Source organism: uncultured Cedecea sp. (genome assembly GCF_947498825.1).
Lineage (GTDB): Bacteria > Pseudomonadota > Gammaproteobacteria > Enterobacterales > Enterobacteriaceae > JGM124.
Genome location: NZ_CANMLV010000027.1, coordinates 1 through 57671, shown reverse-complemented (window position 1 = coordinate 57671; position 57671 = coordinate 1). Strand labels below are relative to the sequence as shown.

General features: G+C 48.5%; 48 protein-coding genes and 1 pseudogene (1 of these 49 running past the window's edge). 18 read left to right on the top strand and 31 right to left on the bottom strand.

Features of this window, described 5'->3' with window-relative positions; genetic code table 11:
* On the top strand, window positions 1-1529 hold the final stretch of the coding sequence (locus Q1A40_RS20440) for a translocation/assembly module TamB domain-containing protein (RefSeq protein WP_300004643.1). The gene continues 2239 nt to the left of window position 1, outside the view; only the last 1529 of its 3768 coding nucleotides appear in the window; the start codon falls outside the window, past its left edge; its stop codon occupies window positions 1527-1529.
* Window positions 1530-1531: 2 nt separating this feature from the next.
* Entirely contained in the window at window positions 1532-1876 is a 345-nt protein-coding gene (locus Q1A40_RS20435) for a gamma-glutamylcyclotransferase (RefSeq protein ID WP_300004640.1), read from the top strand.
* A 364-nt stretch (window positions 1877-2240) separates the two neighbouring features.
* Here the strand turns inward: Q1A40_RS20435 and ppa are convergent, their stop codons facing one another.
* Window positions 2241-2771, bottom strand: a complete 531-nt coding sequence (ppa, locus tag Q1A40_RS20430) for an inorganic diphosphatase (RefSeq protein ID WP_300004637.1) — start codon at window positions 2769-2771, stop codon at window positions 2241-2243.
* A gap of 254 nt (window positions 2772-3025) precedes the next feature.
* Here ppa and Q1A40_RS20425 point away from each other — a divergent pair, with 254 nt between their 5' ends.
* Window positions 3026-4585, top strand: a complete 1560-nt coding sequence (locus Q1A40_RS20425; RefSeq protein WP_300004634.1) for a methyl-accepting chemotaxis protein — start codon at window positions 3026-3028, stop codon at window positions 4583-4585.
* A gap of 49 nt (window positions 4586-4634) precedes the next feature.
* Here Q1A40_RS20425 and fbp read toward each other — a convergent pair whose 3' ends face one another.
* Window positions 4635-5633 carry a class 1 fructose-bisphosphatase gene (gene fbp, locus Q1A40_RS20420; protein ID WP_300004631.1) on the bottom strand — a complete coding sequence of 333 codons (999 nt, stop codon included), beginning with the start codon at window positions 5631-5633 and terminating at the stop codon, window positions 4635-4637.
* A 174-nt stretch (window positions 5634-5807) separates the two neighbouring features.
* Between fbp and mpl the strand changes: the two genes are divergently transcribed.
* Window positions 5808-7196, top strand: coding sequence for a UDP-N-acetylmuramate:L-alanyl-gamma-D-glutamyl-meso-diaminopimelate ligase (gene mpl, locus Q1A40_RS20415; protein WP_300004628.1), 1389 nt, complete (start codon window positions 5808-5810; stop codon window positions 7194-7196).
* A gap of 102 nt (window positions 7197-7298) precedes the next feature.
* Here the strand turns inward: mpl and Q1A40_RS20410 are convergent, their stop codons facing one another.
* From Q1A40_RS20410 to Q1A40_RS20365, 10 genes are all read right to left on the bottom strand, one after another.
* Window positions 7299-7691, bottom strand: a complete 393-nt coding sequence (locus Q1A40_RS20410; RefSeq protein WP_300004626.1) for a DoxX family protein — start codon at window positions 7689-7691, stop codon at window positions 7299-7301.
* 208 nt (window positions 7692-7899) lie between these two features.
* Window positions 7900-8193 carry a YqjK-like family protein gene (locus Q1A40_RS20405; protein WP_300004624.1) on the bottom strand — a complete coding sequence of 98 codons (294 nt, stop codon included), beginning with the start codon at window positions 8191-8193 and terminating at the stop codon, window positions 7900-7902.
* Entirely contained in the window at window positions 8190-8588 is a 399-nt protein-coding gene (locus Q1A40_RS20400; protein WP_300004621.1) for a phage holin family protein, read from the bottom strand. Before Q1A40_RS20400 ends, Q1A40_RS20405 begins: the two co-directional genes overlap by 4 nt.
* 1 nt (window position 8589) lies before the next feature.
* Window positions 8590-8895, bottom strand: coding sequence for a YqjD family protein (locus tag Q1A40_RS20395; RefSeq protein WP_300004618.1), 306 nt, complete (start codon window positions 8893-8895; stop codon window positions 8590-8592).
* Window positions 8896-8946: 51 nt separating this feature from the next.
* On the bottom strand, window positions 8947-9315 hold the full coding sequence (locus Q1A40_RS20390; protein WP_300004615.1) for a DUF1090 domain-containing protein: 369 nt from the start codon (window positions 9313-9315) through the stop codon (window positions 8947-8949).
* A 176-nt stretch (window positions 9316-9491) separates the two neighbouring features.
* Window positions 9492-9839 carry an EnvZ/OmpR regulon moderator MzrA gene (gene mzrA, locus Q1A40_RS20385; protein ID WP_300004656.1) on the bottom strand — a complete coding sequence of 116 codons (348 nt, stop codon included), beginning with the start codon at window positions 9837-9839 and terminating at the stop codon, window positions 9492-9494.
* Window positions 9840-9875: 36 nt separating this feature from the next.
* Window positions 9876-10538, bottom strand: a complete 663-nt coding sequence (locus tag Q1A40_RS20380; RefSeq protein WP_300004612.1) for a DedA family protein — start codon at window positions 10536-10538, stop codon at window positions 9876-9878.
* 724 nt (window positions 10539-11262) lie between these two features.
* Window positions 11263-12231 (bottom strand): TerC family protein, encoded by a 969-nt coding sequence (locus Q1A40_RS20375; RefSeq protein WP_300004609.1) that lies wholly within the window; start codon window positions 12229-12231, stop codon window positions 11263-11265.
* Between the two features lie 239 nt (window positions 12232-12470).
* The gene (locus tag Q1A40_RS20370; RefSeq protein WP_300004606.1) at window positions 12471-13469 is read right to left on the bottom strand and encodes a Gfo/Idh/MocA family oxidoreductase; all 999 of its coding nucleotides are present in this window, start codon (window positions 13467-13469) and stop codon (window positions 12471-12473) included.
* Window positions 13470-13509: 40 nt separating this feature from the next.
* Window positions 13510-14010: a M48 family metallopeptidase gene (locus Q1A40_RS20365; protein ID WP_300004603.1), complete on the bottom strand. Its 501-nt coding sequence runs from the start codon at window positions 14008-14010 to the stop codon at window positions 13510-13512.
* 87 nt (window positions 14011-14097) lie between these two features.
* On the opposite strand from Q1A40_RS20365, the gene rlmG reads away from it, so the two are divergent.
* On the top strand, window positions 14098-15234 hold the full coding sequence (gene rlmG / locus Q1A40_RS20360) for a 23S rRNA (guanine(1835)-N(2))-methyltransferase RlmG (RefSeq protein WP_300004600.1): 1137 nt from the start codon (window positions 14098-14100) through the stop codon (window positions 15232-15234).
* Here rlmG and Q1A40_RS20355 read toward each other — a convergent pair.
* The 4 genes from Q1A40_RS20355 to lsrR all read right to left on the bottom strand — a co-directional run bounded on the left by Q1A40_RS20355 (window position 15231) and on the right by lsrR (window position 20657).
* Window positions 15231-17249 carry an FAD-dependent oxidoreductase gene (locus tag Q1A40_RS20355; protein ID WP_300004578.1) on the bottom strand — a complete coding sequence of 673 codons (2019 nt, stop codon included), beginning with the start codon at window positions 17247-17249 and terminating at the stop codon, window positions 15231-15233. The genes rlmG and Q1A40_RS20355 overlap by 4 nt on opposite strands.
* Window positions 17250-17525: 276 nt before the next feature.
* Entirely contained in the window at window positions 17526-17939 is a 414-nt protein-coding gene (locus tag Q1A40_RS20350) for an ASCH domain-containing protein (RefSeq protein ID WP_300004654.1), read from the bottom strand.
* Between the two features lie 128 nt (window positions 17940-18067).
* A complete protein-coding gene (gene lsrK / locus Q1A40_RS20345; RefSeq protein ID WP_300004575.1) occupies window positions 18068-19642 on the bottom strand; it encodes an autoinducer-2 kinase in 1575 nt (524 codons plus the stop codon).
* Between the two features lie 43 nt (window positions 19643-19685).
* Window positions 19686-20657, bottom strand: coding sequence for a transcriptional regulator LsrR (gene lsrR / locus Q1A40_RS20340; RefSeq protein WP_300004572.1), 972 nt, complete (start codon window positions 20655-20657; stop codon window positions 19686-19688).
* A gap of 226 nt (window positions 20658-20883) precedes the next feature.
* Between lsrR and lsrA the strand changes: the two genes are divergently transcribed.
* From lsrA to lsrG, 6 genes are read left to right on the top strand one after another with little or no spacing between them, the layout of a single operon-like run.
* A complete protein-coding gene (gene lsrA, locus Q1A40_RS20335) occupies window positions 20884-22371 on the top strand; it encodes an autoinducer 2 ABC transporter ATP-binding protein LsrA (RefSeq protein WP_300004652.1) in 1488 nt (495 codons plus the stop codon).
* Window positions 22368-23402, top strand: coding sequence for an autoinducer 2 ABC transporter permease LsrC (lsrC, locus tag Q1A40_RS20330; protein ID WP_300004569.1), 1035 nt, complete (start codon window positions 22368-22370; stop codon window positions 23400-23402). The genes lsrA and lsrC overlap by 4 nt, the downstream gene beginning before the upstream one ends.
* Window positions 23403-24404 (top strand): autoinducer 2 ABC transporter permease LsrD, encoded by a 1002-nt coding sequence (gene lsrD, locus Q1A40_RS20325; protein ID WP_300004567.1) that lies wholly within the window; start codon window positions 23403-23405, stop codon window positions 24402-24404.
* Between the two features lies 1 nt (window position 24405).
* Window positions 24406-25425, top strand: coding sequence for an autoinducer 2 ABC transporter substrate-binding protein LsrB (gene lsrB / locus Q1A40_RS20320; protein ID WP_300004565.1), 1020 nt, complete (start codon window positions 24406-24408; stop codon window positions 25423-25425).
* 12 nt (window positions 25426-25437) lie between these two features.
* Window positions 25438-26322: a 3-hydroxy-5-phosphonooxypentane-2,4-dione thiolase gene (lsrF, locus tag Q1A40_RS20315; RefSeq protein WP_300004562.1), complete on the top strand. Its 885-nt coding sequence runs from the start codon at window positions 25438-25440 to the stop codon at window positions 26320-26322.
* Window positions 26323-26324: 2 nt separating this feature from the next.
* Entirely contained in the window at window positions 26325-26615 is a 291-nt protein-coding gene (gene lsrG, locus Q1A40_RS20310; RefSeq protein WP_300004560.1) for a (4S)-4-hydroxy-5-phosphonooxypentane-2,3-dione isomerase, read from the top strand.
* Between the two features lie 51 nt (window positions 26616-26666).
* Here lsrG and Q1A40_RS20305 read toward each other — a convergent pair whose 3' ends face one another.
* From Q1A40_RS20305 to Q1A40_RS20280, 6 genes are all read right to left on the bottom strand, one after another.
* A complete protein-coding gene (locus Q1A40_RS20305; protein ID WP_300004558.1) occupies window positions 26667-27239 on the bottom strand; it encodes an HdeD family acid-resistance protein in 573 nt (190 codons plus the stop codon).
* Between the two features lie 177 nt (window positions 27240-27416).
* Complete coding sequence (gene proP, locus Q1A40_RS20300; RefSeq protein ID WP_300004556.1) at window positions 27417-28922, bottom strand: glycine betaine/L-proline transporter ProP; 1506 nt, start codon at window positions 28920-28922, stop codon at window positions 27417-27419.
* Between the two features lie 557 nt (window positions 28923-29479).
* Window positions 29480-30301 carry an alpha/beta hydrolase gene (locus Q1A40_RS20295; RefSeq protein ID WP_300004553.1) on the bottom strand — a complete coding sequence of 274 codons (822 nt, stop codon included), beginning with the start codon at window positions 30299-30301 and terminating at the stop codon, window positions 29480-29482.
* A 37-nt stretch (window positions 30302-30338) separates the two neighbouring features.
* Window positions 30339-31964, bottom strand: coding sequence for an MFS transporter (locus tag Q1A40_RS20290; protein WP_300004551.1), 1626 nt, complete (start codon window positions 31962-31964; stop codon window positions 30339-30341).
* A complete protein-coding gene (locus tag Q1A40_RS20285; RefSeq protein WP_300004548.1) occupies window positions 31951-32373 on the bottom strand; it encodes a DoxX family protein in 423 nt (140 codons plus the stop codon). The genes Q1A40_RS20290 and Q1A40_RS20285 overlap by 14 nt, the downstream gene beginning before the upstream one ends.
* A 4-nt stretch (window positions 32374-32377) precedes the next feature.
* On the bottom strand, window positions 32378-34255 hold the full coding sequence (locus tag Q1A40_RS20280) for an amidohydrolase (RefSeq protein ID WP_300004545.1): 1878 nt from the start codon (window positions 34253-34255) through the stop codon (window positions 32378-32380).
* 229 nt (window positions 34256-34484) lie between these two features.
* Here Q1A40_RS20280 and Q1A40_RS20275 point away from each other — a divergent pair, with 229 nt between their 5' ends.
* From Q1A40_RS20275 to Q1A40_RS20255, 5 genes are read left to right on the top strand one after another with little or no spacing between them, the layout of a single operon-like run.
* Complete coding sequence (locus tag Q1A40_RS20275; protein WP_300004542.1) at window positions 34485-35180, top strand: hydrolase; 696 nt, start codon at window positions 34485-34487, stop codon at window positions 35178-35180.
* Between the two features lie 53 nt (window positions 35181-35233).
* Complete coding sequence (locus Q1A40_RS20270; protein WP_300004539.1) at window positions 35234-35482, top strand: DUF1427 family protein; 249 nt, start codon at window positions 35234-35236, stop codon at window positions 35480-35482.
* Window positions 35476-35730, top strand: coding sequence for a XapX domain-containing protein (locus tag Q1A40_RS20265; RefSeq protein ID WP_300004537.1), 255 nt, complete (start codon window positions 35476-35478; stop codon window positions 35728-35730). The genes Q1A40_RS20270 and Q1A40_RS20265 overlap by 7 nt, the downstream gene beginning before the upstream one ends.
* Before the next feature lie 41 nt (window positions 35731-35771).
* On the top strand, window positions 35772-36158 hold the full coding sequence (locus tag Q1A40_RS20260; protein ID WP_300004534.1) for a response regulator: 387 nt from the start codon (window positions 35772-35774) through the stop codon (window positions 36156-36158).
* Window positions 36155-41725, top strand: coding sequence for an AAA family ATPase (locus tag Q1A40_RS20255; protein ID WP_300004532.1), 5571 nt, complete (start codon window positions 36155-36157; stop codon window positions 41723-41725). The genes Q1A40_RS20260 and Q1A40_RS20255 overlap by 4 nt, the downstream gene beginning before the upstream one ends.
* Window positions 41726-41770: 45 nt before the next feature.
* On the opposite strand, the gene Q1A40_RS20250 is transcribed toward Q1A40_RS20255, so the two are convergent.
* A complete protein-coding gene (locus Q1A40_RS20250; protein WP_300004529.1) occupies window positions 41771-42388 on the bottom strand; it encodes a response regulator in 618 nt (205 codons plus the stop codon).
* 676 nt (window positions 42389-43064) lie between these two features.
* Here Q1A40_RS20250 and Q1A40_RS20245 point away from each other — a divergent pair.
* Both Q1A40_RS20245 and cspA read left to right on the top strand, forming a co-directional pair.
* A complete protein-coding gene (locus Q1A40_RS20245) occupies window positions 43065-44585 on the top strand; it encodes a PAS domain-containing methyl-accepting chemotaxis protein (RefSeq protein ID WP_300004526.1) in 1521 nt (506 codons plus the stop codon).
* A gap of 435 nt (window positions 44586-45020) precedes the next feature.
* Window positions 45021-45233, top strand: coding sequence for an RNA chaperone/antiterminator CspA (gene cspA, locus Q1A40_RS20240; protein ID WP_211992900.1), 213 nt, complete (start codon window positions 45021-45023; stop codon window positions 45231-45233).
* Between the two features lie 112 nt (window positions 45234-45345).
* Here the strand turns inward: cspA and Q1A40_RS20235 are convergent, their stop codons facing one another.
* The 8 genes and pseudogenes from Q1A40_RS20235 to Q1A40_RS20200 form a co-directional block, all read right to left on the bottom strand.
* Window positions 45346-46464 carry an adenosylhomocysteinase gene (locus Q1A40_RS20235; protein WP_300004523.1) on the bottom strand — a complete coding sequence of 373 codons (1119 nt, stop codon included), beginning with the start codon at window positions 46462-46464 and terminating at the stop codon, window positions 45346-45348.
* Between the two features lie 256 nt (window positions 46465-46720).
* Window positions 46721-47725 carry a glycosyl hydrolase family 8 gene (locus Q1A40_RS20230; RefSeq protein WP_300004520.1) on the bottom strand — a complete coding sequence of 335 codons (1005 nt, stop codon included), beginning with the start codon at window positions 47723-47725 and terminating at the stop codon, window positions 46721-46723.
* A gap of 8 nt (window positions 47726-47733) precedes the next feature.
* Window positions 47734-48219 (bottom strand): cellulose biosynthesis protein BcsD, encoded by a 486-nt coding sequence (gene bcsD / locus Q1A40_RS20225; RefSeq protein ID WP_300004517.1) that lies wholly within the window; start codon window positions 48217-48219, stop codon window positions 47734-47736.
* Complete coding sequence (locus Q1A40_RS20220; RefSeq protein WP_300004515.1) at window positions 48219-52229, bottom strand: cellulose biosynthesis protein BcsC; 4011 nt, start codon at window positions 52227-52229, stop codon at window positions 48219-48221. The genes bcsD and Q1A40_RS20220 overlap by 1 nt, the downstream gene beginning before the upstream one ends.
* Entirely contained in the window at window positions 52226-54544 is a 2319-nt protein-coding gene (gene bcsB, locus Q1A40_RS20215) for a cellulose biosynthesis cyclic di-GMP-binding regulatory protein BcsB (RefSeq protein ID WP_300004512.1), read from the bottom strand. The genes Q1A40_RS20220 and bcsB overlap by 4 nt, the downstream gene beginning before the upstream one ends.
* Window positions 54541-56640, bottom strand: coding sequence for a UDP-forming cellulose synthase catalytic subunit (bcsA, locus tag Q1A40_RS20210; protein WP_300004509.1), 2100 nt, complete (start codon window positions 56638-56640; stop codon window positions 54541-54543). The genes bcsB and bcsA overlap by 4 nt, the downstream gene beginning before the upstream one ends.
* Before the next feature lie 18 nt (window positions 56641-56658).
* On the bottom strand, window positions 56659-57462 hold the full coding sequence (gene bcsQ, locus Q1A40_RS20205; protein ID WP_300004506.1) for a cellulose biosynthesis protein BcsQ: 804 nt from the start codon (window positions 57460-57462) through the stop codon (window positions 56659-56661).
* Window positions 57453-57671 (bottom strand): annotated as a pseudogene (locus Q1A40_RS20200) (cellulose biosynthesis protein BcsO); the annotation flags it as partial. The pseudogene Q1A40_RS20200 and the gene bcsQ, both read right to left, overlap by 10 nt.

The following is a 57671-nucleotide window of genomic DNA, read 5'->3' as shown; positions in this document are numbered from 1 at the left end:
GCATATTTTCGGGTAAAGCAAATGTGAGCTGGGACAGTGAGGCGGGGGGCTTACCCCAGGGTAAAGTGACGTTGAATGGCCAGGGGGTAAAAGTTGTTCAGGACGTCAACGGCCAGCCTCTACCATTGGCTTTTGAGAAATTAAACCTGAATGCAGAGATCAAAAATAATCTTGCTCAGGCGGGTTGGTTTATCAAATTGTCAGATAATGGTCAGTTTGAGGGAGATGTGAAGGTAAGTGACCCACAGGGGAAACGTAACCTTGGCGGAAACGTGAATATCCGCAATATTTCACTGGATATGGTTAACGCAATCTTTACTCGTGGTGAGAAAGTACAAGGTCTGCTGAATACTAACCTGCGCCTGGGCGGTAACCTCCTGCGTCCGCAAGTATATGGCCAGCTACAGCTGAATAACCTGGATATTGCTGGCAATTTTATGCCGGTTGAAATGCAACCAAGTCAGATGGCGGTTGAATTCAACGGCATGAGTTCCGTACTACAGGGTACATTGCGTACTCGTCAGGGGCAGATAGTGCTCAATGGCGATGCTGACTGGACCGTTATTGATAACTGGCGCGCACGTATTGCTGCGAAGGGGGACAAACTCCGTATCACTGTCCCACCGATGGCCCGCCTGGATGTTTCACCGGATGTCGAGTTTATTGCGACCCCGAGTGCTTTTACCCTTAATGGCTATGTCGATATTCCCTGGGCCCGTATTACGGTCCATGAATTGCCGGAAAGCGCTGTGGGTGTTTCCAGCGACCTGGTGATGCTAAATGAGAATCTGCAGCCGATAGAAACCCGCTCAGTCTCGGTGCCTATTAACAGTAATTTAAAAATTCGCATTGGGAATAATATCTGGCTGAATGCATTTGGACTCCGGGCGCGCTTAACCGGTGATTTAGCTGTGACCCAGGACAAGCAGGGGCTCGGACTGAATGGTCAGATATCGATCCCTCAGGGGCGCTTCCGCGCTTACGGTCAGGATTTGATTGTCCGTAAAGGTGAGTTATTATTCTCCGGCCCACCGGCACAACCCTATGTTAATATTGAGGCTATCCGTAACCCGCAATCAACCGAAAATAACGTTATCGCAGGTGTCAGAGTAATAGGACTGGCTCCGGAACCTGCGGTACAACTGTTTTCAGTACCACTTATGTCACAGCAAGAAATTCTGTCATATTTACTGCGTGGACAGAGTTTAAATAGCTCTGGAGGTGACGGTGATGTGATGACCTCAATGTTAGTGGGGCTGGGGGTTGCACAAAGTGGTCAGATTGTGGGTAAAATCGGTGAGACATTCGGTGTGAGTAATCTGACGCTGGATACTGCAGGAGTGGGTGATTCTTCTCAGGTGGTTGTCAGCGGCTATGTACTACCGGGTCTACAGGTGAAGTATGGTGTAGGTATTTTTGATTCTTTAGCGACGTTAACCTTGCGCTATCGCTTAATGCCTAGGCTATATCTGGAAGCGGTGTCTGGTATTGATCAGGCGCTAGATCTGCTCTATCAGTTTGAGTTTTAGCAATGCGAATATTTGTTTACGGTAGTTTACGACGCAAGCAAGGCAACAGTCACTGGATGACCAATGCTCAATTAATGGGCGAGCATACAGAAAATAACTTCGTGTTATACAGTCTTGGGCATTACCCGGGCGCCGTACCTGGCGAAGGGGAAGTCATTGGTGAAGTCTACCGGATTGATGCATCAACATTGTCGGAACTGGATGCACTTCGTACCCAGGGAGGGGAGTATAAGCGTCATCTTATTCAAACGCCTTATGGGAGTGCATGGATGTACGTCTATCAGCGTCCGGTGGACGGACTGACAAGAATTGAGAGTGGAAACTGGCTGGATAAAGACAAGTATTGATGTTGCTCTGTCGGGGATAACCCTAATAGCTGCATTATAAATAAAAACACGCCGTCTGGCGTAATACTTGTCAGTAAAGCTCTTACAGGAGGCCGCAACGGATAACGTTGCGGCATCTTTTTTTACGCCAGGAGAGCCTTTGGCGGCTATTTGAACGATTTTGTTGTGAAGACAAAACCTGAATGCTGCCGACCCTGTAAAGGGCATCAATGGCCTGCTGCCGCTAACCTCTTACCGACGTATTATCATTAACGTTAAATAATTTCCGCGACGGGAAATAAAAAATCCGTAACCTCTGAGGAGTTACGGATTTTTGCAACATAACCGGGAGTTCGGCCGATTATTGTTATCCTGGCGGGCAGGACTATTTTTTAGCTGCGCGTTCGAAAGAAGAGATGATTTCAGCTTTCGCGGCTTCAGCATTATCCCAGCCGTCAACTTTAACCCACTTACCTTTTTCGAGATCTTTGTAATGTTCGAAGAAGTGAGTGATCTGAGCTTTCAGTAATTCAGGCAGGTCGTTCACATCTTTAATGTGATCGTACTCTTTGCTCAGCTTGGTATGAGGAACGGCAACCAGCTTAGCGTCTTCACCTGACTCATCAGTCATTTTCAGAACGCCTACTGGACGGCAACGAATAACACTGCCTGGCTCTAATGGGTATGGGGTTGGGACTAAAACATCAACCGGGTCACCATCCAGAGACAGGGTATGGTTGATATAACCATAGTTGCATGGATAGAACATAGCGGTGGACATAAAACGGTCAACAAACAGCGCACCGCTATCTTTGTCCACTTCGTATTTAATTGGGTCAGCGTTCGCTGGGATTTCAATAACGACGTAGATATCTTCTGGCAGGTCTTTTCCAGCAGGGACGTTGAGTAAGCTCATGTCTGTTTCCTTTAATCAGGTCTATTTCAAGTGTCGGCTATTATAGCCAACTGGACTAAAATGTCTTTTGCTCTTTTATCTTCGGGGCGTAACCTGCCAGAATAGCAACCATGTTATATGTAAGATTTTTGAATTTAGTTATTAATTAATAATAAGTTAGGTTGGTTTAAACTAAATTTGTTTAAATATTCCTCGTCAGATGCCGATAATTAACCCACGTCATTTTTCAGGCGTTATGAAATCGGGGCTTAAGCATGTTGAAGAGTTTGTCTATTCGTACCGGATTGCTGTCACTCTTATCCGTGATGGCATTTCTGTTACTGGTTGTGAGTAGCTTAGGCCTTTATGCCTTACAGCACAGCACAACCTCGCTCGAAAGAATGAACCAGCTACAAAGCGGACAGATAGCGCGCCTGAATGAAGGATATATATCTTTATTACGTGCTCGTAGCGAAGCAGGGCAGGCCGTGCGACAGATGGAAATCGGCTTGCTGGATGACGCCGGGACGACTCTGAGAAACATCGAAACAGGCGTTATGCGCGCCCGTCAGGAGATAACTGAGGCGATCCTCAGTGGTGCAGAGGGTGATGATGAGACAGGAAAGCAGTTACTGACCAGTCTTATTAGCGACTATAACACCTTTATGGCAGAGGGAATTGAACCCATGCTGGCTGTGCTGGCAAAGAATGATGTTGATGGCTATTACGACCTGCTTGAAAGCCACCTGATCCCTTTGGGCAAGCGGCTGGATGAATCAGTGCAAACCTTCCAGAGCTGGGGCGACGATCGCGGCAGTGCTGATGTTGCTGAGATCCAATGGCAAAAAAATATTGTCCTGGGATTGATTATTCTGGTCGCGGCGATTGCTGCAGCGGTGATTGTTCTGGGCTGGCTGGCACTACGCCATTTACTGCTTAAACCGCTCAATAATGCCATTTCTCAGCTGGAGTTTGTGGCGCAGGGGGACTTGACTCAACCTTTACCGCCAGCCGGGAAAAATGAGTTTGGCCGTCTTACCGGAGCGATTACCACTATGCGTAATTCTCTGGTGGAGTCTATTAGCCAGGTTCGGGATGCGACTTCACAGATTGATATTGGTAGTCGGGAACTGGCGACAGGTAATCAGCACTTGTCGAGCCGTACCGAGTCAACGGCATCATCGCTGGAACAAACAGCAGCCAGCATGGAGCAAATTACCGCTACTGTACGGCAGAATGCGAGTAATGCTGAGCAAGCCCATAAAATGGCGGGTACGGTATCATCGACTGCCGATAAAGGCAGTGAAATCGTCTGTTATGTGATTGAAAAAATGCGTGATATCTCAAGCAGTTCTGACAATATTGCCGATATTCTTGGCGTGATTGATAGTATTGCCTTCCAGACCAATATTCTGGCACTTAATGCTTCCGTTGAAGCTGCTCGTGCCGGAGAGCAAGGTCGTGGGTTTGCCGTGGTCGCGAGCGAAGTTCGTACGCTTGCCAGTCGTAGTGCTGACGCGGCGAAAGAGATCCGTGCTTTGATTGGCAGCTCTCGTGTTCATGTCATGGAAGGGCATAAACTGGCGAATCAGGCCGGTGAAACCATGGATGAAATTGCCGAAGAGATTATGCGGATGACCAAGATAATGCGGGAAATTTCTCAGGCATCTCATGAACAAAGCAGTGGAATTGAGCAAATCAGTATTGCAGTCAGTCAAATGGATGAGGCGGCTCAGCAAAATGCGGCGCTGGTTGAACAGTCTGCTGCGGCGACGCGCTCACTTGAAGATCAGTCGCAGCATTTGGTCAGGGCAATGGCATCCTTCCGCTGCTAATTCACCTCTCTGAAAGGATAGCCCTGAACGGGCTATCCTCCAGTAATTTTTACGCGTCAGGGAATTCGCGGATAAAGCGTTCTACATCATCGACCATTTTCGCGGTGCCCACGAAGAATGGACGGCGCTGATGCAGCTCAGTTGGGATAATATCCATAATACGTTCTTTTCCGTCACTCGCCTTACCGCCAGCTTGTTCCGCCAGAAACGCCATTGGGTTACCTTCATACAGCAAACGCAATTTACCTTCAGGATGGCTTGCGGTGCTTGGGTAAAGATAAATTCCACCTTTCAGTAAGTTACGATGGAAATCTGCAACCAGAGAACCAATATAACGTGAAGTGTAAGGACGGGAAGTCGTCGCATCTTCTTCCTGGCAGTATTTGATGTACTTCTTCACACCGTTCGGGAATTTAATGTAGTTGCCTTCGTTGATAGAGTAAGTATTCCCCTCGGCCGGAAAGCGCATACGTTCCTGACAGACACAGAACACCCCTAAAGAAGGATCGTAGGTAAAAGCATGTACGCCACAACCGGTGGTATAAACCAGCATGGTTGAAGAGCCGTAAACCACATAACCAGCAGCCACTTGTTTATTACCCGGTTGCAGGAAGTCTTCTTCAGTTACCGGCTGACCAACAGGTGTGATACGGCGGTAAATAGAGAAAATGGTCCCGACGGAAACGTTAACGTCGATATTTGAAGAACCGTCCAGCGGGTCCATCAAGACGACGTATTTTGCGTTCTCGCATCCTTCAAAGGCAACAAAATCGTCTTCTTCTTCAGATGCGATACCTGCAACAATCCCACGCGCTTTCAACGCGGCTTTTAGTTTTTCATTAGCAAACAGATCAAGCTTCTGCTGAACTTCACCCTGAATATTTTCAGCCCCGCTAGCGCCCAGAATATCAACCAGACCTGCTTTGTTGATATCACGATGGATTATCTTGGCACCCAGCTTTATTGCCGACAGTAAAGCAGTGAGTTCACCCGTTGCATGTGGAAACTCGTGTTGCTTCTCGACAATAAATTCACCTAACGTTTTCATGTCTTTTTTCCTGGATAGGGATGTTGGTTTCAAAAACTAAAACAATACTAACAAAATTTCAAAACATTGTGCCTAGGTGAATCGCGCCAGCAAAATAACTAATCTCCAGAAAGGCGTTTCTTACCACCTGAGCATGCGGTTAGAATATACAGTAAATTGAGAAAGGATTTTTTTATGCGCATTCATATTCTTGGAATTTGTGGCACTTTTATGGGGGGACTGGCACTGCTGGCGCGGTCTTTAGGCCATGAAGTGACAGGCTCTGACGCTAATGTTTATCCACCGATGAGCACTTTGCTGGAAAAACAAGGAATCGCTCTGATAGAAGGCTATGACCCCTCTCAGCTCGATCCCAAACCTGATTTAGTGATAATCGGCAATGCGATGACACGTGGCAATCCTTGTGTGGAAGCGGTGTTAGAACAAAATATTCCTTATCAGTCTGGTCCTCAGTGGCTGCATGACTTTGTTCTGCGGGATCGCTGGGTGATTGCGGTAGCAGGAACTCACGGTAAAACCACCACTGCGGGTATGGCGGCCTGGATCCTCGAAGCCTGCGGCTATAAACCGGGTTTTGTGATTGGGGGGGTACCGGGTAATTTTTCTGTCTCGGCACGTTTAGGTGAGAGCGACTTCTTTGTTATTGAAGCTGACGAGTATGATTGCGCGTTTTTTGATAAACGCTCTAAATTTGTCCATTACTGTCCGCGGACCTTGATCCTCAATAATCTTGAGTTTGATCACGCTGATATTTTTGATGACTTAAAAGCGGTACAGAAGCAATTCCACCATCTGGTTCGCATTGTTCCGGGGTCAGGCAAGATTATCTGGCCTGAAAATGACACTAACCTGAAACAGACCCTGGCGATGGGCTGCTGGAGCGAACAGGAACTGGTGGGGGGAGAACAAGGTCACTGGCGTGCAGAAAAACTGACGACGGATGCTTCTTCCTGGTGCGTCTATCTTGATGGCGAGATGGTGGCTGAGGTGAACTGGCAGCTAGTTGGCGAACACAATATGCATAACGGTCTAATGGCTATTGCTGCTGCCCGTCATGTGGGCGTGTCCCCGGTGGATGCCGCAGCAGCCCTGGGGGAGTTTATTAACGCCCAGCGTCGCCTTGAGCTACGAGGTGAAGCTTACCAGGTCGCGGTCTATGATGATTTTGCCCACCATCCAACCGCAATTTTAGCCACTCTGGCGGCTCTGCGCAGCAAAGTTGGCGGAACCGCACGTATTCTGGCAGTACTGGAACCTCGCTCCAACACCATGAAAATGGGTGTCAGTAAGGATGACCTCGGGCCATCACTCGGTCGGGCAGATGAAGTATTTATTCTGCAACCGCAGAATATCCCCTGGCAGGTTATCGATATTGTTGATGCCTGCGTTCAGCCTGCACACTGGAGTGCCGATATCGATACCCTGGTGGAGATGATTGTGAAAACAGCCCAGCCAGGCGACACTGTCTTAGTGATGAGTAACGGCGGCTTTGGTGGCATCCACCAGAAACTGCTGGATGCGCTGGCGCGTAAAGAAGAACTGCAGAAAGCACGAGAAATGTAGTGATTGAACGATAGAAAAGAGAGAGCACATTGTGTTCCCTCTTTTCTTTATAGATCTGGTCAGTTAAAACGATATTTGCTGCGTTAAGACAGTAACTTCAACTTACCCGTTTTTCTTCAACAGACGGTCGATACTGATAGCACCAGGTCCAGTCAGTGCCAGCAGCAAATATCCACCGGCAATAGTCAGATTTTTCATAAACATTAATGAGTTCATGCCTTCAGCAAAGTCGCTGTGGAACAAGAATGCGGTCAGTAAAGTAAAGATTGCAGTAATCAGTGCAGTGGTGCGTGTCAGCAGGCCGAACAGAATCGCCAGACCACCACCAAACTCAAGCAGAATTGTCAGGGGCAGCAGTCCTCCCGGGACACCCATCGCTTCCATGTATTGCTGAGTACCCGCATAACCCGTGATTTTTCCCCAGCCTGCGCTGATAAACAGGATTGGCATTAAAATACGAGCAACCAGGATGCCGATATCTTCTAATTTTTTCATCTTACTCTCTCCAGTAATATTTTTTTTGTTTGACACGGCATGGGCTTAATATGTCTGAAATTCAGCGCAAAATTGGGCGGTTACCGTCGATGGAGAGAAGAATAAAACTGATGGGGAATAATTGTAAGCAAGGAAAATTGCCAAACTTATTCAAATATATTGTTCTAAGGAGGGGGAAGAAAAACACCGCTTAAGCAGCGGTGTTTTATCATTTAAATAAGGTTTTGTTAAGACTGGTACGAACCACACGCCAAGTACTCCAGACGCTAAGTCCGCGCCTGGCCAGCCGCATCATTTTTCCTGGACGGCGAACATTCCAAATGGCAAGAACACCACCTGCCACAACAAAGTAACGACGCAGGCTTACCAGAGTATTCCACCCTTTGTCATAGGGCTCGGTGACCTCTAACCATTGACGTTTAGCGACAGAGAGATTGAGTCGTTGCTGTTGGATCTGGCTGAGCAATTCCGTTTTGCGTTGCTCACGCTCTCTGTCCTTCATGACTTATCCTCATCGAGCAAGGCTCTGTCATTAGCTAATTCATTGCGAGTATGGCGCAGCAGTGTGGATTCACGTGATTTTTTGAGTGTCCACAGTCCGCATACCAGTGCACAGAACAACAATGTTACCGTTGTTCCTATCATTACGTGCAGGCGATATTCGGCATCAACAACCCAGATGACGAGTACCATCAGGCTCATCAAACCAAATGCCATGAACAGCATCGTCAGTCCCAGCATCAATAGCAGCTGGATAAGGTTTGCTTTTTCTTCTTCAAGTTCGACGACGGCAAGGCGAATACGGGTTTCGACCATGCCGACGATGACAGTTATCAGCCGCTGGCCCATGCCGAGCACACTTTTGCCCGGCCCTGGGGTTTGACGAGAATCATTCATATTAACGACGTGCGAGCAGAATACCCAGCACGACACCAACAGCAGCACCAATACCGACACCTGTCCAAGGATTTTCACGCACGTAGGTGTCCGCTTTAGCAGCAGCTTCACGCGTTTGGTGGGTAATGGCATCGCTTGCGTTATTCAGGCGGGCACGACTATCGCGTAGTGCTTGCTCTGCTTTGTTACGCAGTTTGTCGAGCTCGGTTTTTGACTTTTCGGTGGAGGTGTCCAGGACATCTTCCAAGGTATCTGCAAGAGATTTAAGCTCTGCGCGCAAATGTTCTGAGGTGTAATCTTTAGACATAATTCTCTCCGAATAGTTGAGGATGAACTTTAAGATTTCTTGCCTTCGCGGTTAATACTTCCGCTTTTCCAGTGATTTCAGTTCAGACTCTGCTTCAGCAAGTTTCTGTTCACGTTTAGCTATTTTATCCGCATCACCTTTCACACGGGCTTCTTTGAGGTCTGACTGACGCTCAACGATCTCACGCTTCTGGCTGGCTATTTTTTCCTGATGGTCGGCGATCAGTTTGCTATCAGTACAGTGTTCTTGCACTTCACTCAAAGCTTTTTTCAGGCCGGCAACACGATGTGGATTGTTGTGCTGTTCAGCATGGCCTATCTCGCGTTGAATATTTTGCTCTTTTTCAGCACAAAGTGGGTTAGCTTGCGCAGCAGGGGCCAGAATCAGCAGGGAAAGAGCAAGTGCAGCAACATGTTTCATAGTAAACCATCCGATAGTTTTAACGTGACACAGAGCTCTTACTTAGAGACATCTTATTTGTGTAACAATATGAAAAATTTAACTTAACTTTTTAATTAATGCTCTTACAGCATAGTCGGGAATTGATTAAATCCCAAGAGGTGTCAGTAAAATTCAGATAGTTTGACATTTTACGCTTAAGCGTGGTTGTGCTCGGAACGCAAAATAGAAAGCCACGTCATCGCATTCTGACTGTTGCTTTCTTGCTGATCGATAATATAGCCACCAGGTAAGGCGCGGTGAAGTACCTCTTTCGCCGCGTTACTCTGTGCGCTTGAGGCAAACGTTATGAGTAAGTTATTGTTTTGAGGCGTAATGCTTTTAAATCTTATGCCGTGGGCATCCAGGTGATGCCAGACATAAAAACCATCGGGCAGGCTGTTACCCTGTCGGGCGACACTAATCTCTATCGTCGTCTCTTTTGAGGGTATCCCTGACCAAATGGCGAGAGAAGCAATAGCAATAACGCCGAAAAATAGTGCCATCCGCAGACGGCACGAAAATAATTTCATTTTGTACTCCTAACCGCGTGGGCTGTGTTTTTTACGCCAGTACACAATTAATGAGCCGACCAGACCAATAATCAGCAGTACAACTGGTAACAGCATCAGACAGGACATTAACGCCTGTTCATACTTCATAAAGATTGACGTATTTCCCAGCAGATAACCTAGTGTAGTTAATATTATGATCCACAAAAATCCGCTCATCCAGTTGAAGAACTGGAAACGTGCATTGCTCAGGCCTGAAAGTCCGGCAATGGTCGGTAGCAGGGTACGTACAAAAGCGATAAACCGGCCAATAAGCAACGCCGACAATCCATGTTTATGGAATAACTGATGGGCGCGCTGATGGTAACGTGGAGGAAGATGTGACAGCCAGTTTTGGACTGTTTTTGAATTTCCAAGCCATCGTCCCTGAACATAACTCAGCCAGCAGCCAAGACTTGCGGCAACAGTCAGCAGAACCACGGTCTCAGGAAAGCCCATTGCTCCCTTGGCAATTAATACACCCACCAGCACTAAAAGGCTGTCACCCGGCAAAAATGCTGCGGGAAGTAATCCATTTTCCAAGAAAATAATCATGAATAAGACAAAATAAAGCATGCCTACCATTGAGGGGTTAGCAAGCGTTTCGAAATCCTGGCTCCAGAGAGCGTTGAGCAGTTGCGTCAGTAGTTCCATTCAGTGTTCCTGGCACTTCGTTTAGCGGCCGCTGTATTAAAAACGGATGAGTAGAATGTCGTACTGTTTTTTATGCTTTATTAATGACAATTCACTACCCATTTTGCAAAACCTTGGCGAAATCTGGCTATAAGGCAGCAAGACCGGCCTGTTAACGGTAGAATTGCATTTAATTGTAACAAAGCTCCGTGCAGTACGTAACAGAATTTGTTTCTGTTATAACGTGATTTTGCTCATAGAAAGTAGTGCTGGCGAGGGTATTTACACACTCTGACACTATTCCCTGTTTGCTTACCCTCGGAGAAGAAAATGACTTTTTTTGACTATTCGCCGCGCTATCGATATGAACGTACGAATTTTCAGATAATCGCGAGGTGTAAGTCTGCTCCTGTGCTATCACGTGCTGTACGCGCGCGCAGGAACCATTGCTCTTTAATATACGCGGATATCGCAAATTTACAATATTAAGTTATATTAAAATCAACAGCTTGGTGTGTTTTTTGTTATAGCGGTCTAAAAAATATGTTAAGGATATTAAATATTTCGGAAGAGTAACCCTAAAAATCATACCGAAAGTACTAATATCGACTCTTTTGTTATATTTTTTGTTAAGTTTTTATCCTCTTCATACAGGGCAATTATTGGCTTGTTTCTCCTGCCAATAATTGCCATTAATGCTATATAAATCAGTGGGTTTTTAAGGTTTTCCCCTCTGGTTTTAGTGTCACTTTCTGCTCTGTTTACGCGCTGTCTGATGGTTAACCCAGGTATTGATCAGCAGAGTCAGAGCCAGAATGCTACCGACCACACTCAGCGAGACGCCAACAGGGATATGAATAAAGTCGATAATCAGCATCTTCACACCAATAAATACCAGTATTACTGACAAGCCGTATTTCAACATTGGGAAACGTTCTGCAACACCTGATAGCAAGAAATACATTGCCCGTAAGCCAAGAATGGCGAATAAATTGGACGTCAGCACAATGAACGGATCGGTTGTGACTGCGAAAATAGCCGGAATACTGTCGAGCGCGAAAATAACATCACTGAACTCCACCAGAATCAGCACCAGTAACAGCGGCGTAGCGTAAAGTACGCCTGAGCGACGAACAAAAAAGTGGTCTGAATCCATGGTGTCGGTCATTCTCAGGCGACTCTGTAGCCATTTGACCATAGGTTTTTCACTTATTGATGTGCCATCTTCTTTCGCCAGCGCCATTTTCAAGCCGGTAAACAACAAGAAGGCACCGAACAGATAAAGCAGCCATTCAAATTCGCTAATCAGCCAGCTTCCGGCAAAGATCATGATAGTACGCAGGACGATAGCACCCAGTACGCCATAGATCAGTACTCTGCGCTGTAAAGCCGGAGGAACGGAGAAGTAGCTGAACAGCATCAGCCAGACGAAGACGTTATCAACGGCAAGGGCTTTTTCAATCAAATAGCCGGTAAGAAAAGCCAGGGCCTGCGTATCGGCAACTTCACGTCCGGCGGTGCCGGTCAAATACCACCAGAATGCCAGATTAAACAGTAACGATAATGAGACCCAGGTGAGTGACCAGACAACGGCTTGCTTCATCGACATGACATGCGAACCCTTGCGGTTCTGGAGGAACAGATCCACAGCCAGCATGATGGCGACGACGACGATAAAAGAGCACCAGAGTAAAGGTGTGCCAACGCTATGCATAATTTAGTCCTTAAAACGAAAAAACGGCTATCGTCAGAAGACGCCAGCCGCTTTCGCTTGCAACAGGGGTTCGCCTTCCGGCAAGGTCTCACTTACAACGTTAAAACGTTGCCTGGCAACCGGATGCTTAAGCATCGTCATGACGATTAACCAGCAATGAAGTTACTCCCCTTTGCAAGAGATAAAATAGGAGTAAGCCTTCATTGGGTCAATCTTTTGTTGCTGTGTAATGCGAAAATTTATCCTGCAAGGACCTCAACTAACTCATCCGCCGGGAATTTTACACCTGTTTGCAGACGGATCTCTGTTGCCAGTGCGGAGGTTAGCCGCGAAACTTCCAGTGCCGGGTGGTTGATATGCTGATTTTCTATCAGATCAGCAAACAGTTCCGCTTCATACAGCATCGTATTGATATGTTGGGGTTGCGTCAGATTTTGTGGTTTTTCACCCCGAGGAATAAAGGTGATTTTCTGGCATTCTGATACTTTTTCAATCACCAGTGAACCGGCTTCGCCTTGAATCTCACTTGCCAGCACTGAGTCACTGACTTTGGAGTGCAGCAGGGTGACATCGAAGTCGCCATAATGCAGCAGCACTGAGCCGTGGGCATCGACGCCACTGTCCAAAAGAGAGGCACTTGCCAGAACCGAATTTGGCTGGCCCCAGAGGGTGACAGCAGAAGCCAGAACATAGAAACCAATATCCATAATCGAACCATTTGAGAAGGCTGGATTAAAGGTATTCGGATTCTCTCCATTCAGATAACGCTGATAACGCGACGAGTACTGGCAATAACTTAGCGTGACCTTACGAATTTTACCGACCTTAGGCAGAGCTTGCTGCAAGGCAATAAAGTTTGGCAGGCTGGCGGTTTTAAAGGCCTCAAACAACACGACCTGATTTTCACGAGCACAGGCTATAGCGGCCTCGGCTTCACGCAGATTAGAGGCAAATGGCTTCTCACAAATGACATGTTTTTTGTGACGCAGGAATAACATGCTTTGTTCAGCATGAAATGAGTTCGGGCTGGCGATATAAACAGCATCGATGACGTCACTGGCGGCCATTTCCTCAAGGGAAGTGAACAGATGTTCCACCGGATAGTCACTGGCAAAGGCTTGTGCCTGCTCCAGACTGCGTGAGTAAACTGCATTAAGTTTGTACTTGCCACTTTCATGGGCAGCATCAACAAACTGGCGGGTGATCCAGTTTGTACCAACCACAGCGAAACGTATCATAGACTGGGGTATTCTCCGTAAGATTGAAAATAATGCCTCATCAGGCCGTACTATTTAACGACAATTGAGTGAGCCAAAGACGTGTATCAAACTCTAACTGGTGATACTGCGGTTCCATATGACAACACAAGGAGTAGAACGCTTTGTTGTGATCTTTCTCCTTAAGATGTGCCAATTCATGTACAACAATCATACGTAAAAAGGGTTCTGGTGCCTGACGGAAAATGGTCGCCACGCGAATTTCTGCTTTTGCTTTTAACTTATTACCCTGCACCCTTGAGAGAGCAGTATGCAAACCGAGCGCATTCTTTAATACGTGAATTTTACTGTCAAAAACCACTTTATTAATCGGTGGGGCATTACGCAGAAACTGGCTCTTCAGTGTCTGAGTATACTGATAAAGTGCTTTGTCGGTCGTAATATCATGGTGCTCCGGATAACGTTTCTCCAGTACCGTGCCAAGGCGCTGTTCGGCAATAAGCGTGCGAACCTGAGAAAGTAACTGTTCAGGGTAGCCGTTTAAATAGATCAATTCGCTCATGCTTTTCTCAGACTCAGAGGGAAAAAAGGGTATACTCTCGCCCCGTTCCAGGGACATATACCCAAACTTTACCATCCAGGAGGGCCGATGAGCCAATTAGACAGCGGTTTTCGTTCACTAACGCTAAAACGTTTTCCCCAAACGGACGACGTTAACCCGCTACAAGCGTGGGAAGCTGCAGATGATTACCTGCTACAGCAGGTGGACGAGCTTAAACCTGTCGGTCCGGTACTCATTTTTAATGATACTTTCGGGGCGCTAGCCTGTGTGCTGGCCGACTACAAATCTTTCAGCATCGGTGACTCTTATCTTAGCGAGCTGGCAACCCGGCAGAATCTGAGTGGCAATGATATTGCTGAAAACAGCGTGACCTTTCTCGATAGTACGGCCCAATATCCGGCAGCTCCTGAGCTGGTGCTCATCAAGATACCAAAAACGCTGGCTTTGCTGGAGCAGCAGCTACGTGCTTTGCGTCGCGTAGTGACACCAGAAACGCGGATTATTGCCGGCGCTAAAGCGCGTGATATTCATAACTCCACATTGGCGCTGTTTGAAAAAATCATAGGTCCGACTACCACGACACTGGCGTGGAAAAAGGCCCGTCTGATTAATACCACCTTCAGCAATCCTGAACTCAAAGATGCGCCGGATACGCTGAGCTGGCCACTGGATGGAACCTCATGGACGATTCATAATCACGCGAATGTCTTTTCCCGTACCGGGCTGGATATTGGGGCGCGTTTCTTCCTTGAGCATCTCCCTAAGGATTTGGAAGGTGAAATCGTTGATTTAGGCTGCGGTAATGGTGTTATTGGTCTGACGTTACTGGAAAACAGCCCACAGGCACAGGTGGTGTTTGTCGACGAGTCACCGATGGCTGTTGCCTCAAGTCAGCTGAATGTTGAAACCAACATGCCTGCTGAAATAGACCGCTGTGAATTTATGATTAACAACGGACTTTCCGGCGTTGAGCCATTTCGTTTTAATGCCGTACTCTGTAATCCGCCATTCCATCAGCAGCATGCGCTGACGGACCAGATAGCCTGGGAGATGTTTCACCATGCCCGTCGGTGCCTGAAAATTAACGGGGAACTGTATATTGTGGCGAACCGTCACCTGGACTATTTCCGTAAACTGAAAAAGATTTTCGGAAACTGTGAAACGGTCGCCAGTAATGCCAAGTTTGTGGTACTGAAAGCGGTGAAGGTTGGACGTAGCCGTTAAATCGCCAGAGCCAGACAGGTGCCCTGCGCAATGGCTCGCCGGGCATCTATTTCTGTGGCGACATCAGCTCCACCAATAATATGTACCTTTTTACCCATCGTACGTAACGGTTCAGCCAGTTCGCGTCTTGGCTCTTGTCCGGCACAAATAATGATATTATCCACAGCCAGACACTGTGATTCACCGTTAACTATGATATGAAGCCCTTCATCATCAATACGCTGATACTGCACACCGCTGACCATTTTTACGCCGCGGGCCAATAACGTCGTGCGATGTATCCAACCCGTTGTTTTACCGAGTCCTTCACCTGGACGGCTATTTTTGCGTTGTAATAGCACTATTTCCCGTGGACTGCGTACAGGCGAGGGCTTCTGTTTACTCAGTCCGCCAGCATATTGCAGGCCAGTATCAATTCCCCATTCTTCACAAAACAGGTCAATGCTCTGACTACTGGACATGCCACTCTGGCTTAAGTACATGGCGATATCAAAACCGATACCTCCGGCACCGACAATCGCTACCCGCAGACCAGGCACGACCTTATTCAGTAAAACGTCCGGATAGCTCAGTACCTTGGGATGTTCGATCCCTTCAATAGCAGGCATACGAGGTTCGATACCACTGGCGAGGATCACTTCATCGTAATCAATTAGCATTGAGGCCGTAACGTACTGGTTTAACGCCAGGATAACACCGGTTTTCGCCAGCATCTGGCGATAATAACGTAAGGTTTCGGCAAACTCTTCTTTACCGGGGATCTGCATGGCCAGGGTAAATTGCCCGCCGATATTGGGTCTGGCATCAAACAGTGTGACATGATGGCCGCGAGCAGCAGCATTAATCGCGCTTGCAAGGCCTGCAGGCCCGGCACCTATCACCGCCAAACGTTTAGCTTGTACCGTCTTTTGTATTGGCATCAGGGTCTCATGGCAGGCGCGCGGATTGACCAGACAGGAGGTCACCTTACCGGCAAAAATCTGGTCAAGGCAGGCTTGATTACAGCCGATACAGGTATTGATTTCATCGGCCTGTCCGGCTGCGGCTTTACTCATAAACTCAGCATCGGCTAAAAAAGGACGAGCCATAGAGACCATATCTGCATCACCTGCAGCCAGAATATCTTCAGCAGTGGCGGGCGAATTAATGCGATTAGTGGTGATTAACGGCAGGGAAACATATTGTTTGAGCTTTTGAGTCACCCAGCGAAAGGCACCACGCGGAACTGAGGTGGCAATAGTCGGGATCCGTGCTTCATGCCAGCCGATACCGGTATTAATCAATGTTGCACCGGCCTGCTCAATAGCCTGTGCCAGTTCGACAGCTTCCGTAAAGTGGCTGCCACCCTCGACCAAATCCAGCATCGACAGGCGATAAATAATAATAAAGTCATCACCTGTTCGTTCACGTACCTTACGGACTATCTCAACGGCAAAGCGCATTCTGTGCTGATAGCTGCCGCCCCACTCATCGTCCCGCTGGTTGGTACGCAAGGCTAAAAACTGGTTAATCAGGTAGCCTTCAGAACCCATAATCTCGACACCATCATAGCCAGCCTCACGAGCGAGGCTGGCGCAACGGGCAAAATCATCAATCAGCGACAGAATTTCTTCATGGCTCAGAGCATGAGGGATAAAAGGATTAATTGGCGCCTGAATCGCAGACGGAGCAACCAGTTGAGGCTGATAGCTATAACGGCCGGTATGCAGAATTTGCAGGGCAATTTTCCCGCCCTCGCGGTGAACAGCGTCGGTCACCACCTGATGGGCAGCCAGCTGATCTTGATGGTTGAGCACTGCGCCATGCGCTACCGTCACACCAGAAGGTGAGGGGGCAATACCTCCTGTAACAATCAAGGCCACCCCGTGACGAGCCCGCTCGGCATAGAACGCCGCCAGTCGTGCTTCACCGCCTGTCAGTTCTTCCAGGCCAGTATGCATTGATCCCATTAGCATGCGGTTCTTGAGCGTGGTAAAGCCTAAGTCCAGCGGAGTAAACAGCGATGGATAGCGCATAGTCCCGTCTCTTCCTGTAGGTTACAACATTGTTACGTGGTCGGATGAGTTGCTAATTTAGCTTGCGTACAGAAAAAGGGAAAAGGAGAGTGCGCTGAATGTGATGGGATTCAAATTCGCTACGAATATACCCGTCATATTTCAAGTTGCTTGGGGGGCGTGCGTGAGGCGAGTCGATGAACATAGGCAGGCTGTGATTCGGCTGCCGGGTGAAGTTAATCACCTGGCTGCAGTCATATTGTTATTTTTCTTCAAACGTCTGAAGAACCAGGAAGGTTAAAATACTTCAATCAGCTCGAATTCTTCAGCCACTAGCTCCATCGTTTCACTAAAGCTGCCCTCTCTCTGGAAGAATTCCTGGTGGGCTTGTTGCCAGTAACGAAGGCTAAGGTCGCCTTCACCTTCTTTCCGGGCGTGCTCCTCAGTGACATCGCAGAAGCGAACGAGGCGTAAAGCGACCAGGCGGATCGCGCAGACTGGCTTACCCTGGCCGTCGAGGATAATGCTATAGCTGCCAATTGAGGGCGGTTGTTCTTCATTCTGTAACGAGGCGAGTGAACCGCAGCTGGCGGTTTTGATACCTTGACTCACCAGTGCAGCCAGCTCGTCAGCCAGTTCAGGGCTGTCACCAAATGCCCATGACAGGGCACCTGGATATTTGATGATTAAACTCTCGGGGATGCTCACGATAAAATCCTGTCAGGGGAAGGTTTAAAATATGGCGCCAGCATATAAAAAAACAGCATCTCAATCCACTGACTGGCCGGCGTCTGAGATGCTGTTGCTGATTAAATAATCTGTCTTTTTTCGATAGCCTGTCAGGCTCTGCGTACCAGTCCTGGCGCTTGCCACATTGAAGTCGTTAAGCCGCTGTCGACCAGGGAAAGCTGCCCGGCGTAGACTTTCAGCCACTTCTGTTTCATTTCATCATAGAGTGCGCGATGTTCCGGATTGGGCTGGTACTCTCGTTCCCATTGCACCAGCTGTTCACCACTTTCGGCCAGTGAGCTAAATAAACCTGCGCCGACACCGGCGGCAATAGCACAGCCTAAGGCGGTAGCCTCTTTTACCATTGGAACACGTACCGGCAGTCCAGTGACATCACTCAGGATCTGGCTCCATAAACGACCTTTCGAGCCTCCACCTGCAAATACCAAGGAGTCAAACTGTACCCCGGAGAAGTTAGAAATTAATTCAAGGTTACAGGCTGAGACGATGGCGGCATTCTCTTCCAGTGCGCGGAATAGCGCCGCCTTATTGCATTTTTCGGGATCAATCGAGAGGTTAATAAACGAGGGGGCAGCGTGATACCAGTGTTTAAAATGCATGGCATCAGAGAAAATCGGCATAATGCCGTGTGCACCAGCGGGAACCCGGCTGGCCATATCTTCCATCAGCGCATAGGTATCAATACCCAGTCGTTCGGCAATAAGTTTTTCTTCTGCGCAAAACGCGTCGCGGAACCAGCGCATGGTCAGACCGGTGAAAAAGCTGATCGACTCGGCTTGTACCATGCCGGGGATAACATGAGGATTAATGCGAATATTCATTTCAGGATCGGTTTTAATCGCCGGAAGATTAACCACTTGCTGCCAGAAGGTTCCCCCCAGTACTGCCGTTTGTCCCGCGCGTACCACACCTAACCCTAAGCAGCCTAACTGCACATCACCACCGCCCATGACGACTGGAGTATCCACTTGCAAGCCGCTTTCTTCTGCCGCAGCAGGGGTAACATGTCCCAGCACCGTGCCGGTTTCTCTGACCGGAGAGAGCATATCCGCCCGAAGTCCGGCCATATCCAGCAGGGAAGGGCGCCAGTCACGGGTGGTCAGGTCAAGCATGCCGGTGGTGCCGGCGTTGGAAGGGTCCACCGCCAGTTCGCCGGAGAGTTTGGCGGCCAGCCAGTCACTGATCATGGTCATGGTGGCGGCTTTACGGTAAATATCGGGGCGATGATGAGCCAGCCATAACAGGCGCGGCATAGCACTTAAGGCCAGCGTCTGACCTGAAATATGGTAAACCTCTGATTCAAATTGAAAGTCGTGAATTTCTTTCAGTTCACTGACTTCCCGACTGGCACGGGCATCGACATTCGCGCAGGCCCAGATAGGTTCCCCATTGGCATCATATAAAACGATGCCTTCACGCATTGAACAACAGGCTACTGCTTTGATTTCCCTGGCGCTAATCGCGGCTTTTTGTAGGGCTTCACGAATACATCGACAGGCCAGTTGCCAGTTAATATCGAGTGAGAACTCCATCGAGCCCGGAACATCTACCAGGCTTAAATGTTTCCATTCTGCCTGGCCTACTGCTATCTGCTGGCCATCAGTATCAAAAATAACCGCACGGATACTGCCTGTTCCGGCATCTAACGCAAGGAGATAACTCATTCGCTGACCTCTTATGTTTTACGCGGCGGCGCTGAAGCTTACGTTATTCCATCAATGCCAGTACCGCCCGCGCTGTTTCTTCTTCCGTCACTAGTCCGTTGATATAACGCCCGGTCAGTGCGGCATAGATAGCATTGGCTTTATCTTTACCGCCTGCGACACCAATGATGGTCGGAAGCTGCGCAAGGTCATGAAGCCGAACACCCAGTAACTCACGATGAATTTCCAGTTCTTCCACCAGGCTGCCGTCAGCTTGCAAGAAGTAGCCGAGGATATCGCCGACAGCACCTTTACGGGCGTACATCAATTGTTCCCCTTCGCTGATATACCCCGATCGTAAAATCGTGGCATCACGTCGCTGATCGATAGCGCCGATCCCGACGACAGCAACATCAGCCGCCATTGCAGCCAGAATAACGTCTCTTACGCTGGCCTCTTTTCTGAGGATCTCCGCGACGTCCGGTGAAGACACACGTAAGGGCGCCGGGATCATGCTGACACTACAGGCTGCATCCAGCTGACTGACGCCTGTCATATAGGGGCCGACACCGCCGGAAAGCGTCACCAGCCGAATTTGCTGCGAACCAATAAAACCACTCAAATGCTGCAAACAGTTCATGGTGGTTTCGCCAAAACCGACGGCTAACAGCTGACCTGGCTCCAGAACCCCCATCAGTGACTGAGCAGCGCCGATCCCAAGCCTGGTGCTCATTGGTGGCGTATTGTGAGCAGGTAACACACGCGCCAGCTTAAGATTAAACCGTTTTTGTAGCTCGGTTTCTAAAGCCAGGCAGCCTTCGTAGCGCGAGTTTATCTGTACGCGGATCACTCCGGACTGTCGCCCTTTCTCCAGCAAGCGAGAAATTTTAAGCCGTGGCAAACCAAGCCGTTCACCAATGTCATTCTGAGTTAAGCCATCGTGGTAGTAAGACCATGCCACCCGTGCCAGTAACTCTTCTTCTGCCATGGGTAACCCATAAAGCTGACTCTCTTCCGTTGCTCTTTTATCACTCATAAATGAACTCTTATCTTAATTTAGAACAATTGTTCTTAATCGTCTGGAAATAAAATGTGAAGCGTGTGGCAAAAAGGATCTTTTTAATCTTAATGAATCGTAGATTATTTTTTTAAAAGATTTGTGATCCTTGTCCGGTTGTAATTATAACTCTTAGCCTACTATTTTGAACATTATTAATTTAAAAATTCTTTTGTTCAAATGCGGAGGCGAGATGCCCAGCACCATGCCACTGATTCAGGTACATAAAGTCGGGAAGCAATTTTCCGGTGTTAGTGTATTGAAAGGTATCGATTTTATGCTGCTTCCGGGCCAGGTTCATGCCTTGATGGGGGGAAATGGCGCAGGAAAATCAACGCTGATGAAAATCATTGCCGGGGTGGAAACTCCCGACAGTGGCGAATTAGAGCTCCACGGTAAGCGTTATTCACGCCTTAAACCGGGGCAGGCTCATGAGCTGGGGATCTACCTGGTACCGCAAGAACCGATGCTGTTTCCTAACCTGACAGTGCAGGAGAACATCTTATTCCGTCTGCCACGTACCGCAGATTTAGTTCAGCGCCTGCAAGAGAAAATGCGTCAACTGGGATGCGAGATAGCCTTATCTGCCGCCGCCAGCACTCTGGAGGTAGCCGATCAGCAAATGGTAGAAATTCTCCGGGGCCTGATGCGTGATGCGCGTATTTTGATCCTCGATGAACCTACTGCTTCACTTACCCCCGGCGAAACTGAACGTCTGTTCCGCCAGATCCGTGCCTTACAGGCGTTAGATGTCGGCATTATTTTTATCTCGCACAAGCTGCCGGAAATTCATCAGATAGCCAGCCATATCTCGGTGATGCGTGACGGAGCGGTTGTGTTACAGGGGGAGACGGCCTCCTTTAGTGATAAAGAGCTGATTAATGCCATGACACCGGCTTATCGCCAGCATGAATTAAGCGATACGCAAAAGCTGTGGCTTGGGTTGCCAGGCAATCGGCGGACAGAACCCCAGGATTCACCGGTACTGCGTGTGGAGGAGTTGACCGGGGAAGGATTTATCAATCTCAGTTTTGAACTGCATGCGGGAGAGATTGTGGGGCTGGCGGGATTAGTCGGCTCGGGTCGTACTGAACTGGCCGAAACACTCTATGGCCTGCGTCCGGTACGCCATGGTCGGGTGTTTCTTGAAAGTCAGGAGATAACGCATAGCAGTACCAAATCCCGGCTGGACAGTGGACTGGTGTATTTGCCCGAAGACCGCCAGGTTTCAGGATTATTTCTCGATGCCTCAATTCGCTGGAATACCGTGTTGTTCAATGAACCGGACCTGTGGCTACAACCTAAACGTGAAGCTGCCATTGTTGAGCGTTATCACCGGGCGTTAGGAATCAAATTAAATCATGCGGACCAACTGGTGCGGACACTTTCGGGAGGTAATCAACAGAAAGTGCTGCTGGCCCGCTGCCTGGAGGCTAATCCACTGTTGCTGATTGTTGATGAACCCACGCGTGGGGTCGATGTTGCCGCCCGGGCTGATATCTATCAGTTAATTAAAAGTGTCGCTAAACAAAACGTTGCTGTCTTGATGATCTCAAGCGATTTGGATGAGTTTTCTCCGCTGGCCGACAGGGTTTTTGTTATGCATCAAGGGGCAATGAGCGGTGAATTACAGCGTGCAGACATCACGGTCGATAGCATGATGGCGATGGCTTTTGGTGGAGGTAATGCATGAAGAAATGGCTTAAAAATCGTGAACTCAGTGCCTTTTTGGCGATTGTGGCGCTGTTTGCCGTGCTGGTGGCGATAAACCATAGTTACTTCAGTGCCCAGACGGTTGGCATGATCTTTAACAGCGCTCAAATTCTTATCCTGTTGGCGATGGGCGCCACTCTGGTGATGCTGACGCGTAATATTGATGTTTCCGTTGGCTCCACCGTGGGGTTGTCTGCCATTGCTGTCGGGGTGGCACTCAATGCCGGCTATAGTCTGCCACTGGCGATGTTATTTGCTTTAGCTATAGGCGGACTGGCCGGCTTCTTTAACGGCGTACTGGTCGTCTGGCTGCGTATTCCTGCGATTGTTGCCACGCTGGGAACACTCGGCTTGTATCGCGGAGGCATGTTGTTATGGACTGGTGGTAAATGGATTGAAGGGTTGCCTCCCAGTCTGAAGTCACTCTCTGAACCGCTTATTTTTGGCGTCTCACCTTTCGGTATTCTGGTCATTATTATTCTCGGGGTTGCGGCCTGGCTACTGGCAAAAACGGCGTTTGGTCGGGACTTTTATGCGGTGGGCGATAACCTGGCGGCTGCACGTCAGCTGGGAGTGGCAGTCAATCGTACCCGTTTATTGGCTTTCACCTTTAATGGTTTGTTTGCTGCCCTGGCAGGCATTCTGTTTGCCTCACAGATTGGTTTTGTGCCCAATCAAACTGGTAGCGGGCTGGAAATGAAAGCCATTGCAGCCTGTGTGCTTGGCGGAATCTCTTTACTCGGGGGAACCGGAACCGTGATTGGTGCGTTCCTCGGCGCTTTCTTTTTAACGCAAATCGATACCGTACTGGTGCTATTCAAGCTCCCTGCCTGGTGGAACGACTTTATCGCCGGTCTGGTGCTGTTAGGTGTGCTGGTGCTGGATGGGCGTTTACGTCAGGCCTTAGTTCGTAACCAGCGTGCACAAAAATACAGCAGATTTGTTCCCCCTGAGTCGGAGGTTAAGAGCACCGCCTCCTTTCCTCCAGAAAAGAAAAAGGAGGTCGCGTAAATGAAACGTCGTCTTAACTGGGAAACTACGTTGCTGCTGTTGCTGGTGGCAGAGATCCTGTTATTCGGAGCACTTAATCCACGCATGCTGAATATCGATACGCTGCTCTTCAGCACCAGCGATTTTATCTGCATCGGCATTGTGGCCCTGCCTTTGACGCTGGTGATTATCAGCGGCGGGATTGATATTTCACTCGGCTCTACTATGGGTTTGTGTGCTATCGGACTGGGCGTAATGATGCAGGCGGGCTGGCCATTACCGGTGGCGATTATCTTCACCCTGGCGCTCGGTATGCTCTGTGGTTTTATCAACGCAGCCTTAATCAATTACACGGGAATTAGTCCGTTAGTTATCACGCTTGGCACGCTGTATCTCTATGGTGGCGCGGCGCTGTTGCTATCCGGCATGGCCGGGGCAACGGGCTATGAAGGGATTGGTGGATTCCCGGACGCTTTTACCCAGTTTGCTAATTTCACGCTGTTAGGGCTGCCGGTTCCGCTGGTGATGTTCATGGTCATTACCTTGTTATTTTGGCTGCTGACTCATCGTTCACGTTTTGGCCGCCATATTTTTCTTATTGGCCAGAATGCGCGTGCTGCCCGCTATGCCGGTATGCCTGTCAACAATATGTTGTACGGCATTTATGGCCTGGTGGGGCTGGCATCGGCAATTTCGGCGGTGATCCTCGTTTCGTATTTTGGCTCAGCTCGCTCCGATCTCGGACGCGATCTACTGATGCCTGCGTTGACCGCAGCGGTATTAGGTGGAGCAAATATCTATGGTGGGTCGGGATCAATTTTAGGAACCGCACTGGCAGCACTGCTGGTGGGGTATTTACAGCAGGGACTACAAATGGTTGGCATCCCTAATCAGGTATCGAGTGCGTTGTCCGGTGCGTTACTGATTGTGGTGGTCATAGGTCGTTCGGTGAGTTTACACCGCGAAATGATTCGGGCGGCATGGCGTCGTCTGCGCGGGCAAAGAAAATTAACAGGAGCTTAGTATGAAGCAGACAGCAAAACACGCACTGAAACTGAGTGCTCTGATTTTGGCGACCCTGGTGACCACGGCCCAGGCCGCAGACAGAATTGCTTTTATTCCCAAACTGGTGGGCGTAGGTTTTTTCACCAGTGGCGGAAATGGCGCACTACAGGCCGGTAAAGATTTAGGGGTTGATGTCACCTACGATGGTCCGACAGAGCCGAGTGTTTCAGGTCAGGTTCAGCTGATTAATAACTTCGTTAACCAAGGGTACAACGCGATCATTGTCTCTGCAGTATCACCGGACAGCCTCTGCCCGGCGCTGAAGCGGGCAATGCAACGTGGCGTTAAAGTTCTGACCTGGGACTCGGATACTAAACCGGACTGTCGCAGTATCTACATCAACCAGGGGACGCCACAGCAACTGGGCAGTATGCTGGTAGAAATGGCCGAAAAGCAGGTCACTAAACCGAAAGCAAAAGTGGCATTTTTCTATTCCAGCCCGACGGTAACAGACCAGAATCAGTGGGTTAAAGAAGCGAAGGCGAAAATAGAGAAAGATCACCCTGAGTGGGAAGTGGTCACTACGCAATTTGGCTACAACGATGCCACTAAATCGCTGCAAACCGCTGAGGGTATTCTGAAAGCGTATCCGGACTTGGATGCGATTATTGCTCCTGATGCCAATGCTCTCCCGGCCGCTGCTCAGGCCGCAGAAAATCTCAAACGTAATGATGTGGCGATTGTTGGTTTCAGTACTCCCAACGTAATGCGTCCTTATGTGGAACGCGGGACAGTGAAAGCATTTGGCCTGTGGGATGTGGTTCAGCAGGGAGAAATTGCCGTCAATGTAGCGAATACCTTACTGAAGAAAGGCGATCTTAATGTCGGCGATGTGGTGGAAGTTGAAAAAATTGGGCCACTGAAAGTGGAGCCTAACAGCGTGCAGGGCTATGAATATGAAGCCAAAGGTAATGGCATTGTGTTGCTACCAGAGCGTGTTGTTTTCACTAAAGAAAATATTGATAAATATGACTTTTAAGAGGATGAGTTAATGGCAGATCTTGATGATATTAAAGACGGAAAAGATTTCGGTATTGGTCGTCCTCAAAAGAATGAAGCATTTTATCTGAAAGGCTGTGGCTCGCTGGACTGGGGAATGCAGTCCCGTCTGGCGCGTATCTTCAGCCCAAAAACCGGACGCACTGTGATGCTGGCTTTTGATCACGGTTATTTTCAGGGACCGACTACCGGGCTGGAACGTATCGACTTGTCGATTGCGCCGCTCTATCAGGAAACGGATGTCCTGATGTGTACCCGCGGTATTTTACGCAGCGTGGTGCCGCCAGCAACTAATAAGCCTGTCGTGCTCCGTGCTTCCGGAGGAAACTCGATTCTGACTGAACTCTCCCGGGAAAGCGTTGCGGTTACCATGGAGGATGCACTACGCCTGAATGTCTGTGCGGTTGCCGCCCAAATCTATATTGGCAGCGAATATGAGCATCAGTCGATCAATAACATCATCAAACTGGTCGATGAAGGTTCTCGTTACGGTATTCCAACCCTGGCAGTCACCGGGGTGGGTAAAGATATGGTGCGAGATGCTCGTTACTTCTCACTGGCAAGCCGTATTGCCGCTGAAATGGGGGCACAGTGCGTTAAAACCTACTTTGTTGATGAGGGTTTTGAAAAAGTGGCCGCCAGTTGTCCGGTGCCGATTGTGATTGCAGGAGGGAAAAAACTCCCGGAACGGGAGGCTCTGGATATGTGCTTCCGGGCTATCGACCAGGGAGCTGCTGGCGTCGATATGGGGCGGAATATTTTCCAGTCAGAAGCGCCTTTGGCGATGCTGCAGGCGGTGAAAAAAGTGGTACATGAAAATATCTCTGCTCGTGAGGCTTACGAATTCTGGCTCGAGGCTAAACATCAGGAAGGTTAAACATGAATGTGACGCTGGTAGAAATTAATATCAAGTCTGAATATGTCGACGATTTTTTAGATGTATTCCGTGCCAACCATGAAGGGGCTATTAAGGAGCCCGGGAATTTACGCTTTGATGTGCTGCAAGACCCGGATATTGCGACGCGTTTTTTTATTTATGAGGCATACCAGGATGATGAGGCGGTACTGGCCCATAAAAAAACGCCACATTACCTGGCTTGTGTTGAAAAGCTGGATCATATGATGTCGTCGGCGCGTAAAAAGCAAACCTTTATTGGGTTGCTGCCTTAAATTTTCGATGATTAACAAGGGGAAATATTCCCCTTGTTAATATCGCATCAATTAACGATCGGAACGGAACAGGCTGGCAATCTGGAAGATAGCAAAAGAACTAAACAGCAGCTCAATACCCACCACAACGGTGACCAGCGTAAACGACATATCAGGATTAGCCGTTATCAGCATCACCGCAATCACCAGGTCCAGTACCCCGATAACGATCTGCAACCATGATCCATTGGCTCCTTTCATCCTGAAGCCGACAGACAGACGAAGAATACCGCCAATAGCAAACAGCACTGCCAGCATCATCGACATAGTCACAATGCCGACTACGGGATCAGTGATAAACACATACCCCAGAATAAAGTAGGCAATGCCCAGCAGAATGCTGCCCAGCATCGGCAGGAAGTTATGGCTACGGTTGATGACCATGCCGCTAATTAACGCCACGCCACTAAGAATAAACAGGAATCCTACCAGAGTACTGAGTGCAGCACCTGAGGCAAAAGGATTAATCAGACAGAAAATGCCCCCCAGCAGCAGCAAGAAAGCAACGATCAGCATTAAAGTACGCTGTTTTTTTATAAAGTCTGGATCCAGATTCAAGAGTTTTTTGCGATCGATATTTAGCATGAGTAGTACCTTATCGGGTGCGCTGTAAAACCCCGTCCTGCAGGACGGGGGGATATCAACCTCTGTTGGTCCTGCTTACAGAATAGTCTATCCGGCTCATAACAGTATTGCATTGTGATAAATTAAAACGACAAAGCCTGGAGAAAATACCCCAGGCTTTGCTTATCCGCTGATAATTTATTCGTTAATACGTGGATGTTGATCCACTAAGCGGGTCCGTTTTTGTTGTAACTCTTCAATCTCTTTGTCTAAATCTTCAATCTTCTGCTCGATATTGTCGTAGTGTTCCTGCACGATTTCTCGTGCTTCTTCAATATCAGAAGCTGCCGGGGTTGCCCCTTTTAACGGTTTATTCGCTGTTTCTTTCATGGTGATTGCGGTGATAAGACCGACAACAGCAACGACCATCAGATAATAGGCTGGCATCAATAAGTCATTAGTTGCCTCAACCAGCCAGGCTGCCGCAGTAGGCGTCAGACCAGCAACCAGTACCGAGATATTAAAGGCACTGGCCAGGGCGCTATAACGGATATGGGTTGGGAACATGGCGGGCAGAGTCGAGGCCATTACCCCGGTGAAGAAGTTCAGCAGCACTGCCAGCATTAACAGGCCAAAGAAAATCAGGACAATAATGTCACTGTTAATCAGCATAAATGCCGGAATTGACAGGAAGAACAGGCCAATACTACCCATAAAAACAAATATGCGACGACCATAGCGGTCACTAAGTAAGCCGATAATCGGCTGTACGAACAGCATACCAATCATAATCGCGATAATAATCATCACCCCATGATCTTCGGAGTAATGCAGATTATGGGAAAGATAGCTTGGCATATAGGTGAGTAGCATATAGTAGGTGACGTTGGTGGCAATCACCAGACCGACACATACCAGTAAATTACGCCAGTGTTTTGTGACGATTTCTTTAAAAGAAACCTTCGGACCTTCAGCCAGTCCCTGACGATCGTCTTTCTCCATTTTTTCGACATGCTGCTGGAACGCCGGGGTTTCTTCCAGAGCATGGCGGAGATAAAGACCAATAATACCCAGTGGCAGTGCGATGAAGAACGGAATACGCCAGCCCCAGTCAAGGAAGTTTGCTTCGCCGACAATCGATGAAATCAGAACAACAACACCTGCGCCACAGACAAAACCGGCGATAGAACCGAAGTCAAGCCAGCTTCCCATGAAGCCACGTTTTCGGTCTGGCGAGTATTCCGCGACAAAGATAGAAGCACCGGTGTATTCCCCCCCCACCGAGAAGCCCTGAATCATTTTTGCCAGTAACAGCAAAATCGGCGCCCAGATGCCAATGCTGGCATACGAGGGTATCAGGCCGATGGCGAAGGTACTCAGGGACATAATGATGATGGTTATCGACAAGATTTTCTGACGACCATATTTGTCGCCAAGCATGCCGAAGAATACGCCACCAAGTGGGCGGATCAGAAAGGGAACAGAGAAGGTACCGAGGGCGGCGATCATCTGTACACTTGGGCTGGCATCAGGGAAGAACACTTTCCCCAGCGCAAAGGCGACAAAGCCGTAGACCCCAAAATCGAACCATTCCATCGCATTGCCTAAAGAGGCCGCGGTAATGGCTTTTTTAAGACGCGCATCATCAATAATTGTGACGTCACTGACCTTAATCGGTCTGGCTTTCTTCTTCCTTCTTAACATATTTTTTTTATCCTCAATATTTCTTTGTACAAGTACAAGCTCATCCTTGAGGTGTCTTGTTTTAGTTCCGTCCAGGTTAGAATCTTAGTTGATATTCCATCAATATTATTGGGTCATTGAATCTGAGGAGGCGCTAAGTTTAAAAAATAGTAACAGTGATAAATTATTTTTTTTGTTACTAAATAAGCGAATCCGTAAAGACACATTAATAATTATAATCTGTGATAAGTATCAAATTTTTGACATAAAGTAAAATTTTGTCACATGGAGTTCGCTTTTTGGAAGCGTGAATAACTGGCTTATTGGGTATCAGGCAGTTCTTGTCACCGCTCGTCTGCTGAAGGGATGGCATGAATTCATTTTAGACGATGAAAGTCACTTTCGTGTTGGGAAGTGTTCTTAAAAATGAGGGCGCCTTACCTGAAAAAAGACCGGCCTACTGGCCGGTCAAGGAGTAGAAGCTAAACCTGGTGAAAAACTGACACGCAGTAGTGCTACGTGACAGTGATTTTTCACAAGTAACAGGAAGGAAAACGCAATAATTCTGTTTTCAGCATTTACAGCGATTTGAGAAATGCCAGCAAATCTGCATTCAGCTGCTCGGTGTGTGTCACTGCAAAACCGTGCGGAGCATTATCATAGACTTTCAATTCTGCGCCACCGATCATTTCGGCAGCGAGTTTTCCTGTGGTTTCAAACGGCACCACCTGGTCATTGCTACCATGAATAACCAGGGTAGGGACGTCGATTTTTTTCATATCAGGGCGGAAATCGGTCTCTGCGAAGGCTGTGACACAATCAATGGTGCCTTTCAGCGATGCCAGCAGGGCGATATTCAGCGTCTGGGTTAAGGCGCCTGCGGAAACGGTCTGACCAGCATTTGTACCATAAAAAGGCGTAGCAAAATCACTGATAAACTGCGCGCGATCTTTGCGTAATCCCTGGCGAATGCCTTCGAATACCGTCTGATCAACACCCTGAGGATAATCCGCAGCTCTGCCAAAAATAGGTGTTACTGCACCCAGTAATACCAGGCTATCGACGCGAGAGCTACCGTAGTTGTTAATATAGCGAGTGACATCGCCGCCGCCCATTGAGAAACCGACCAAAGTAATATTATGCAGATCGAGATGCTCAATCAGATCATGAATATCTGAGGCAAAGGTATCGTAGTTATATCCTTCCCAAGGTTGATCCGAACGACCAAAGCCACGGCGATCGAAGGCGATAACCCGATACCCATTTTCAGCAAGGAAATTCAGCTGACTGTCCCACATATCTCCATCCAGCGGCCAGCCATGGCTGAACAGTACGGGTTTACCCGTGCCCCAGTCTTTGAAGTAGATTTGTGTTCCGTCCTGCGTTTTGAATGTGCTCATGTCCCATCCTTATTCATATTTAACGAATTAATACAACTTATTCAGGTGCTACGAGATAACGTACCTCTGGAGCTTCAGCACTCTGGTGGAAGCTTAAAACGCGTGTCTGAATTTTTTGATCGTTCATGGTGTAACGCTCCCGTTGGCGAAGATGCTCTACCCAGGAACCGACCACGAAATTCTCAACAAATACGCTAGGTTGCAGCATGTCTTCATAAATCGCCCAGTTTGCGGCGCCACCACGGCGTCTGACACGACGCATATCTTGCATACAGACTGCAAAAGCGTGGGCGTCATCGGGGCGAATTAAATAGTAATAGCTGACCATGACAGGACCCCGATGATGCTGAATTTGTAATTCAGGCAAAGGATCATGAGTTGTACTGAGGTCGAGATTCAGATCTGGATCTTGATCAATTCTCCAGCGTAATACCGTTAAGATCGCGGCCAGCATACCCAAGGTGGCAAGGGTCAGAGAGGCCGGGATACCGAAGAGCGATGCCAGTTGGCCCCAGATAGCGCTGCCTGCTGCCATTGAGCCAAAAAATACTGTCAGGTAGACCGCCAGAGCACGAGCTTTAACCCATTTTGCCGCACTACGTTGTGCGCCAAAATTCAGTGTAGAAAGCACCACTATCCATGCAAACCCTGTGAAGAATTCAAACGCATTCAGCAGCCAGAAATGGCGAATAAACGCCAGTGCGAGCATGGTTATGGCAAACATGATGCTGGCCAGAACCATTAATTGATCCGGATTAAAGCGTTTACGCAGTCGGGGAAGTAACAGCGCTCCACAAATTGCCCCTACGCCAATACAGCCCAGCATAATGCCGTATCCACCTGGGCCTAAATTCAGTTCCCGCCTTGCTACCAGGGGGAGTAAGGCCCAGCCAGCACTGCCAAACATAAAGAAGGCCACGGTACGTACCAGAACATTACGCAGAACAGGAGCATTGTGAACGTAACGGATCCCTGCCCGTACTGCCGGAAAAAAATGTTCCGGAGGAAGGCGTTGTACGCTGGGTTGCGCCTTCCAGACATAGAGCACAATAAAGACGCCCAGTACTGAAAGTGTATTAAGCAGAAATACCACCCACGGACCGGCAAAAGACAGAATCAGACCACCGAGAGCAGGCCCGATGGCACGGCTGATATTGATGCCGAGGGAGTTCAGGGCGATAGCGGGCCCCAGTTCCTCTTTGCTGACTAAATCCGGCACGATCGCCTGAAAAGGAGGAGAGCTCATCGCTGCCCCTGCACTAAGCAGGAATGTGGCAACCAACAGCACCATCGGCGTAACCATATCCGCCCAAGAAAGAAAGGTCAGGCCGGCCGCCGCGATAAATACCCAAATCTGGGAAAACAGCAGATATTTACGTCGATCGACAATATCTGCCATGACGCCAGAAGGGAGAGCGAACAGAAACATGGGAAGACTGCTGGCCGCCTGCACCAATGCAACAGAGAGCGGATCTGCGCTCAACGTCAGCATCGTCCAGTTCACGCCAACATCGCTCATCCAGGATCCGACATTGGAGACCACCGTGGCAATCCACAGCATGCAGAATACCCGCTGGCTTAACGGTTGCCAGGGGGAAACGTTCACGGGTGCAGGGACAGGGCTGGTTTCCTGAATATCATGTACGTCATTAACCTGCGCCATGTGATACCTCGGATAAGCGATCGCTAAAAATGCGCCAGCGGCCAGGACCAGTAAGGGCCAGAGTGGTAAAAATAATCAGCAGTAACCAGCCAAACTGTCCTTCAGCGATACTCCAGTCAGGATGAACGAACAGCATCGCGACCAGTAATACGCCGATAATGGGTAGACAGGCCAGGCGGGTAAAGAGACCCAGCAGGATAAATAATGGGCATACCACTTCGGCGAAAATTGCCGGTAATAAGCTCATATAAGGACCGAGGCCAAAGGGATCCTCGATACGCGTCAGTTCCTCACTGAAATGAAAGATTTTTGGCAGCCCGTGAACATGAAGTAACAGCAGGCAACCGGTCAGTCGCAGGAAGAACAGCCCCGCATCAATACGGGGCGGCTGTGAGAGTAAATTTTTCATAGGATCAGAAGGCGAAGCAGCTGCAGCCGAGTGCGCCCCAGAAGGCGTTCTCTTCGGAAACCGGTAAATTAGCTCCGCGAGCAATATCATGTGAGTGACTGTGTACGCCACACGGACCGCTACAATGGTGAGCTTGCTGCGACATTCCTACACGAGTGTTTGCTGCTGGTGGAGCACTACGATAATGACCCGGTACTGTCACTACAGGGGACCAGTCTGGTAGCACTGGAATTGATGGCGGCGCTTCTGAACTGAACGAACCTGCGGCATAAACGATATTACCGTCAACAACGGTGAGGACTGACTCAATACCTTTGATTTCTTCTTCCGGTACGGTGAAGTAATCCTTACTGAGCACGACAATATCCGCAAGCTGACCGGTTTTAATCTGACCTTTTTTACCTTGTTCGCTGGAGAACCAGGCGCTCCCTTGAGTCCATAGCATCAGGGCAGTATCACGGTCGAGGCGCGCATTGACATCATACATTTGCATGCCGCCCACAGTACGACCCGATACTAACCAATACAGTGCAGTCCAGGGGTTATAACTGGCCACACGAGTGGCATCGGTACCCAGCCCAACCGGAACACCGGTTTCCAGCATACGCGCCACGGGTGGCGTGTGACGAGTGGCTTCAATACCGTAACGCTCGGCAAAGTATTCACCCTGGAAGGCCATACGATGCTGGACAGCAATGCCGCCACCCAGTTCTTTAATACGATCAAGGTTACGCTGAGTGACGGTTTCAGCATGGTCGAAGAACCAATGCAGTCCGTCGAAAGGAATATCACGATTCACCTTTTCAAACACATCCAGCATACGGCTGATAGATTCATCGTAGGTCGCATGCAGGCGGAATGGCCAGCGATGCTCAACCAGATGACGTACTACACGTTCCAGTTCATCTTCCATTCCTGGGGCGAGATCCGGACGCGGTTCGAGGAAATCTTCAAAATCAGCGGCGGAAAAGACCAGCATTTCACCTGCACCATTGTGGCGGAAATAATCACTGCCCTGACCCGGTGTCAGCATATCCGTCCATTTCTCGAAGTCTTCCAGTTCATGGCCCGGACGCTGGGTAAACAGGTTGTAAGCGATACGGATAGTCATCTGCTTTTTCTCATGCAGTTCGGCAATGACTTCGTAATCTTCAGGATAATTTTGGAAACCGCCGCCTGCATCAATCGCGCTGGTGAGGCCCAGACGGTTAAGTTCACGCATAAACTGGCGCGTAGAATTTACCTGTTGCTCCAGAGGTAATTTTGGACCTTTAGCGAGGGTAGAGTAGAGGATCATGGCGTTAGGGCGTGCAATCAGCATTCCCGTTGGGTTGCCATTGCTGTCGCGCTGGATCTCTCCGCCAGGAGGGTTAGGGGTATCTTTGGTATAGCCGACGACTTTTAAGGCGGCGCGGTTTAGCAAGGCACGATCGTAGAGGTGCAGGATAAAGACCGGCGTATCTGGAGCCGCTTCATTGATTTCATCAAGCGTAGGCATACGGCGTTCGGCAAACTGAAACTCACTCCAGCCGCCGACAACGCGAACCCACTGGGGAGATGGCGTGCGCAACGCTTGTTCTTTTAGCATGCGCAGAGCATCAGTGATTGAAGGAACCCCTTCCCAGCGTAATTCGAGATTGTAATTTAATCCGCCGCGGATCAAGTGTAGATGAGAGTCATTCAGGCCAGGTATTGCGGTATTTCCTTTAAGGTCGATAACCTTCGTTCCTTCGCAGTGGTACTGCATAACATCGGCCAGGCTGCCGACTTCGAGGAATTTACCCTCCCGAATAGCCACTGCGGTTGCAATTGGATTGCCGCGATCAACGGTATGGATCCGGCCGTTGGTCAATATGAGGTCTGCTTTACCTAAAGTAACCATAAAATCTCCTGAATAAGATGCTGGCAATGGGGCAGGAATGAATGCGAAAAAGAATATCCCGCTGATATTGCAGCTAAGCGTAAGGGAATTATGTTCAGGAGCTTTGGAAAGCGTCTAGTTATACAAAAGGATAGGTATACTTTTGTATAATTATACTTATAGATAATAGTTCGAAATATTTAAGCTTCTTACACTGGGCCCTGACATTCATCTCAATGGGCAAAACAAAATGACAACCAGTAAACTTGAAGTATTGACTCCACAAAACTGCCAAATCATTTTCATCGACCAACAACCACAGATGGCTTTTGGTGTGCAGTCCATCGATCGCCAGGTACTGAAAAATAACGTCGTTGCGCTGGCAAAAGCGGCAAAAGTTTTCAATATTCCCACCGTATTAACCACCGTTGAAACGGAAAGTTTCTCCGGAAATACTTTTCCTGAACTGCTGGATGTCTTCCCTGGACTGGATATTCTTGAGCGTACTTCCATGAACTCATGGGATGACCAGAAAGTGCGTGATGCGCTGGCTGCCAACGGTAAAAAGAAAATTGTTGTTTCAGGCCTGTGGACTGAAGTATGTAACAACACCTTTGCACTCTGCGCCATGCTGGAAGGTGATTACGAAATCTATATGGTCGCTGATGCATCCGGCGGCACCACGAAAGAAGCACATGACTATGCTATGCAGCGTATGATTCAGGCGGGTGTTATTCCTGTAACCTGGCAGCAAGTGATGCTGGAGTGGCAACGTGACTGGGCGCACAGAGACACTTATAACGCCGTGATGGATATCGCTAAAGAGCACTCAGGTGCTTATGGTATTGGCGTTGACTATGCATACACCATGGTTCACAAAGCCCCTTCTCGTCAGAAGAGTGAGCACCGTACTCTGGCTCCGGTTCCGGCACCTGTTCGTAAATAAGTCATTCAGGCGGGCCATTTATGGCCTGCTCGTTTCTCTTGTAAGGAAGGTTTATGAACCCGTTACTCATTTCTCTGGCCGCAGGCGTTTTGATCGGTCTGATTTATGCCCTGCTTAACGTTCGTTCTCCCGCTCCGCCTGCTGTTGCTTTGGTTGGATTACTGGGCATGATCGTGGGAAGCACTTTGGGGGGGAAATTAGCCCATGCGGAATCCGCTGTCTTGATTAAACCTGAGAAGCAAATAACCTTGACTCTTGAGAGTCACTCCGTTTCTGTTAAACAGGCGCGCCTGCCATGTTAAAAACTTATGCTGTTTCATTGTCCGTGGGGATTTTAGCAGGCGTTATTTATGCCATAATGGATGTAAATTCTCCTGCTCCCCCTGTGATTGCGTTACTGGGTCTGTTTGGCATGTTGGTGGGTGAACAAATTGTTCCGCTTTGCAAACGCCTGATTAAACGTCAGCCAGTCAATATTGCTTGGTTCCGTCACGAGTGCGTCCCTAAAATAAGTGGTACACCGCCACCTTCAGACGACAAAAACTCTTAAAGATAAGCCTCAGGGAGCGAATACTCATTAAGGAAAACAGCATGCAGCTGTTGCAGTGTATCGTCATTGTTGATGATGAGCGTTCTGTGCGCCGTGGCCTGACGAATTTACTTCAGTCTGAAGGCTACGTAACCCGGGCATTTGAGTCGGCAGAGGCACTTTTAACCGATAGTTCTGGGCTGCATGACGCTGCACTATTCATTATTGATGTTGAGCTCCAGGGGATGTCGGGTTTTGAACTCTTTAAAGAGTTGGTTAAGCGTCTTGAAAACCCACCTGGTATTATCATTTCCGGTAATGGCGATGAAAATATGCTCTGGTATGCAATGAGCTTAGGTGCGCTTGCCTTTATGCAAAAACCTATCGATATCGATTTACTTTGTGAATATATTCGCCAGGAATTTCAGTCGCGGGGAATTTGCCCATGAGCCATCTTCTCCTGTCATTAGATATTGCCGATGACACGGCATTTGTGCTGCCTGAAGATACCGCCTGTACTCATCTCGCCTATAGCGATAACGTGGAATGGCTGGAATGCCGCCTTGCGGTTTCCGGCGAAGTTTTTGTACTCGCCACTGCTGCTTGCGAAGAAGCCACGTTGCAGGTGACTCAGCTACTTAAAAATGAGTATGCCTTACGCACGAGCTTGACGGAGAGTTGGGCGTTAAAACCGTTAAGATATACGTTTTATCGTGATCGTTACGCGCTTATTTATAGCCATTTCAGGTATCGAACACTGGTGGATTCTTTGCCCAAACCGCTGGCCGATATACCGCAGTTTATTCGCCATGCGGTGCTGATGTGTCGGGCTCTTAGTCAGTTGCATCAGTGCAATATCGTACATGGTAATATTAAGCCAGCTAATTTTTTCTTTACCAATGAAGAAGATATTCGGCTTGGTGGTTTTTGTCTGTCGTTTTTGGAAAACGATGCACAACCGCATATTCGCTCCCCTGCTGCAGGGGGAACCTTAGCTTATATGTCACCAGAACATACCTCCCGGACACCTCACCGTGTCAGCCGTATGAGCGATCTCTATAGCTTAGGTATTGTGTTCTATGAATTACTGACAGGTAAACTCCCTTATGGGAGTGCTGATGGCGGGGTAGCAGAATGGATACACCATCATATTGCCTCCGAAGCACGTCCACCTCATACCCTGTGCCCAGATATTCCCCTCATGCTCTCCTCGATTATTTTGCGCTTACTGGCAAAATTACCTGAGCAACGTTACCAAAGCATTGAAGGAGTATTGGCTGCTCTCAAACATTGTGAAGCCAGTTTAGAGCGTGGTGAAGCGCCAGACGCATTTGAAGCTGGCTTACAGGATGTACAAACATCCCCCCTTTTGTCAGAAGTGTTGTTCAGCGAGCATGCTCAAGCCCCCGAATTGTTGGCCGCATTTGAAGAGGTATGCAGCAGTGGAAAACACTGTATGGTGGCTATCAGCGGTGCGGTGGGCTCTGGTAAATCTTCGCTGATTGCCTCCGCACTCAAGCCATTGCGTGAAAAAAATACCTTACTGACGGTGACGAAAGCGGATCAGCACTCACCGATTTTACCCTATGCGGTATTCACCTCAGCAGTACGTTCGCTCATTCTGCACTTATTGGGACTACCTGCTGAAGAGATGTTGTGCTGGAAAATACATATTGCACGTCAGCTCGGGGGCTATGCCGGGTTAGCCGTGAGTCTTGTCCCAGAGCTGGGCATTTTACTTAACCAGAAAGAGACCGTTCGGGCTGATGACTACTCACTCGATGCGCGAAACCGTTTAAATCTTGTTGCTTGCAACTTGGTGAGAGCCTTTATTGCGCCAGGCAGACCGTTGGTTATGGTGATTGATGATGTGCACTGGGCCGATCAAGCAACCCAGCAGATGTTGCAAAATCTTTTGCGAACCAGTGAAGACAGTCCCTTATTACTGGTGATTTCATATCGGGATTATGCGTCATTACCTTGCCCGAGCCTGGCTAACAATATCGACCGTATTCGTGCCTGTGCAGCACGTATTATTGATATCACCCCTGAGCCATTATCGGTCAACAATATTGCTACCTGGCTGGCCGGAATTTTCTATACCAGCAGTACGGAAACGGCCGAACTTGCGCAGATTATTCATGAAAAAACAGCGGGTAACCCGCTTGCGACGCGTGAGTTCTATCGTCAGACGGTACAGGATAATCATATTACTCATTTTGCATCTTATCAGTGGACGTATAATTCTCAGGCTCTGCGCAATAGCCATTACACCACCAATGCCACTGCCAATGTATTACAGCAATTACAGCTACTTGTACTACCAGTCCGTCAGCTATTAGGCCAGATAGCCTGTATTGGGAGTACAGGTAATCTGGCGATTGTGAGCAACATTCTTAATATGGCTTCTGACCATATTCAATCAACGCTATTACCAGCCATTGCTGCGCGACTCATTTTTCTGAGTGACGATAACCATTACGCTTTTATGCATGACAATATGCATGAAGCTGCATTGAATCTTATTAATTCCGAAGTGAAAGACCATTTTCACTATGCTGCGGCAATCTACTATATGCAGGAAGCGAGTGACGATATTTCGCATGTTGCTCTCTTTAACGCGGCTCACCACCTGATTAACCTTAACAATAGAACGCTTTTGCTGCCTAAGGCTGGCGAGTTCTGTGGATTACTTCTACAGGCTGCGCAGAAAGCAAAAATGATGGGCGATTACGTATTGGCGCTACGCTTTTTACAAACGTCACGCGATATTAATGCTATTTCGGGTGGTGAAGAGAACGGCGTGCTGCTATTTGAGCAAGCAGAATGCGAATTTTTAAACGGTAATTTATCGGTAGCACTGAGGTTGAGTTCAGATCTTCTGACGGCACCAGGCGGGATGATGGGCAAGATCGAAGCCGCGACGCTCATTGCTGAAATCCATATGCGCCAATCAGATAGCCAGTTAGCGCTGGAGACAGCATTATCCTGGTTGGCGGTATTTGGTATTTATTTGAACCGTTTCCCGGACAAAGCTGAATGCGATAAGGCAAGGCTTCTTCTGAAAAAAGCGGTGGGAAACAATCCTTACCAGCGTTTTCGTTCGTTGCCACGACTGAACTGTCAGAAAACAGAAGCGGTGATGAATCTACTGGCAAGTGCCAGCACGTTTGCCATTTTTATCAGCCCACGCCTGCAATTTATGATTTTATGCCAATTGCTCCATTTGACGATGGCCAAAGGGATCTGTGGTGCTTCAACGTTGGCGCTTTCCTGGTACGGTATCGCTTGTGGCGATCAGTATGATGAATATAGCCGGGGATTCTCAAGCGCACTACTTGCTCGTGAGTTGGTACATAAACACGACTTTGTCAGTTACAAAGCCCGAACCTTAATGCCGCTGGATCAAGTCAGTGTTTGGACTATGCCCCTGACTTATGCCATTGAATGTGCCAAAACAACCTTTGATGTCGCCGTTGAGATTGGGGACCACACATCAGCGTGTTTAGTCCTGCGCCACTTGACCATGAATTCATTAGCGCGTGCGGATCATCTTGACGGCGTGCAAATTTCGATAACCCGACGCCTGGCCTATGTGCGAAAAGCCCAGTTTCATGACGTCGAAGTTATTCTGGAAATGCAGCAGGATTACGTCATGTTTTTGCGCCAGCCAAAAGGCGACAAATTTTCCGGTGAGCATTTCGTGCCGCCAATGATGGGGGTAAAAACGGAGAGAAATATTGTTGAACCGATATTTCTGATGCAGTTTTGGGGAAGGCTTTATAAAGGGATGGCGTATTTTTTTGCCGGGGAATACACCGAGGCGAGTAGACAATTTGCAGATGCTGCACCATTTAGCGATCGTGTACCCGGGCATATACATATGCTCGATTTTCATCTCTACAGTGCACTTTCACTCTCTGTTCCTCTACAGCCTGAGAATTTGGAGCCCTCCCGTCTGCGTCAACTGCAATGTCATCTGGATAAAATTGTGACCTGGACTACTGAAAATGCGGGGACTTTTTCAGACAAAGAGGCGCTGCTTCGTGCCGAGCTGTTAAGACTGGAGGGAAAAACAAGCCAGGCAATGGAGCACTATGAAAAAGCCATTGCATTATCGCACCGTGGTCAGTTTCATCATATTAATGGGTTAGCCTGCGAGCTGGCTGCACGTTTTGCTGCGGCTCAGGATATGGCATTTGCCGGAGAGGCTTATATCAAAGGCGCCTTGATGGCATGGGAACGTTGGGGAGCTATTGCGAAAGTCAGCCAGCTTGAAGCGCGTTATCCCCATCTCATGACTCAACATGCGCCAACGGCATTAAGTACCGTGACGTTTGAGCAAAGTTCAGCGGTGAGTGACTTACAGAGCATGGTCACAGCGATGAGAGCGTTAACGGAGGAGATAAACCTCGACCGCTTGATCCATATTTTAATGGTGATGTTGGTTGAGAGAGCAGGGGCACAGCACTGTATCTTGATTCGCTTACTTGACGGAAATGTGCCTGAAATACAGGCCCGAGCCTCTTCTACGATCGAAGGGATCAAAGTTAGGGTGGTGAAGGAAATACCGCTTGCAACCGATCTTCCGTTATCAGTGCTATCAGCCGTTATCCGTACAGGACAAGAGATCCGCACCGGTCGGCCCGAAGTATTCAGTCCATTTAGCCAGGATAAGTATTTAGTTGCATCTGGAGCCGCTGTCATGTGTGTCCCAATGTTCAGGCAGGCGAGGATGGTGGGGGTGCTCTATCTGGAAAATCGACTGATGCCCGATGTTTTCACCGCCGAGCATTCGAGGATTGTTTCAATGTTAGGGGCACAAGCTGCCGTTTCTCTTGAAACAGCGAGTCTGTATGCCGAATTATTGGAAGAGAATATCCAACGCCGGAAAATTGAAAAGCAGTTACTGGCCAGTCAGACATCATTGATGCTTGGAGAAAAAATCAGCAATACCGGAACCTGGCACTGGTATCTGGATCAGGATATTCAGCTAATATCAGATGAATACAAACGTATAATGGGACTCCCCCCTGAACAGACTCGTACTTCGATGGTTGAATTTCAGAGTCGGGTGCACCCTGATGATATTGTTAACCTGAGAGCGCTGATTGAAAACAGTGTCGAGAAAGGTATCAATATGCAGTCTGAATTCCGCATAATTCGTGATGATGGTGAATGTCGCTACATTAAAGGTATTGGCGAGCCATGCGAGAATTGGCCTGATGTAGCCGAGTATTTTGGCACACTGACGGATATTACCGTTCAACGTCAGTCCGAGGATGCGGTCAGAATTGCACAGGCTGAGCTGGCCCGCGTTGCCCGTGCGACGACGGTGGGGCAACTGACTTCTTCTATAGCCCATGAGATTAATCAACCGCTAATGTCGATTGTTGCCAATGCAGGTGCCAGCTTGCGTTGGTTAAAACGTGGTCCTGAAAATTTGGATAAAGCCAGCCTGAGTATTGAGGAAATTATCAAGGAAGGGCAGCGTGCCGGGGAAATCATTCGTGGTTTGCAGTCATTAACTCGCAATAATACTTCTGAATTTCGCCCGGCAAAATTACACCAGTTGGCGCGTGATATTCTGGCGTTGTCACGTCTTGAACTGGAACGTCGTCATGTCTCTTTAGAACTGGATGTGAAAGCAGAATGCGATGTCATTTTTTGTGACAGTGTGCAGATTCAGCAGGTACTACTGAATCTCGTCATCAATGCTATTGAAGCCATGGCTGATAACTCGGGTGCGCGTATCCTGCGTCTGAGCTCATTTAATCCGACACCTGATGTTATTCAGGTCGCGGTTGCCGATAACGGTATCGGTTTATCGGCAGCGGTTATTGATAAAATTTTTGATTCTTTCTATACGACCAAAGCGGAAGGTATGGGAATGGGATTGACTATCAGCCATGAAATTATCAAACGCCATGGAGGAGTGCTGAGTGCAGAAGATCGTCAAACCGGCGGGAGTGTATTCTTCTTTACCTTACCGGTCATTGAAGAGATAGCGTCATGACACTTTCCTCCTACACCATCTGTTGCAGGAGGGATTGAGGCGTTCTCATTCTTTATCTTTGATAAGATTAAGTTTATCAGCTGCTCTGACCAACTCTGAAACAGAACGTACGGACATTTTTTCCATTACTCTGCGTTTATGCACTTTTGCCGTTATTTCGCTAATCCCCATTTGATCGGCAACTTGCTTGTTTAATAAACCACGAGTGACAAACTGCATTAACTCTTTTTCACGTGGCGTTAACGAAAGATAACGTTCTGTAAGTACCAGTTTTTCTTGTGAAACTTTATGACTTTTGTCAGCTAATGCCAGCGCTTCAGACACCACTTGCATAAGCTCATCTGGCATAACGGGCTTGGTAAGAAACTGAAAAGCACCGGCTTTCATTGCCTTTACCGTGATAGGAATAGTACCAAAACCCGTTAAAAAAATTGTGGGGATAGCATAACCTCGTTCAGTAAGGTTTTGAGAAACATCAAAACCGTCCATATCCGGCATATTCAGATCAACAATTAAACAACTCGGCATACTGTATTGAGATTGATGTAAAAATTCGGTAGGAGAGGTAAAAGTCGATATCTGGTAACCCTCTGAACTTAGAAGATTACGCAATGCAGTAATGACAGATTCATCATCATCAACAATATAAATTATTTTATCCATAACAACTCATTCAGAATCCGTCGAGCGCTATTCATCATATCCGGGGGAAAAGATTAATAACACGGTGTTCCTTGTGTTGCAATTTCCTCATATATGAAAAAAATATTCCAACACCAGAACGATGTAGCCATATGTTTTTGTGTGTATCTTTTTGTATCTTTATTATTTGTTGAGATATGACAGGTACATTTTTTATCCGGAAAATTAGAGAGATAAACCTTATTGACCTTATATATATTAAGGTTTATAGGGTGCGTTTATACCCGTCGTACTTCAAGTTGCCTGGGGGTTGCGTACGTGGGGTATCTACAAGTAAATCGCATTATTTTTTATATATCATGTGGTTATATTTTAATTGAATAGTAATGTTTTTATATTTGTTGCTGTTAAAACACTTCGTTCAGAGAGAGTATTGTTTATAAATAACGCATCAAAATAAAAAGTATATTGATAGTTATAGATTTTTATCTCCTGTCTTTTTACGGCTGAAGCTGAAGGCGGTTTGCTGCTGCCGGTGTCTGATTACCATTTTGTTACCCGAAAGCATTGGTAATGTTATGGTTATTGGTCAGGAATGTGACGGCCATCTATATTTTGACTTAAAGTAAAATTTCATCATGCCGAAATAACTAGCTCCGAAGAGTGACCACTGGATAACCTCTTAAAGGGAGTTGCTATGCCTGCCCGTCAATCCGTCACACAGCATGAGTTTATGCTGGATGATGACACAACCTTGATGTCAACCACTGACCTGAAAAGCTACATAACACATGCTAACGATGCTTTTGTACAGGTAAGTGGCTATGAGTTACATGAGCTGCAAGGCTCTGCCCATAATATTGTTCGACATCCTGATATGCCAAAAGAAGCATTTGCGGATATGTGGTTTACCTTGCAGCAGGGAGAACCCTGGACGGGAATTGTAAAAAACTATCGTAAAAATGGTGACCATTACTGGGTAAGAGCGAATGCGATACCGTTAGTCCGACAAGGGCAAACGACCGGATATATGTCGATTCGCACAAAGGCGACGCGCGAAGAGATTGCCGCCGCTGAGCCGTTATATCAGGCAATGAACGAAGGCCGTAGTAAGCGAAAAATCGTCAAGGGTCTGGTGTTACGTAAAGGCCTGACAGGCAAATTGCCCACGTTATCGCTGCGTACTCGTGTACGTGCCATTATGGTTTTTTTGCTGATGATATTACTGGCATCGGCCTGGTTGTGCGAATTACCCCTTCAGCAAGGGTTGACTGGTGGATTCGCTACGCTGCTGGTATACGGCCTGCTGGAATGGCAAATCGTTCGCCCATTAAGAAATGTTGCCCGACAGGCGCTTGATGTGGCAACAGGGAACCGCCATCGGGTACAGCACCTTCAGCGTAGCGATGAGGTAGGAATGATTTTACGCTCTGTTGGTCAGTTAGGGCTGATGTGTCGCTGGTTAATTAATGATGTGAGTGGTCAGGTTGCGAATGTGCACAGCGGCAGTGAGGCGATGGCCAAAGGTAATGAAGATTTGAACGCACGAACCCGGCAGACAGTGGAGAATGTTCAACAAACCGTGACGGCAATGAATCAAATGTCTGCTTCTGTACAGAGCAATTCAGAGACGGCTTCTGCGGCAGATAAACTCTCGAGTTCAGCGAGCGAGGCGGCTTCCCATGGAGCTGATGCTATGGAAACCGTGGTCACCACCATGGATGATATCTCTGACAGTACTCAGCGTATTGGGTCGATAACAACGTTGATTAATGATATCGCTTTCCAGACCAATATCCTGGCGTTAAATGCCGCCGTTGAGGCCGCTCGTGCGGGTGAGCAGGGTAAAGGTTTCGCGGTTGTGGCGGGGGAAGTACGCAATCTTGCTCAGCGTAGTGCCAGTGCTGCGAATGATATTCGCAAACTGATTGATGCCAGCACCAGTAAAGTAAAATCGGGTACGGTACAGGTCCATGCTGCGGGACAAACGATGCAGGACATTGTCACTCAGGTACAGAATGTCACACAATTACTGGGGCATATCAGTCAGGCGACGTCAGAGCAGGCTGATGGACTGGCTAATGTGACCCGCGCGGTGGCTGAGCTCAGTGCAATTACACAAAAAAATGCCGGATTAGTGGAAAATGGGGCGCAGATTTCAGCCATGGTAAAATATCGTGCAACCCGCTTGCAGGACGCAGTGACAGTTTTAAGCTAGGATTCAGCGACTAAAAGCAGACGGGAAAAGTCTGTTTTTGTACCCGTCATACTTCAAGTTGCCTGGGTGCTGCGTGCGTGAGGCGCGCCGAATCACAGAGTTTATCTATGCTCATCGACGCGCCTCACTTCGCGCCTACAAGCAACTCGAGTTATGTTGGGTACAGAACTTTTTAGTTTTTTTTGCCTCCATTACGGATGAAATTGTCAGTTTTACAAATTAGGATTGCTAAAATCTTAGGAATATGAGTAAATAGCCGCGGTTTGGAATACAGACCTTATGAAAGCAGTTTTAGTAAAGCAGTCCTCAGTTCAAGCGCTATCTTAGATATCCCTTTTTCTCGAGTCTCCTCCTAAGCGCCAGATTAAGTCCACTCTGCTGAACAGACCGTGTTCGCCGCGTATCGTGGCTAAGAAAATGAAAAAGGTAATATTTATGTCTAACAAAATGACTGGTTTGGTAAAATGGTTCAACGCTGAGAAAGGTTTCGGCTTCATTTCTCCAACTGATGGCAGCAAAGATGTATTCGTACATTTCTCTGCAATTCAGAGCGACAGCTTCAAAACTCTTGACGAAGGCCAGAAAGTTGAGTTCACCATCGAGAATGGTGCTAAAGGCCCTGCTGCTGCTAACGTTGTTGCGCTGTAATTCAGCCCCTCGTTAAGTAAGCCTAAAAAAACCCGCCATGGCGGGTTTTTTTGTGTCTGTTATTCGGGCATCAATAATGGTCGTTCCTTAAGACCGACCATTTCAGTATTGCTTAAAGTGCCTTTTCCCAGACCGCTTGTGGGAGTAGATGGACCGCAGGTTCTGCGTCTTGTCCCGCGGTGACAATATACTTGATCCCACTGGCCATAACGGCAAGCGTGACATCAAAGGCATTCAGGCTGTCGCCAAATCCGGCGGTGAGATTGAGCATTGAACCGTTAGCCATCAGATACAGCGTTTTACCCTGCAAACTATAGGCATTAATAAACGGCATCACTTCCTGATTAGGGTATTGCTTCAGATAGTCACAGTCGATTTCTTCCGCAACGTGCCCGACGTTCAGTACGAAGACACCGTCTTTTGTCTGGTCGAGTAATGTGGCACTCAGAACTTTTTTAGCGCCTGTCGCGGTAGCAATAACATCGGTTTTGGAAATGACATCTTCTGTTTCAACCACATGCCAGCCATCATAAGCGGCTTGTAAGCGACGTGCCGGGCAACGCTCTGCCACCATGACTTGACCGCCATAGGCTTTTGCCGCTGCTGCTACGCCCTGTCCCACCAGACCATAGCCAATAACCAGCACTTTCTTTTCATGAAGCGTCAGATGGGTGGTCTGGAAGAAGGTTTGCCAGGCGGTTAAACCGACCATATGACGATTATGCAGGCCCTCTTTAACCGGTAAGTCATCCCAGTTAAAAATAGGGTAACCCGGACGAGAGGAGGGAAGACGGCTGACACCGGATCCCGTAGCTTCCAGACAGGCGACAACATCACCAAATTCACCGCGCTGATGCAGCAAGGTGGTGATATCAGCCCCCATTTCACAGAGATGGGTAGGGCGCCAGTCAATGGCTTTTTCCCAGGAGTTATGCCAGTCAGCATCGTTCATATTGCGCCAGGCACAGGCTTCAGCTCCAGCGGAAACCAGGTAAGCCACCACATCATCTTGTACGGTTGTCGGATTACAGGTGGTCAAAAAGACGCGGGCATTTTTCTTCAATAACCCTTCTACCAATGGGATCATTTTTAAGTCAAGATGCATATTACAGGCGATACGAACATGGCTGAGATCAGGAAGTGATTCGACTTGTTTAAGCGTGCGGGTCATATGCAGACAGGACCACTGAATCTCTTTGATAAACTTCTCGTTATGGGTGCTCAAAGTCATTCCTTACAGTATGTTGTTAGCAGAAGTGTTGATACGAAGAGTCAGGCCAGGATGGCAGGTATATACCCGTCATACTTCAAGTTGCCTGGATGTTGCCTGCGTCCAGCCTGCCGAATCACAGAGTTTATCTCTGCTCATCGACGGGCTGAACTGGGTGCCTACAAGCAACTCGAATTATTTTGGGTATAGACTGGTATCACTGGGCCAGAGGAGCGTGCGCTATCAAATGACAGCGCAGCGCGTATGAAGCAGAAAATCATCGGGCTGATGATTGATAAGCCAGCCACACCAGCATACTCAAACTTGCTGAGTAATAGTCTTCTTTTGTGCTGATTTCAGGTTCAGTAAGATTGACACCCATCGTTAAATCACGCACTGCCAGTAATCCCCCGGCCATCATATAGGGGGCTTTTTCATCATTGACGACATTGACCCAGGCCGGGGTTTCCAGTCGGTTGAACTGACTGAACCAGTTATGCCATGGCTGGAGTAGCGGGGACTGTTTATCGTACCAGTAGAGATAAAGCGGGATACGTATCGCATCGTAACTCATTCGTGGTGGCCAGGCTGTAGCCGGTGATAGCTGGCCGTCTGCCCGTAATGCTACCCAGTCAGTGGGTAAGTTAGCGACCCCCTGTCCCATATGACTTAACAGAGTCTGACTATCTTTCATCAGTATCTGCCAGATTTGTAAATGGCTGCGTTTTGCAAAGGCGTTCCAGGCCGGGAAAACAAAATAGGATGGGTTAAGAATGACTTCGCTGTTGTGATTAAAACCGTCTTTACCCGGAAGCATCACTTTATACCCTGCATAGTCGATAACCATATGTGCTAACAGCGCTTTGGTGATTTGATCCGAGGCTTTTCCATACTGCTTATCTTGCCAGCGAGTTTCAGCCTGCAATAATGCCCAGGCTATCAGGGTATCACCATCAGTCGCATTATTTTTATCAACGATAGGGTCGGCAGAGGCGGGGTTATAGCGCCAGTAAAACAGGCCACTCTCTTTATTCTGAAGTGTTTTTTTGGTCCAGAGCCATAGCTTATCAAAGGCTTCTCTGTCGTTATTCGCGACGGCACCCAGCATGGCAAAGCCTTGCCCTTCGCTGTGCGAAATATTGTTATTACCAGTATCAATTATACGCCCGTCAGGCATTAAAAAACGGGCTTTATAAATATCCCAGGCTTGGTCAGCTTGGGCAAATACAGAAAAAAGAAGCGTCATTATCAGGATTAATGCAGTCCGAAACGGGGTTCGCATGGTCAGGCTCATTGTGGATTATGGTAACGGAATTGGATCTCAGATAATGAAAGCACGCTATCACGCGTGACGATGACGTGAGCTTCTCCCCCTTGTTGCTGTAACCAGCGCGAATAAACACCTTCCAGAATAGTACTGAAGGCATTACACCAGCGATTCAGTCGCTCTTCGTCCTGGGAATGGCTGACGGGTAGCGCCTGGTGGTGCAGAATTAACGCTGTCTCTGTCGCGGTAATATCAATACAACCCCAGCCAAAATGGCTTAAATGCTGGTTGATATTGTTCTCCAGTTCAGCAACGGTTTCCGAAATACTTAACGGATAGAGCTGGGCCAGCTTATCACCCATTTGCAACAAGAAAGGGCGGCTTTGTTGCTCACCGGCATTATCAGCCATAGCATCAATCATAATTGTTAAGAGATCGAACCAGCCCGGTGGAGTTTGCTGGCGCTGGATCCATGCCAGTAATGCACTATTATCAATATTCAATGTCATTAATTTCTTCCCAGCATATAACGGAAATAAACACCCGCAGTACTCTCGTTATAACTCCCAAAGGTGTCATAGCCGACTTCACCGCCGATTATCATGTCTTTATTCAAATTGTAATCCAGACCTGCGCGCATGGAATATCCCATACCGTTCTGTGTGGTGCCATTATGACGAGCTTCTTTGGCAAAACCACTTTCTACTACGCCTTCTAATGTCTGTTGCCAGATTTTATTGGTCGGGAAATAATCGCTGCCATCTTGGGTATAAGATTGATAGCCCAGAGAACCGCCTAATTTTGCCTTCCAGTTATTGAAGGTCTGGCTGTACTCCACCGGGAACGCGATACTGATATAGTTTTGAGGACTGAAGTAGCCGCCCTGACCAAAGGTAAAATAGCTGAGGTCCTTGGAGTAATTCATCCAGCTTAAGCTTAACCCCGCTTGTAACTGGCGATAATCATCATGATAGGGGCGCAGATAAACCCCAGCCCCGGCATTCACGCTGGTATTGCTGGCAACGTTTTCACCGGTGTAGCTGTAGCCACCGCCACCGGCATAGAAACCGGCATCTCCGTCGTCATAACTGAGCTGCAGGCTTCCCCCATTCTTGGTAACGCGACCCCAGGTTTTGCCCGAGTAGCTATCTTCCAGGCCTACATAAGACAGAAGACTGTCTTTTACTGCCCGTCGTTCAGCAGTAAAGATCAGTGACAGATAATCAGTCAGTTTCGGCGCCCATCTGATCCCACCGACCAGGGTATTAAGATCTTGTCCTAATGGTGTCGTACCGATATCCGCCCGGTAATTATCACCGGTTAATGCCATGCTCAATTCTACGCCACTGGCATTTTTTGAATCGGTTGATACGTCACCCGCCTGATTAACATTAGGCTTAAGGTTTGAGGCTTCCAAATACTGGGCGACTCTTCCTTCATCATACCCGAGCAGGTTTCTCAGGCTGGCTAAACCATCTGTACTGGCCAGATTGAATTCGCTGCTATCTATTGGTGCCAGATTCGCCAAGGCTTCTGCCCCAGGATTTGCGGCAAAATAGGTCGCTTTTTGCTCATCCGTCATCGCCGCGATAGCTTTTTGTTCGTTTTTAATGGTAGTCAGTATATTTGTTGAAGCATTTGATAGCGGATTGGAGCCATAACGACGCCAGGCATCACCGGTCGCATTGCCACTATTGAGCACCACCGGTGTTGCGGTGAATTCAAAACGTGATTCACCAAAGGGTACTGCTGACCAGCTAATGGGGGCTCTGGCTTCTGTTAGTTTACTGGTACCCGACTCGCCATCACGCCCACGCACATTGATGCCACCTTGTACCCACATCCCAGTCGTTTTATCGAGTGTTTTCATCATGTCATCGATTTGACGTAGCATGCGGTTCTGGGCCGTATCTTGCGGCAGGTCAGTACGCATAATACCCGGTAAGACGGTGCCAGGCTCGGCGGCTTTTTGTGTTACTTGCCATGGCATTGCGTGGGTTACCGGCAGACTGCCACCAGGGCTGTTACCGATAAATGGATTATCTGCCAGCAGTAATCCCCCCGCCATTGGTGTTGCATCGCTGCCGCTGACTTGCATACCTAATAATCTGCCGCGTGCGCTGCGCAGATACGTTAGCGCCTGTTGATGATTACCTGAGGCTTCAGCCAGACGTGCCAGCAGGAACAGGCGGTCCGGTGACTGATCGGTTTTTAAACCTGTTGACAGTTTCTGGGCGCGTTCAAGGTTATTTTCAGCCAAGGCGATATTTATCGCTCCGACGCGGGCCGCTTGATCAGGGGTATCGTGGGTCATCAGATAGTCATAGACTACGGCCGCTTCTTTATTCATTTTCCCTGACTGATAGAGTCGTGCCATGGCAAACATCAAGTCAGTATTTTTCGGGTCATTTTGTAGGGCACTGATTAACTTATCATAGGCCGCAGCATAATTACCCTGCTCGCGTAGAGCATCGGCTTCATTGATGACATAGCCATTACGGACATCGGCCAGCTGGGTGGGGGTACTACGAGCCTGTAGTGCCGGATCGGAGACAAAACGTTGTACTTCACTGGTAAGGCCGGCCTGATTAAGGACGGCTATCTGATCGGCATAATCCCCCGCGTTACCTTGCACCCCTTTTTGTATATTGCCGCGAACGACCGCGACAGCACTGGTGATATCCCCGCTCCTGGCAAGTAATTTAGCCAGCTTACCTGCGTCAACCGGACTTTGCGGCGGACGTGAGGCCAGTGCTTTTAAGGTGTTTGCGGCGGCGACAGAATTCCCCTGAGCAAGGTAATTTTCCGCGGTGGCAATATTCAGATTGTAATTCACACGTTGCGACAGTTCGCGCATTTGCGCACTTTGCGCTGATGCAGGAATACGTGAAAGCAGGCTTTGAGCCTGTGGCCAGAAACCATTCTCACTGGCAAATAGCGCTGAGGCATATAGCGCGTTGGAATCTGCACCCACGCGGGATGCAGGCTGCATAATGGTTGCAGCTTCGCCATCGTAGCCCGATTTTTGTAATAAACGAGCGAGGCTCAGACGCATCCAAGGATCGTCAGGATAGCGCGTCACTCCCCGGCGCAGAGTGGCGATGGCCCCTGTGGTATTTCCCGCGGCTGCAAGGCGTTCACCTTGCTGACGAAGCGGATCGCTGGGCGATCCGGTGACCACCCGAGGCTGGAGTCTGGCTTGTACTGTTGCAGGGAGTGTGCGTAATACGGTGTCGGCTTCGGCGGTTTTATTTTGCTCTTTAAGCACGTAATACAAGTTCTCACGAGCCTGAGCATTTTGTGGCTGGAGACTGATAATATCGCGAAATGCCTGCTCGGCTTGAGGATAATCTTTGCTCTGGCGTAGTACATCGGCACGAAACAGTTTTGCTGAGACACCTTGCTCACCTGCTGCTTGTGTCAGAGGAGCAGACAGCGTCAGCGCCTGGCTGACATTACCCGCTTTAAAAGCTTGCTGCGCCTGGGATAACTGGCTATAGAATGCTGCGTCATCCGCTTGTTTCTTACGTTCAGCGGAAGCATCGCCCCCAAGGCTTGCGGAGCGGTTTAAATATTGTGAAGCGGCTTGATAGTCACCACTGCGTTGGGCGAGGTAACCCATACCAGCCAAGGCGTCAGCATCTTCTGGATTACTCTGAAGCGCCTGTTCAAACTGGCGCTGTGCCTGGGCATTATCACCGTTATTAAGGGCATTAAAGCCTTCAGTTTTAGCGGCATTTCCCAGGGTATCACGGTAATGCGCTTGTACCTCTCTGTCCTGCGGGTGACGCTGGATAAAAGTCTCATAGGACTGCGTATCATTGGCGGTCGGGGCCAGCCAGAGCAGGGCCTGACGCAGGCCATCATCGGCCTCTTTATTGCCGCTGGCGGTCTGCTCGAGCAGGGCGATACCATCGCGTCGGGTGTCTTCCCGCCAGGTGAGCATTTTTCCCAGAGCCACACGGGCTGATAAATCGCCTGGATTTTGTGCCGTAAAGCGTTGTAAGTCTGCCAGTGCCTCTGAATAGGTGGCGTTATCACTCCCCTTGGTGAGGTAATATTCTGCTGCCAGTCCAGGAGGAGGTGTGTCACCACTAAACAGAGTATGCCAGGTCGCCATCGCTGCAGGAATATTGCCGCTACGCGCTTGCTGCCGGGCTAAAGCAAGGGAGCCTGCTGGAATTTTCTCTAACTGTTTAGCATTGTCGAGGGCCTGTAACAGCGAACTATTAGGATCGGTTTTTGCCAGACGGGTACGCCATTGACTGGCTTCTTGCAGATTGCCGTTTTGCTGTGCCCAGAGCGACATTAAATAGAGTGCCTGAGTATTGTTCGGATCAACCATTAAAACTTTATTCAATGACTCATTAGCCCGGTCATTATGTGCCTTTTCATGCCAGTAATTTGCCTGATCAAACAAGGCCTTGAGTGCTGCATCGTTTTGCGATGTTTGAGCCGTAGCACTAAACCCCATCATCCCGGAGATAAGAATTGCCGATGTTGTGGTTATTTTGTTCATTTACTCTTTCCCTCGCCCTGGCTCAGACGCTCACGTGCACGCTTTTTCAATCCAGCATACATAAATAAGCCAAAAATGGAGCTGAATATGAGAGCTGAAAACGCCAGTAATACAGCATGCTGGTTGGCATACCAGACAATCATCATATGACCAGGCATTTGTCCACTGGGATACTGGCCTCCGACACGGAAGCTACGCACACCATTCTCATCGGTAATTATTGCAGCATCACCCCGAATACCGGCGTTGATTTTTGCGGAGTTTAAATCGGCAGGCAGACGTGACAGTTGATCATCATTGCTAGCGATGACCAGTACCACCAGACGATCGCTGTTCCACTGCGAAGGGAAGCTGATAAATCCACGCCAGTCGGCATTTGACGAAAAGTAGCGATCCGCTTCTATATTATCTGCACTCCAGTCTCCTCCCAGCCAACGCAGAGTTTTTTGCCAGAGTGTGGGCTTATTCGCGACCAGGCTGCTATCACGTGTTGCAAAAGGCGAGTGGTTAAGCAGCGCCTGGTTAAACAAGGACTGGGTCATATTACTGACCGCCAGTACATCACGGTTACGCAGCATTTCCAGACCTGAGCCTCCGGCAGGGATACCAAATATCACACGGTTATTAGCCAGTGCGGTACCGGTTGCATTACCTGAGCGAGCCGCCATATCAAGTAGTGTGGTTATCTGCGTTTCACTCGGACTGTCTGGTAACAGTAAGACCGTTTGTGAGAAGTCAGCCAGGCGTGAGAAAGGGAATGACGCGCCGACAAAAAAGGACAGATTAGGTAACAGGGCGAAATGACGGGTATGGCTTAAGTCGATGGTTGATGTATCGTCAATTCGGCTTTTAATATTGTTATTCAGCAGCACGCTACAGGGGGCATCTTCTTGTGGCGTGATGTGGAAATAGAGTGACAGCTGGTTATCGCCATAAATCTGATAAGGCTCAATAGGGATATCAGCTTGTTCCTGACGAGCGTCCCCTCCCATTTTACGCCATAAGGTTTCCAGTGCGCCTTGTTTATTGATGGGCAGATTAAGTAAAAAGTTACTGTTCAGCGTCACACTGAGCCAGGAGTGACTTTCATCTATCCAGTCTTCGGCCGGGAAACGATAGTTGATATGCATAGGAATGCTTCCGCCATCCCATAAAAACAGGTCTGGGGCTGCGCGGAAGGCGATATTCAGAGGTTCATGCCAGATACCGGTTGTCGTCAAGCTTTGATCTTTACGCAGAAGTTCGGACAGTTTTATCGGACGATCGGTTGGGATCCAGCGCGGTGCGTCATAGGGCTGACTAACGGGGATCGCTTTGCTCTCGACCTTTATGCTGGCAGTTTGTGGTTCAAACTTATTTTGTGTCAGGCGCCAGGCAGCCATACGCAGAGCAGTTTCGTCTCTCCCGACGATCAGCAATAATTTATACGCCGGATTGATCGGGTTATCGATATATTGCAGTAATGGCTCATCACTTTCAGGTAAAGTGACACCGCCAATGGTTTCCCCTGGATGCCCTATCAGAATCCCATTTTTTTCTGGTAGCTCGTTGTATCTGGTAGCGAAATTGATGCCACGATAGTCAGCCTCAATACCCAGCCAAGAGGCCAGTAAGGCTGCTGCACTGACGGCATCGCTGCTGACTTTTTCCGGGAATGCAAATGACACTGTAGAAGCAGACATTTGCATGCTATCAAAAAATGGCCGCGGAAAATTAATCAGTTCGTTACCGATATTTAACTGCTGTCCTTCAAGCTCAAAATGAGAGTCTGGCAGGATGGTGACCCGATATTCTCCCTCAGGATCGCGCTGGCACTGTAGTGTATTCGCATCACTGATTTTAAAGCTCAGGTTATTGACCGAAACCAAGAGGGCTGCCGGAACATCAAGCTGAAAACGAGATGTATCACTATCTGCAGCACCTAAGGGTACTGACCCTAAAGGCTGACCATTAAGCATTAATTGCAGGGTTGTATTCTGCTCTGCCATAGCCGGAGAGACGTTTAAATTAAGGATCAGTCGTGCGTTAGTGATGACCTGGTCGAGAGGAAGGGTAAAGGTGATCCCGCCTTGTTGTTGGCCACCGCCCATCATGATACCGTCAGGCTGCCCCATCTGCGCCACTTTCAGATTACTCACTAAAGCAGGCGTCAGACCCGGAGTCGCAGGCGCTATAGCCGTCGCTACCGGTGAAACTGGCGAAACCGGCGCGGGGAAATCAAAGGGCAGTAGTGCATCAATGGTTGCTTCTTCCCCATGGAGCGGAGATGTAAAAAAGATACCTGCAAGTAAAGCCGTCGATATCAGTTGCTTCATGTATTGCCATCCTGTTGAGCCTGAGCGCGAAGACGGCGATTTTCACGACGTGATTTCCACGTCAGCCAGAATAAATCAAAGACACACTGGATAATCATCATCATTGAACGTAATGGATTATCTTGTGGCTTAGGTGGATGGATCCATGCATCGGCACGGGCCAGCACCACACGAACCAGCTCACGACGGCGTGACAGAGGAATATCTTCAAACATCATCCTGATCGAATGTTCATCTGAAGCGATGACGGAGACCGGAATACTGATACCGCCCGATTCCAGCAGCAGTTCGACTTCTTCAATAGTATCGTTCAGGTGTCGGTCATCTGGTGGGGTAATTTGGCACCCCCCCATCGATAAGTCTATCGACTGGCTACGGGAAGAAATACCACTGGCATAGTGAATAATGACCGGAATAGTGGCATCAATACGAATATTTTTACGCGTTTGTCGAGTTTCGCGCGCTACCGCTATCGCACCCAGCAAGAAGATAAGACTGTAAACCCCCCAGCCAACGTTCAAGGCCATAACCTTAGGATCGACACTGTAATAATCATGGGCAAAGGCGCGGACAATACCCGCAATAATCCCTGCCACCAGCAGTAGCGCGACAATAAGATGAGGCCTGACCACGGTAAAATCAAAATATCCGACATTCAACAAACCGCCTTTATCGGTCACGTTAAATTTCCCGCGTTTTGGGAATAGCATCGTGACTGCGGTAGGCATCAGAATATGGAATGCCAGCACCAGATCGTATATTTCACCCCAGAAGCTATAACGGTAACGTCCGTTTAAGCGCGAAGTGACATAAATAGCGACAAATAAATGTGGCAAGGCATAGGCAAATACCAGACTTGCGGAGGAGTAAATAATATTCAAGTTAAACAGCAAATAGGCCAGCGGTGCCACCAGAAAGATAATGCGTGGCAAGGCAAACTGGTAATAGAGCATTGCGCTTAAATAGCATAGCCGCTGTGGAAACGTCAGTCCTCGTCCCCATAACGGGTTGTCGAGACGGAAAATCTGCGTCATTCCCCTGGCCCAGCGGGTACGTTGAATCACGTGAAGCACCAGGCGTTCAGTTGCAAGACCAGCAGCCAGAGGAATACCCAGGAATGAAGTGTTCCAGCCACGACGTTGTATCTTCAGCGCGGTATGTGAGTCTTCGGTGACGGTTTCTACCGCAAATCCACCAATCTCTTCTAGCGCGGTGCGACGGATAACAGCGCAAGAACCACAGAAAAAAGCGGCGTTCCAGTAATCGTTACCTTGCTGAAGCGGGCCGTAGAACAGAGCCCCTTCATTAGGAATATTACGCCCACCAGACAAGTTGCGTTCAAAGGGGTCGGGCGAATAAAAGTAGTGAGGTGTCTGTACCAGAGCCAGTTTCGGGTCTGTCAGAAATCCTCCAACCGTGGCCTGTAGAAAGACACGGGTAGCAACGTGGTCACAGTCAAAGATGCACAGGAGTTCACCTTTGGTCACTTTCATCGCATGGTTAAGATTACCGGCTTTGGCATGAGAGTGCTCGCTACGCGTAATATAACCAACCCCGACATCAGAGGCGAAAACGGCAAATTCTCGTCGCTTGCCGTCATCAAGGATATAAATATTGATTTTATCCGCCGGGTAATCGATACATTGCGCTGCCAGTACTGTATCGCGGACCACATCCAGGGATTCATTGTAGGTCGGAATATAGACGTCGACCGTTGGCCATTTCGACATATCCTCCGGAAGAGGGATGATTTCACGTTGGAGTGGCCAGAGACTCTGTAAATAGCCGAGGATCAACATAATCCAGACGTAAACTTCGGCGCAAAACAGCGCCATACCCAGAATAGTTTCAATTTCTGAGTTGAAATGCAGGGTCTGTGTCAGACGGAAGTACATATAGCGGGTCGACATCAAAAATGACATCACCACCATAATCACCGAAATACTGCGTTTTTTACTCCAGCCCATTAAGAAAAGTAGACCGACACTGATCAAGCCAAACATATACTGCTTTTGGCTATCCATTGGTGTGATAATCACCAGCACGGCGACAGGAAGAATGGCCAGCGCTATCAGAACGTAAAGCATCTTTTTCATAATCAGGGCCGAATTAGATTAAGTTCCTGACATCCGCGGAACAGAATGAACGGTGCCGTCACCGACTTGAACACCCAGGATGCCAACGACTTTTTTAGCGATAAGCTCGATATCAAAAGCCGCGACGGAGACTGGATTAAAATCGAAGATGGATTGTTGTAGGGCATTTGCTTCAACGACGCTTTCATCACGATGCACCATGCCTAGCAGCTTATCGCCAAGACGTTGTTCAACGAAACCTGCGACATCACGACTCACTTGCCGGCGGTTATCTGTTTTGTTCAGAATAAAGAAATGGCCAGCTTTTTGGTTTAATACACCTCCGGTTAGCCGTTGATTCTCGATATAGGGCAGCATCGAGAGCGATGCAGTATCGGCTTGAAGCACGACAAGATGCAGGTCAGCAATTGGAGATGCGGCTTTCAGTGCCGGAGAAGGTCCTGGCGGGCAATCTGCGATGATGATCAGTCCCGGATAGCTCAGTAGCGTGTTGAGTCCTCGGTTCAGAAACTGTTTGTCCTGAGTCAGCGCATCGGAGAATAATTGGCTCTGCATTTCCGTCGCCTCACCGTAAGGCAGCACAAATAAATTGCTTCCTACCGTCAGAACTGACTGGCTCCAGTCAGAGAACTCCGTCGCTTTAGCCGCATAACCACGCGTTTCCGACAGCGGAACACCAAAATGTAAGCGGAGTGCATTTTGCACATCAAAATCCAGCGCCAGAACTTTATAACCCGCGCGCACCAGAGTATGGGCAAGGTTCGCGGTCAGCGTGGTTTTACCCACCCCTCCCTTAGGAGAACAAACGCATATTAACGGCATATTGCGATTCTTTTTAACAGTGATTGCAAAGGAGCCTCTTTTTCCGCTACGGGTGCCTCATCCACTGGCGTGGTAAAGAGATGCGAAAAGTTTGTCGGTGCCTGAACGGCGGACTGAGGCTGTAACTGCAGTTGTGCCTGAGCTGCGGGCTGCGGCTGAAACTGGGGCTGTGCCTGAGCTGCGGGCTGCGGCTGAAACTGAGGCTGTGC

Coding starts and splice junctions, on each gene's coding strand:
- Q1A40_RS20425 (WP_300004634.1), top strand. CDS start 3,026: ATGTTGAAGAGTTTGTCTATTCGTACCGGATTGCTGTCACTCTTATCC.
- Q1A40_RS20380 (WP_300004612.1), bottom strand. CDS start 10,538: ATGGAACTACTGACGCAACTGCTCAACGCTCTCTGGAGCCAGGATTTC.
- lsrD (WP_300004567.1), top strand. CDS start 23,403: ATGAAACGTCGTCTTAACTGGGAAACTACGTTGCTGCTGTTGCTGGTG.
- Q1A40_RS20250 (WP_300004529.1), bottom strand. CDS start 42,388: ATGGATAAAATAATTTATATTGTTGATGATGATGAATCTGTCATTACT.
- Q1A40_RS20395 (WP_300004618.1), bottom strand. CDS start 8,895: ATGTCTAAAGATTACACCTCAGAACATTTGCGCGCAGAGCTTAAATCT.
- bcsQ (WP_300004506.1), bottom strand. CDS start 57,462: ATGCCGTTAATATGCGTTTGTTCTCCTAAGGGAGGGGTGGGTAAAACC.
- Q1A40_RS20370 (WP_300004606.1), bottom strand. CDS start 13,469: ATGATACGTTTCGCTGTGGTTGGTACAAACTGGATCACCCGCCAGTTT.
- Q1A40_RS20295 (WP_300004553.1), bottom strand. CDS start 30,301: ATGAGCACATTCAAAACGCAGGACGGAACACAAATCTACTTCAAAGAC.
- bcsA (WP_300004509.1), bottom strand. CDS start 56,640: ATGAAAAAGATGCTTTACGTTCTGATAGCGCTGGCCATTCTTCCTGTC.
- Q1A40_RS20220 (WP_300004515.1), bottom strand. CDS start 52,229: ATGAACAAAATAACCACAACATCGGCAATTCTTATCTCCGGGATGATG.
- Q1A40_RS20255 (WP_300004532.1), top strand. CDS start 36,155: ATGAGCCATCTTCTCCTGTCATTAGATATTGCCGATGACACGGCATTT.
- lsrB (WP_300004565.1), top strand. CDS start 24,406: ATGAAGCAGACAGCAAAACACGCACTGAAACTGAGTGCTCTGATTTTG.
- Q1A40_RS20270 (WP_300004539.1), top strand. CDS start 35,234: ATGAACCCGTTACTCATTTCTCTGGCCGCAGGCGTTTTGATCGGTCTG.
- lsrR (WP_300004572.1), bottom strand. CDS start 20,657: ATGAGTGATAAAAGAGCAACGGAAGAGAGTCAGCTTTATGGGTTACCC.
- Q1A40_RS20355 (WP_300004578.1), bottom strand. CDS start 17,249: ATGCGCTATCCATCGCTGTTTACTCCGCTGGACTTAGGCTTTACCACG.
- lsrK (WP_300004575.1), bottom strand. CDS start 19,642: ATGAGTTATCTCCTTGCGTTAGATGCCGGAACAGGCAGTATCCGTGCG.
- Q1A40_RS20275 (WP_300004542.1), top strand. CDS start 34,485: ATGACAACCAGTAAACTTGAAGTATTGACTCCACAAAACTGCCAAATC.
- Q1A40_RS20265 (WP_300004537.1), top strand. CDS start 35,476: ATGTTAAAAACTTATGCTGTTTCATTGTCCGTGGGGATTTTAGCAGGC.
- Q1A40_RS20365 (WP_300004603.1), bottom strand. CDS start 14,010: ATGAGCGAATTGATCTATTTAAACGGCTACCCTGAACAGTTACTTTCT.
- Q1A40_RS20390 (WP_300004615.1), bottom strand. CDS start 9,315: ATGAAACATGTTGCTGCACTTGCTCTTTCCCTGCTGATTCTGGCCCCT.
- lsrC (WP_300004569.1), top strand. CDS start 22,368: ATGAAGAAATGGCTTAAAAATCGTGAACTCAGTGCCTTTTTGGCGATT.
- Q1A40_RS20280 (WP_300004545.1), bottom strand. CDS start 34,255: ATGGTTACTTTAGGTAAAGCAGACCTCATATTGACCAACGGCCGGATC.
- lsrA (WP_300004652.1), top strand. CDS start 20,884: ATGCCACTGATTCAGGTACATAAAGTCGGGAAGCAATTTTCCGGTGTT.
- bcsB (WP_300004512.1), bottom strand. CDS start 54,544: ATGAAGCAACTGATATCGACGGCTTTACTTGCAGGTATCTTTTTTACA.
- Q1A40_RS20230 (WP_300004520.1), bottom strand. CDS start 47,725: ATGCGAACCCCGTTTCGGACTGCATTAATCCTGATAATGACGCTTCTT.
- Q1A40_RS20290 (WP_300004551.1), bottom strand. CDS start 31,964: ATGGCGCAGGTTAATGACGTACATGATATTCAGGAAACCAGCCCTGTC.
- lsrF (WP_300004562.1), top strand. CDS start 25,438: ATGGCAGATCTTGATGATATTAAAGACGGAAAAGATTTCGGTATTGGT.
- proP (WP_300004556.1), bottom strand. CDS start 28,922: ATGTTAAGAAGGAAGAAGAAAGCCAGACCGATTAAGGTCAGTGACGTC.
- Q1A40_RS20435 (WP_300004640.1), top strand. CDS start 1,532: ATGCGAATATTTGTTTACGGTAGTTTACGACGCAAGCAAGGCAACAGT.
- ppa (WP_300004637.1), bottom strand. CDS start 2,771: ATGAGCTTACTCAACGTCCCTGCTGGAAAAGACCTGCCAGAAGATATC.
- Q1A40_RS20410 (WP_300004626.1), bottom strand. CDS start 7,691: ATGAAAAAATTAGAAGATATCGGCATCCTGGTTGCTCGTATTTTAATG.
- lsrG (WP_300004560.1), top strand. CDS start 26,325: ATGAATGTGACGCTGGTAGAAATTAATATCAAGTCTGAATATGTCGAC.
- rlmG (WP_300004600.1), top strand. CDS start 14,098: ATGAGCCAATTAGACAGCGGTTTTCGTTCACTAACGCTAAAACGTTTT.
- cspA (WP_211992900.1), top strand. CDS start 45,021: ATGTCTAACAAAATGACTGGTTTGGTAAAATGGTTCAACGCTGAGAAA.
- Q1A40_RS20285 (WP_300004548.1), bottom strand. CDS start 32,373: ATGAAAAATTTACTCTCACAGCCGCCCCGTATTGATGCGGGGCTGTTC.
- Q1A40_RS20375 (WP_300004609.1), bottom strand. CDS start 12,231: ATGCATAGCGTTGGCACACCTTTACTCTGGTGCTCTTTTATCGTCGTC.
- bcsD (WP_300004517.1), bottom strand. CDS start 48,219: ATGACATTGAATATTGATAATAGTGCATTACTGGCATGGATCCAGCGC.
- mzrA (WP_300004656.1), bottom strand. CDS start 9,839: ATGGCACTATTTTTCGGCGTTATTGCTATTGCTTCTCTCGCCATTTGG.
- Q1A40_RS20405 (WP_300004624.1), bottom strand. CDS start 8,193: ATGAAGGACAGAGAGCGTGAGCAACGCAAAACGGAATTGCTCAGCCAG.
- Q1A40_RS20235 (WP_300004523.1), bottom strand. CDS start 46,464: ATGACTTTGAGCACCCATAACGAGAAGTTTATCAAAGAGATTCAGTGG.
- fbp (WP_300004631.1), bottom strand. CDS start 5,633: ATGAAAACGTTAGGTGAATTTATTGTCGAGAAGCAACACGAGTTTCCA.
- Q1A40_RS20305 (WP_300004558.1), bottom strand. CDS start 27,239: ATGCTAAATATCGATCGCAAAAAACTCTTGAATCTGGATCCAGACTTT.
- Q1A40_RS20245 (WP_300004526.1), top strand. CDS start 43,065: ATGCCTGCCCGTCAATCCGTCACACAGCATGAGTTTATGCTGGATGAT.
- Q1A40_RS20400 (WP_300004621.1), bottom strand. CDS start 8,588: ATGAATGATTCTCGTCAAACCCCAGGGCCGGGCAAAAGTGTGCTCGGC.
- mpl (WP_300004628.1), top strand. CDS start 5,808: ATGCGCATTCATATTCTTGGAATTTGTGGCACTTTTATGGGGGGACTG.
- Q1A40_RS20260 (WP_300004534.1), top strand. CDS start 35,772: ATGCAGCTGTTGCAGTGTATCGTCATTGTTGATGATGAGCGTTCTGTG.